This is a genomic window from Staphylococcus gallinarum, assembly GCF_000875895.1.
GTDB classification, from domain to species: domain Bacteria; phylum Bacillota; class Bacilli; order Staphylococcales; family Staphylococcaceae; genus Staphylococcus; species Staphylococcus gallinarum.
This window is the reverse complement of record NZ_JXCF01000256.1, coordinates 1-57,671: the sequence shown is the minus strand read 5'-3', so window position 1 is coordinate 57,671 and position 57,671 is coordinate 1. Positions and strand designations below refer to the sequence as shown.

Genomic DNA, 57,671 nt, shown 5'->3' with positions numbered 1-57,671 from the left:
GGTGTGGCTAGTAATGAAGGTGATACCAGTAATGCATTACCAATGGGGCTAAGTTTCTTAATCACATTCATTTTACTTATGTTAATTACATTATTTGTTACAAAATTTTGGTTACAACAAGTGACTCAAACAGAGATAGAAAGATTAGTTCGCGTTGCATTTGTTAGCTTTTTTGTATTATTAGTAGGATTAGAAACGATTGATAGTTTGAAGGAATTATGGGGGCGAGCAAGACCTTATGAAATTGGTCATGACGGCGCACATTTTACAAATTGGCTTACAATCAATGGTAATACTGGTCACAGTTCATTTCCATCTGGTCATACAACTGATGCGGCTTATTTAATGTTTTGGGCATTTTACTTTAAAACACGTGTTGCCCAAAAGCGTATGTTTATTATTGCATTTATGTTTACTATTATCATGTGTGTGAGTCGTTTACGTATTGGTGCACATTTCTTAGGCGATGTAACCATGGCCTTTACATTAATTACTTTATTGATGATAGCAGCAGATTATATGATTTATAAATGGAATGCAAAACACTTACATTAAAATAGAACAGAACATTAATATAAGTACCTAGGATTCTGTTTGTTAAACAGAATCCTAGGTACTTATTGTATTAGATTATGTTTATATTAATTTTCAAATTTATTTGTAATTATTTTTTATTAGTGTTAAGTTTAATTTAGAATTTAATAAGAATTGCTAGGGGTGCTTGTTAGCTGAAAGAGACATTAGTCTCAACCCTTTGAACCTGATCTGGTTAGTACCAGCGTAGGGAAGCAGAAAAGTACAGTATAAATGGAAAGTCTATAGAGTAGATTTTTATTTACTGTCGCTTCACTAAATATGTGATTTTCGACCAGGTCTCCTAGCAATAATAAAATGCTAAGGAGTTTTTTTTATGAAACAAGAAAAAATAGAATTAAAAAAGCAATTTCCATCAAGTCAAAGGATTTGGGTGAGTGGAGAAGATTCAGATATTCAAGTTCCATTTAGAGAGATACAACTTTCACCAACAGTAACAGAAGAAGGAACAACGGTTAACAAACCGGTGTTAGTCTATGACACTGCAGGTCCATATCATGATACTAGTTATACAGTTGACGTGCAAAAAGGTATACCCAAATTAAGAACACCATGGATAGAAGATAGAAATGATACATTGGAATATGAAGGTAGGAAAATTGTCTCACTGGATAACGGATTTAAATCTAATAATCATAAAAAATTTGTCGAGACACCATTTAAATATCAACCGAAAAAGGCAAAAACAGGACAAAATGTTACACAAATGCATTATGCGAAACAAGGTATTATCACGAAAGAAATGAAATTTGTAGCTAAACGAGAAGATGTCTCACCTGAATATGTGCGTTCAGAAATTGCACGAGGACGTGCGATTATTCCTAATAATGTCAATCACCCTGAATCAGAACCAATGATTATAGGTAAAAACTTTCAAGTGAAAATAAATGCTAATATTGGTAATTCGGCAGTCAGTTCTTCTATAGAAGCTGAAATAGAAAAGTTGGTTTGGGGCATTCATTGGGGGGCAGATACGATTATGGATTTATCTACTGGTAAAAATATCCATGCTACGAGAGAATATCTATTGAGAAATTCCCCTGTTCCTGTTGGCACTGTGCCTATCTATCAAGCATTAGAAAAGGTAGATGGTTCTGCTAAGGACTTAACTTGGGAAATTTATCGCGATACTTTAATTGAACAAGCAGAACAAGGCGTTGACTACTTCACGATACACGCAGGCGTATTATTACGTTATGTCCCGACAACAGTGGATAGATTAACTGGTATTGTTTCAAGAGGTGGATCTATCATGGCACAATGGTGTTTAGCGCATCATGAAGAAAGCTTTTTATATACACATTTTGAAGAAATTTGTGAAATAATGAGCCGTTATGATATTGCAATTTCTCTTGGAGATGGATTAAGACCCGGGTCAATATATGATGCAAATGATGAGAGCCAAATTCTGGAATTAAAGACATTAGGGGAATTAACTGCAATAGCTTGGGAATATGACGTACAAGTGATGATTGAAGGGCCAGGACATGTTCCGATGCATAAAATAAAGGAAAATCAAGACTTAGCTGATTTCCATTGTCAAGAAGCGCCTTTTTACACATTAGGTCCATTAACAACAGATATTGCACCAGCCTATGACCATATTACGTCTGCAATCGGGGCAGCCCAAATTGCTAGTTATGGTACAGCAATGCTTTGTTATGTTACTCCAAAAGAGCATCTGGGATTACCTAATAAAGACGATGTGAGAGAAGGTGTTGTCACGTATAAGATTGCAGCACATGCAGCTGACTTGGCAAAAGGTGTCAAAGGAGCACAACAAAGAGATGATGAAATTAGTAGAGCACGATTTGAATTTAGATGGTACGATCAATTTAATCTGTCGCTAGATCCTGATAAGGCACGTTCATATCATGATGAAACACTACCTGCTGAAGCAGCAAAGGTTGCCCATTTCTGCAGTATGTGTGGGCCTAAATTCTGTTCGATGCGTATCTCTCACGATTTAAGAAAGCACAATGATTTAAAAGAAGAAGGATTGAAACAAAAGTCTGAAGAATTTGTTTCAAAAGGTAGTAGGATTTACCGTTAGAGATAGAGTTTTGGGCGAAAATTCCCATTCTTAAAATAAGAGAACTATGCTATGAAGTGATGCTCCCTTTAAAGTAGTTACTGAAAAACGTAAACTTTGAAGGGAGCTTTTTATGATCCCAAAAGAAAATGAGCTTTACTCAAATATAACCACAGCGCATTATAAATTATATAATAATAGCGGTATAAAATATTGAGAAGTATTAGGTCGAGACTCCTAAGGAAGCAGTGTCAGTTGAAGGCCGAGGCTGAGACGGCATCTTAGGAAAGTGAGATAATAATATAAATATTGTAAAGTAAATCTTCTAGCTAAAAGTCTGAATGTATATAGCACAAATTAATGTTTCGTACTTTGAGAAGGATTTAAATCTAATTGATAGAATGCTAAATCTAACCATTTATCAAATTTATAACCTACATTTTGAATGGTTCCAGAATGTTTGAATTTAAATTTTTTATGCAAGTAAATACTATAATCATTCGTAGCGTCAATGCCTGCAACAAGTGTTCTATAGCCATTATTACGAGCAGTTTGGATGATTTCAGCCAGCAATTGTGATGCAATCCCTTTTCCTCTATGATGTTTATTTACATAAATAGAGTGTTCAATAGAATATTGATAAGCGGGCCAATCTCTAAATGTACCATAAGTAGCGAAGGCTATCGCTTCACCTCTTTCATCGTATACAAGAACAGGCTCTTGTTTATTAAGTTTATTTTCAAACCAAGTTTCACGTGATGCCAAAGTTTGAGGTTTATAAGTATAAACAGCGGTAGTATTCAAGATCGCATCGTTGTATATTTCTAGTATATTCGGTAAATCTGATTGCTTAGCATGACGTATCATAGCGCATCCCACCTTATATTAAAGTAAATTAGAAATCACTATCACAGTTATAAAAGTATGGCATTCATAATTAATATGAAACACTTAGTTAAACCAAGATATTTACGATGAGTGATTTAATACTATTTAACACTTAATTATTAAGTTCTGCAATGTATTGTTGTAAAAATTCTCCTCATTTATTTAAATATTTGGAATGCGAAATAACATATGGACTAGTCCAATTCTAAATGTATTGTGCTATACTTATATTCTGAAATATAAGTGCTAACATTAAAGGAGTATAAAAGAAATGAATAAGCTACTAAGGATAGTTGGTGTCATTTTTATTTTAATTGCAATTTACTTTTTAGCTAAGCCTCATATTGATAATTATTTAACAAAGAAAGCCGATGAAGATAAAATAACGGAATACGATAAAAAACAACAATTTTCTGGTGAGATTCCCAAAGATAAATCTAAAATGGTAGGCTATATTGAAGTGCCTGATGCTAAAATTAAAGCGCCAGTATTTCCAGGGCCCGCTACCCCGAAACAATTAGATCGAGGCATTAGTTTAGTTGAAGCAGACGAATCATTAAATGATCAAAATATAGCTATAGCTGGTCATACTTTCGAAGGCTCGGATACGTATCAATTTTCAAATTTACCTAAAGCACATAAAGGCAGTGTCGTTAACTTTAAAGTTGGGAAGGATAAGCGAAAGTACAAAATCTCAAAAATTTATGATGTGAAACCTAGTGATGTAAAAGTGCTAGATGAACAACAATCAAAGCAACACCAACTTACATTAATTACTTGTGATGATTATAATAAAAAGACAGGACAATGGGAAAAACGCAAAATATTTATTGCTAAAGCAGTATAAAGCATAACGAGTCTGGAATACAAATTCCAAAAAATAGCACTCAGATGATTGAATTCAATTTATCTGAGTGCCTTTTTATTTATTATTTCGTATTATTGGCTCGCTTTCCTAGGGGCCAGCTTCAGCCTGTAGTCTTCAGCTTGTCCTGTTCCCACAGGAGTCTCGCCAGAATACTTCGTAAAGCAGCATTATATTTTACATTAAAATAATAAAATATATTAACATCCTCGTAATTAAATATGTCTTGTTTGTGTTTACAAATGCATCCTATCTTATTTACTGTTATTCGATTTGTATTAAGTTCGTATTATTGGCTCGCTTTCCTAGGGGCCAGCTTCAGCCTGTAGTCTTCAGCTTGTCCTGTTCCCACAGGAGTCTCGCCAAAACACACCAAATTTATATGTGATTATATATTAATACACCTTAAAAATAAGGCGCTTTCGTATAATTTAATATGCATTCTGTACTAAATTAACAAGGTGCCTTATGTATCAGGCATATGGCATGTCTCAGACGCGTCTGTTATATATTTATTCATTTTTTAAAACATTAACAAAACGTTGCGTAATTTCTTTAGGCCGCGTGATTGCACTACCTACAACAGTACAATGTACCCCGAGTCTATCAACAATTTGTAACATTTCTGGTGTGATAACATTACCCTCTGCAATGACTTTTGCATGTACATTGGATAATACATCCTTTAAAAATTGGAAGTTGTCTTCATATAGCACATGTCCGTGTGTATATTCAGTGTAACCATGTAATGTTGTACCAATATAATCGAAACCTAATGCATCGGCGTGTTGGGCTTCTTCTATCGTTGAAATATCTGCCATAATTTCGATATGAGGTGCTTTATTACGGATATATTTAACTAAATCCGCAAGAGATTCATTGGGACGTGGTTGGGCTGTAGCATCTAAAGCAATTACGTCACAACCACTGTCGAGTAATTCATCTACCTCAGTACGTGTTGCAGTGATAAAGACTTTTGAATCAGGATAGTCTCTTTTAACAATCCCGATAATAGGTAAATCAACTTCCTTTTTAATTGCGATAATATCGTCCTTTGAATTTGCTCTAATACCAACAGCGCCACCTTGATAAGCAGCTAATGCCATCTTAGACATGATAAACGATGAATATAAGGGTTCATCTGCCAAAGCCTGGCAAGAAACAATTAAACCTTGAGGTAACATAATGACACACTCCATAACGTTTAGTAGTTTTTTCTTAACAGAATATTACTGATAGGTTTAATATAACATCGAGAAATTATTAATCAATAGATATATTTGTTATGAAAAATGTTTTCATTTATACTAGAGAAAATTAACTGAAAAGGGTGGTCATATAGTGAAGTTTGAAAATAGAGTGCAACGTTTTCGCCAACGTTTTACCAAGACAGATAAGCAAATCGTAGAGTTTATTCAAAATAATGAATTTAATGATGATTTTTCTACAATTAATTCACTTGCTTATGCAATAGGAACTTCGCCAGCAACAATCACACGTTTTAGTAATAAGTTAGATTATGAGAATTTCCAAGATTTAAAATTTAATTTGCAACAAGAAATGACCAATAGGGAAATCGAAAATAGTCCATTGATTCAGCGTATACACAAATATCATCAAGATATTATCCAACAAACAGGTGAATTTATTTCTGATGAAAAAATTAAGCGTTTTGTTAATCAGATTAATCGAAGTAAGCAAATTATTTATGCTGGTTTAGGTAGTTCTGGACTGTCAGCAACAGAATTTTATTATCGCATGATGCGCTTGGGTTTAAAGGGGAATGTATCAACCGATGCACATCAAATGAAGATCGTTGCTTCGTTATTGACGCAATCTGATACGTTTGTAGCTATTTCGAATAGTGGTGAAACTGTAGAATTGATTGCTGCAGCTAAAATTGCTCATGATAATGGGGCATTTGTGGTAGCAATCACTAATTATGAGGGCAGTTCAATAACTGAATGTGCAGATTTGGTATTAATTACGACTGATCAATCTAGAATCAATGATAGTAGATTTGTAAATACTCAAATCGCAACATTATTTTTGATTGATATTGTCAGTTATTTGTTGCTTGATGATGATTATATGCATCAAGTTTATCAGAATACAAAGAAAGTAATATTAGATGCGTAGTGTGTTATAGCTAGATTTGAAGCACGCCTGCCACGAGTGTCCTCAGCTAATAAACAATTCCCATCATGTGTTAGTCCCATGGGAATCGACATGTCGCAACTATCAAGTAATAGTAAGAAAGTACTTCGAATGATGATAATGTAATGAAACAATCAAAGTGAATTAGTATTGCTTGGAATTAATAGAGAGGCAGCATAATGCTGCCCTTTTTATCTATGCCCTGCTTGATTGTAATACTTGTCTATCAAAACATTAAATAAAGCGCCAGTATTTAGCTGAATAATCTAACTAGCGAATATATAAACAAAGTATCAGAAAAACAAATATTACTCAGTTAAAATTTAGCAACCGCTCCAAATAATGCTGCATCATTTTGGCATTGCATTGTCTGTATGACCGCATGGCCATAATTATGTGGTAAATAAGTTGTTATATGTGGAACGATAAAAGACAAAAGTTTATCTTGTTGAGCAGAAATACCGCCACCAATTAAAATAAGACCTGGATCATATATAATTTGAATTTGTGCTATACCTTCTGCTACTGATTGTCCCCAACGATTCAGTAGCTTCTGAGCTTCTTGATTACCTTCATGAGCATATTTGAAGATGAATGGTACATTAATATTCTTAAAATTTAAATTTGCTGACAGTTGTGACTTAAGTGCAGTTGTTGATGCACGTTGCTCAAAGTTTGTTCCTTCTTCTGGATGGTAAAGTAAGTAACCAATCTCATTTGCGCGATGCCTTTCTCCACTATACAAGTTACCTATTTTCGAATAAAAAGCACCACCGATTCCAGTTCCAATCGTCAGACAAAATATATTGTCGTAATCGTAATTATATTGTGATAATTCTCCTAATAGCGCAGCATTTACATCGTTATAGACATGTACTTTAGCGTTGAGAGGGGATAACACGTTTTTAAAATTTGTCCCACTATAATTAGGTATAGTGGGACCCGCATACACAATTTCCCCATTCACCTCATTCACAACACCAGCTGTAGAAATACCAACATTCAATTCCTTTAAATTATATTGTACTTTAAATTGTTCCACTAAATGTATAACACAATCAATAATCAGTTCATTTTGATTATCAGGAGTTGGAATAATTAGATGATCTATTATTTGATGATCATTTATCACTGCCGCCTTTATAGATGTGCCACCTACATCTACTGCTATTTTATAAGAAATCATAAGAGTCACTCCTTCTTTAAAATGATTTTTGAAAATGTTTTTCATTAAAACATGATATAAATGGTTATATTTTTCAATAATCTATTGATACTCATTATGGTAGCGTTTACAATTTGAGTTGTAAATAGTAATTTTAGACATTTTGTAATTGTGCATATTAGTCATATTTATTAATAAATTGGGGGTTAGTTGTGTTATGAAAAAAGAATTAACAGGATTATTTGCCGCTTTATTGGTTCCATTTGATGAAAATGGAGACATTAAAGTAGATGGTTTAAGAGAAATTGCAAAAAATGCAATTGAAACTGAACAGTTAGATGGATTATATGTTAATGGAAGCTCTGGGGAGAACTTTTTATTAAACACAGATCAAAAGAAACAAATATTTAAAATTGCGAAAGATGCTGTTACTGATGATACTAAGATGATTGCTCAGGTAGGATCTTTGGATCTTAAAGAAGCTATAGAGTTAGGGAAGTATGCCACTGAATTAGGATATGATGCAATATCTGCGGTTACACCCTTTTATTATCCTTTCTCGTTTGAGGAAATTAGAGATTATTACTTTGATTTAATAGAGGCAACACAAAACGACCTAATCATTTATGCAATACCAGATTTAACAGGTGTTAATATTTCAATTGACCAATTTGAATCTCTGTTTAATCATGAACGAATTATTGGTGTTAAATATACAGCACCTAATTTTTATTTGTTAGAGCGTATACGAAAAGCCTTCCCAAATAAGTTGATTCTTTCAGGATTTGATGAAATGTTGGTTCAAGCTGCTATTTCCGGTGTTGATGGGGCGATAGGTTCTACTTATAACATCAATGGTAAGCGTGCTAGACAAATATTTGAAGCTGTGCACCAAGGTAATGTGGCAGAAGCATATCAATTGCAACATGAATCAAATGACATTATTGAGACGGTATTAGAATTAGGAATTTATCCTACATTGAAGGAAGTATTAAAGACACGTGGTATCGACAGTGGACTGCCGAAGAAACCATTTAAACCATTTGATGAGCGACACAGAAATAAACTCGATCAATTAATTAAGGCATATTCGTTATAAGGTTAAGACATCTAGTTAGGAGTTGAAGTGTATGCATCAAGTTGGATTTGGATTTTGGAATTGGATAGCAGTTATTATTTATCTCGTAGTCATGTTGTTAATCGGTGCTTATTTTACTAAAAGGGCAAGTCAAAATACAGATAGTTTCTTTACCGCAAGTGGTCGATTGCCGTCTTGGGCAGTTGGTTTCTCAATTTATGCAACAACTTTAAGTGCAATTACGTTTATGTCGACTCCCGAAAAAGCATTTTTGACGGACTGGGCGTACATTGCGGGCAACATTGCCATTGTTGCAATCATACCGCTACTTATTTATTTTTATGTGCCATTTTTTAAAAAGTTAAAGGTTACTTCCGCATATGAATATTTAGAGGCTCGGTTTGGTCCGAGTGTACGTGTGATAGGATCACTTTTATTTGTATTATTTCATTTAGGTCGTGTAGCAATTGTAATATACTTACCCACGTTAGCGATTACTTCTGTTTCAGATATGAATCCGATTGTCGTTGCTTCTTTAGTAGGGGTATTGTGTATACTTTATACATTTTTAGGTGGCTTTGAAGGAGTGGTGTGGAGTGATTTTATCCAAGGTGTCATTCTTCTAGGTGGTGCGGCTGCGATTATTATTCTAGGGGTAACACATATTCAAGGCGGATTCGGTACACTTGTTAATGATGCTATTGAACATAAGAAGATTATTAGTGCTGATAATTGGAAGGTAAATGCAGCAGCTGCATCAATACCAATTATCTTTTTAGGTAATATCTTTAATAATTTACATCAATATACTGCAAGTCAAGATGTTGTACAAAGATATCAGGCATCAGAATCTATGAAAGAAACGAAACAATCACTTTGGATGAATGGTATTTTAGCATTAATTTCTGCGCCATTATTCTATGGAATGGGAACAATGTTATATTCATTCTACAATCATGAAGCTAACTTGCCATCAGACTTTAATACATCTTCTGTTGTGCCGTATTTTATATTAACTGAAATGCCACCTTTTGTTGCAGGATTATTAATTGCTGCTATCTTTGCAGCTGCACAATCCACAATATCGTCGAGTTTGAATTCAATTTCAGCATGTATTTCTGTAGATATTAAGCATAGGTTTTTTGGAAAATCGAGTGATAAACAGGAAGTGTTATTTGCACGTTGGATGATAATCGTCTCAGGATTATTCGGTTATGGTATGTCAATTTATCTTATCATTTCTAATTCTAATGGTTTGTGGGATTTATTCTTACTAGTAACGGGTCTCGTAGGTGTGCCACTTGCTGGTATCTTTGCTGTAGGAATATTTACAAAACGTACGAACACATTTGGTGTAATCTGTGGATTAATCTGTGGCATTCTCTTTGCCTACTTATTTAATGGTATTGGCGGAGGGAATTCACCCTTCTTTGTATCTATTCTGTCGTTTGCAATCGCATTTGTCTTTTCTTATTTAATTAGTATTGTGGTGCCAGGGGCATCTAAAGACATTCAAGGACTGACAATTTATGACAGACATGCACAAACAACTTATATTTCTAAAACAAAAATTGAGTGACGATTATAAGCTTTGATGGGGCATATTATTTTCAATTTCATAATGTAATCGTTAAGATATAGCTATTAATGAAAGTTTGAAAGCGAGGAATCTGAATAATGTCTACATTAGTAATTATTGCACACCCAGATATCACCAATTCTACAGTGAATAAAAAGTGGCGCGATGCATTGTCTGAGCAAGAAGATTTAGTGACAATTCATGAATTATATCCTGAATATCCACACGGTAAGATTGATGTTGAAAGAGAGCAAAAGCTATTAGAAGCACATGACCGTATCATTTTCCAATATCCATTATATTGGTACAGTAGTCCGCCAATGCTTAAACAATATTTAGACGAAGTATTCACTTATGGATGGGCTTATGGTTCTACAGGTAATGCATTAGCAGATAAAGATTTTGCTATTGCTGTGTCTATTGGTTCAGCACCAGAATCTTATACATCAGAGGGAAATGTTAAATATTCAGTTGAAACATTATTAAGTCCGATGATAGCAACGACACGTTTCGTTAAAGCTAATTTTGCAGGTATTCATAAACTTTATGGTGCTTTGAATATTACGCCAAGCCAAGTTGAAGAAAATGCGAAAGATTATATTGAATTTATTAAGCAACTTGATAAATAACATTTTTTTAAGAAGGCTCATGAATCAAAATCATGGGCCTTTTTTCTATATGTAACTGTCTCAATTCACTATGATTCAATCTAGATTATAGATATAATGTAGGTATTATATAACAAAGGATTTGAGGGGAAAATAGATGGTAAAAGCAATAGCAGTTGATATGGATGGTACATTTTTAGATAGTAAGAAAAATTATGATAAAGAAAGATTTGAATACATTTATCAGCAACTTCAGCAAAAAGGGATTAAGTTTATTGCAGCGAGCGGCAATCAATATGCTAAATTGAAATCAATATTTGGTGAAAGAGATATGTTATTTGTAGCAGAAAATGGAGCAGTCATTTACGAAGGTGATCAGTTATTAGATTATCGTTCGTTTGATAGAGTGCTATATCAACGTATAATAGATTACTTAAATATTGAACGTGGTATTAAAAATTTAATCGTATGTGGATTGAAAAGTGCATACATATTAAAGGATACGCCTGAAATATTCAAAGATGTTGTTAGATTTTATTATCATCAATTACAAGAAATTGACTCATTTCAAGATTTACCGGAGGATGAATTTGTTAAAGTTGCTTTAGATATAAATAGAGATACTCATCCAATGCTTGATGATGAGTTAACTCAACAATTTGTAGATGAACTGAAACTGGTTTCAAGTGGTCATGATAGTATTGATTTAATTATTCCTGGTATAACGAAAGGCTATGCCTTGGAGCGATTATTACAGAAATGGAATTTTTCAGCAACAGAACTCATGGCTTTTGGTGATGCGAATAATGATTTAGACATGTTACAACTTGCTGAACATAGTTATGTAATGAAAAATAGTCATGATAAAACATTGTTTGAAGTTGCTAATTATGTGGCACCAACAAATGATGAACAAGGTGTATTAACTGTTATAGAGGATAAAGTGTTAGAGCAATAAGTAACAGTAATATATAATTAATAGATTATATTTTTCTAATTATTTATCATTACATGAATTAATACATTATAAACATATTACTTTAATCTACGTTTCTATGTAGCTTATACTGAAAACTATAATAGTATTCAATTTGAAAGGTAGGCAAAGTAATCATGACTCACATGCAAGATACAATTATTGAAGCATTCAACTTTAGACATGCAACAAAACGGTTCGACGCAACAAAATCAATCAGTGATTCGGAATTTAATACAATTCTCGAATCAGGACGACTTTCTCCGAGTTCACTTGGACTTGAACCGTGGAAATTTGTAGTTATACAAAATAAAGCACTCCGTAATAAACCAAAGGAAATCAGTTGGGGCGCACAGGGACAACTCGATACAGCAAGCCATTTTGTATTAATTTTAGCGCGCAAGAATGTCGTAGCTAAGTCTCCTTATGTACAGCATTTATTACGTGAAGTGAAACAATATAGCCCAGAGTCGATTCCTGCAACAGAAGAAAAATTTGATAACTTCCAAACAGGTTTCCACATCAATGACAATGAACGTACATTATTGGACTGGGCGCGTAAACAAACATATATCGCATTGGGTAATATGATGACAAGTGCTGCTTTGTTAAATATAGATTCATGTCCGATTGAAGGATTTGATTTAGACGGTGTAACAAAGTTATTATCAGATGAAGGTATATTAGACGAAGCAAATTTTGCACCATCCGTTATGGTTGCTTTTGGGTATAGAGAGACGGAACCAAAGCCAAAGGTTCGCCAATCACAAGCAGACGTTATTGAATGGTTAGAATAGTTCGTTTAGCCAATTATTTTAGACATACTTAATAATGATAAGACCTATGATTATTAAGTATGTCTTAAGTTGGTATATTTGATATTGGATAAAAAAATTAAATTTCTAGTATATTAAGTTAGTTTGAATTTAATAAAAATAAAATCAGCTGGGACTTCAAATACGTCTCAGCTGATTTATTGTTGTGTAAATAATAGGATTTGTTTAACCTTATTTAAAGGAAACACGCATTAGACTTTATAAATTATTGCCATTAGTAGCTATAACGTTTTTATACCAATCAAATGAGTCCTTCTTGATTCGTTGTTTGCTACCATTTCCATAATCGTCTTGATCGACATAGATAAATCCATAGCGCTTTGACATTTCACTCGTGGACATTGAAACTAAATCAATGGGACCCCAAGCTAAATATCCGATTAAGTTCACGCCATCTTGAATTGCTTTTTTAGCTTCAGTAATATGTTGTTGTAAATAATCTATACGATATTGATCATGAATTTGATTATCTTTTACTTCATCGACAGCACCTAAACCATTTTCAACAATAAATAATGGTTTGTGGTAGCGATCCCAAAATTCATTCAATACGATTCTGAGACCAACAGGGTCAATTTGCCATCCCCAATCAGAAGCTTCTAAATAAGGATTTTTTAAACTGTTCATCAAGTTTCCATTTGTTGTTTTACCTTCAGGTTCTGTTGAAGACAGTAGTGACATGTAGTAACTAAATGAAATATAATCTACGGGATATTGTTTGATAATTGCTAAGTCAGCATCAGTAATCTTCAAAGATATGTTATTTTCTGCTAAAAATTTGTTGAAATAATTAGGATATTCACCATTAGCTTGTACATCTGTATATAATAAATTAGCTTGATTATCTTGTTGTGCTTTTAATACATCATCAGGGTTACATGTATTAGGATAATGTTTCATTCTAGCTAACATACAACCCATTTGTGCATTAGGAATAATCTCCTTTAACTTTTTAGTTGCTAATGATGAAGCTACAAATTGGTGATGTAATGCTTGATATGATGCAGATAGAGGATTATCTTCGCGGTCAGATAATATGCCACCACCTGTGTATGGTGAAAGATTGATGATATTTATTTCATTAAATGATATCCAATATTTAACTTTGTCTTTATAGCGTGTAAATACTGTTTCAGCATATTTTACAAAGTGATCAATTACAGCTCTATCTACCCAGCCATTGTATTTTTCAGTTAGGCCAATAGGTGTTTCATAGTGACTTAACGTTACAACGGGCTCTATATTATATGATAATAATGTATCAAATACTTTGTCATAAAAGGCGAGGCCTGCCTCATTAGGTTCTGTATCATAACCATTAGGGAATATACGAGACCAATGTATCGACATGCGAAACGCTTTGAAACCCATCTCAGCAAATAAAGCAATATCTTCTTTATAAGTGTGGTAAAAATCAATGCCGTCACGTTTAGGGAAACGGCCTTGATAATTTGAATTTTTGATTTGTTTAATTTTGTCAGAAGTAATTTCCATCTCATTATCTTTAGTGCGTTGTGACTTAGGGATAAATTCTATAAAGTCCGCTGTAGACATCCCTTTACCATCTAAATTATAAGCACCTTCAATTTGATTGGCTGCAGTTGCTCCTCCCCATAAAAAGTTATTTGGAAAATTTAAGTTCATTTGCTTCATTGTATTACCTCCATTTATTAATATGATAAGTCCTCACCGTTCGAATTAATTACGTTTTGATACCAGTAAAATGAATCTTTGCGAATACGATTTAGCGAACCATTACCTCGATTATCTCTATCAACATAGATATAACCATAGCGTTTTTTCATTTCGCCACTGCCAGCAGAAACGATATCGATACATCCCCATGATGTGTAGCCAAGTAATGGAACACCATCTTTTACTGCTTCTTTCATCTGTGTTAAATGTTCACTTAAATATTTAATACGGTATGAATCGTGAATTTTTCCATCTTCAGACACCTCGTCAATTTCTCCTAATCCATTTTCAACGATAAATAGAGGCTTTTGATATCGGTCATAAATTTGATTCATAGTAACTCTCAAACCAACGGGATCGATTTGCCATCCCCAATTAGAAGCTTCTAAGTATGGATTCTTTAAAGAAGCGAAAGCATTGCCTGCCTCTTTATGCTTATTGACTTCATCATCACCACTTTCAAGTCTACTTGAATAATATGAGAATGAAATGTAATCAACAGTATACTGTTTTAATAATTCATCATCACCTACAGCTTTGTTTATGTTGATGCCAAGTTCATCGAAAAGACGTTTACTATAGCTTGGATACTCGCCGCGTGCTTGTACATCAATGAAAATATACTGTTCTCTATTTTTCTTAAGTGCAGCCATGATATCTACTGGGTTACATGTATTAGGGTAGACATCGCCAGCTGCTAGCATACAACCGATTTGATTGGTAGGATCAATCTCTTTTGCAATTTTTGTTGCAAGACTAGAAGCAACTAGTTGATGATGTGCAGCTTGATACATGATTTGTTCTTTATGATCGGTATCCTTGATAATTAAACCACCACCAATATATGGAATGTGTAATATCATATTGATTTCATTATGTGTAATCCAATATTTAACACGCTTGCTATAGCGTTTAAATAGCACAGTTGCATAATTTACAAAGTAGTCAATGGTTTGTCTGTTATACCAACCACCATATTGTTCTGCTAAATAGTAAGGTGTATCAAAGTGGTTGATTGTCACAATGGGTTCTATACCATAATGCTCAAGTGTGTCAAATAACTCATCATAGAAAGCTAAGCCATCTTCATTAGGCTCACTCTCATCGCCGTTCGGGAAGATTCTTGGCCATGAAATAGAAAGTCGTAAAGCTTTAAATCCCATTTCAGCAAATAATTTAATATCTTCTTTATATCTATGGTAAAAATCAATAGATTCATGACTAGGATAATAATCAAATTGTTGATTAAGTGCATTTGCAGGGTTAAATAATGGTTCCTTGCGTTCATCACCAGCAGGTAATAAATCAACTAAACTTAACCCTTTACCATCAGCTTTATAAGCGCCTTCAACTTGATTAGCAGCGATTGCGCCACCCCATAAAAAATCTTTATTTAATACAGACATATAGAAACCTCCATTTTTTGTTTTTAATAAATAATAGCGAATAAATCATCTTGCTTATTAAAATGTGCTTTACTTTCAATGATGACATCCTTTGTAATATTAGAGTTTGTGACTACAATCATAACGGTATCATCAAAGTTCTGTTTTTGAATTATCTGACTATCAAATTCAATTAATGGCTGTCCGGCAACGACAGTATCACCTTGGTTTACTAATGCTTTAAAGCCTTGTCCGTCTAATTTCACAGTATCAATACCAATATGAATAAGTAATTCTGTACCGTGTTTTGATTTGAGGCCTATAGCATGACCAGTAGGGAATAAACTTTCAACTGTTGCATCAAAAGGTGCAATAATTGTATTGGATGTAGGCTTAATGGCAATACCTTTACCCATTGCTAAAGATGAAAACACTGGATCATTTACTTGTTCTAGTTTAATCATATCGCCAGATAATGGTGCCTTTACGAAATCATCTTTAACAATATGTTGTAGTTCAGTTTCGCCGTTAATAGGAGAAGTTACATCTTTTGTTTTACTATCTTTAGAATCTGAAACCTCTTGTTCCTGTTCATTTTTATCTGAATGGACAATGTATCCCACAATAAGACCAACAATTAATGCCAATGCGGTAGCTAAGACTGCAATCCAAACTGAAGAATCTAAACCGGCTTTACCAATAAATGTTGTATATCCAAAGATTCCTAAACCACCCATAAAGTATAGTTTAGTTCCAGCAAACCCAATTAATCCGCCAAAGATACCTGCAACGATACAACTATAGATAAACATTTTCTTTCTTGGCAAAGTAATACCGTAAATTGCTGGTTCTGTTACACCAAAAATACCTGATATTGCTGCGGGTAGTGAAATGGATTTTAATTTTTTATTTTTAGTTTTTAAGAAAATACCAAACACAATTCCAGTTTGTGCAAATGATGCTGCAAAAATAAGTGGATTAATAATGTCGAATCCAGTCGTAGAAACATTGTTAATCATGATGGCTACGAGTCCCCAATGTAGACCGAAGATGACAAAGATTTGCCAAAAAGCACCTAATAAAATACCGGCTAATACTGGACTTAGACTATAGATAGCTAAAGCACCTGATCCAATCCAGTTTGCTAGCCAAGAAGAAACCGGCCCAATCACTAAAAAGGTAACAGGTACGATAATTAATAATGTGAAAAACGGTACGAAAAATGTTTTAATGACGTCCGGAATAATGACCTTTAGTTTCTTTTCAAGTTTTGCTGCGAAAAACACTGCAAAAATAATTGGAATTACACTTTGTGTATAAGTCATAGAAATAATAGGTAATCCAGCAAATGTGAGACTAGATTGTACTTCGAATATTGAACCAGAGAATAGGGTAGTAGCACCTTTTGCGCCTAATTCCATTGCAGAAACTAAAGTAGGATATACCAAGGACGCACCTATTGCCATACCCAAAAATGGATTAGCATGGAATTTCTTAGCTGCAGTTAACCCTAAAAATATTGGGAAAAAGTAAAATAAAGCATCTCCAATAGCAAATAACACTTGATATGTCCCAGATTTTTCAGTAACCCATCCTAAAGCTAAAAATAATGCTGAGAAACCTTTGATCATCCCGGCAGCTGCCAATACACCAAGAAGTGGTTGGAAGATACCAGAAACTAAATCAATAAAGCGACTAAGTACACTGCCAGAACTAGCTTGTTGTTGCGACTCTGATTCTTCGTCTTGAATATTTGCCACGTGGCTGACAGCTTCGTATACTTCGGGTACATGATTGCCGATGACAACTTGATACTGTCCTCCCGATTTCATGACTGTAACAATGTCATCATGTGATTTAAGGAAATCTGTATTTGCTTTAGATTCATCCTTTAATTTAAAACGTAGTCTTGTAATACAATGTGTTAACGATAGAATGTTATCTCTCCCTCCAACATTATCGACAATAGTTTGTGCTAAAGACTCATATTTCATAGAAAACCACCCCAGTTTTTAGTATGAATTTTTAAAAAATAAGTTACAGCTATTAGGTGTATTATGGCCATGTAATACGCCTTACTAGCTTTAAAAGAAAACAAAAAAACTCAGAATAAAACACAGATGAATACAAATTCATCATGTTATACTCTGAGTTTTGCCTACTTAAAGTTACAACCTCAAACGCCAAAATAAGCGCCAAAAGTAACAATTAATATTAATTTGAAATAAGTATAGCGCTTAATGACAAAGATGTCAACGCTTACATTTTTATTTTACTAATCTGGCGATGTGTAAAATAAGGTACACTCTTTCATCAATTGATAACGAATGTTTATAATTTTTTAGCAGAAAATCTGAAATTTTGTCGACGCATTGATCTGATGTAGGATGCTTTTGACGAAGCGAGGTTAATAAACTTTCATCAGTAACTTCATTTAATGCTTCGTTGTTAAGTAATCTCTGACTAAAGAACTTCAGATGAGTCATGAATCTAGAATAATTCAATTCGTCTTCATTGATGTGTAAGTTAAAATGATATCTAACAATATCAATAATATTTTTTGTTATCTTCGTAATTTCATAAATTGTACCAATTTCTTCATCAAGACTTGCATTAACAATATGCATTGCAATAAAACCTGCTTCATCTTTCGGGAGCTGAACCCTAAATTTTTCTTTAATGATATCAAGGGCAGTGACCCCAATTTTAAATTCATTTGGATAAAGTTTTTGAATTTCATAAAGTAAAGGGTTCTTAATTAAATGTCCCTCTGTCGTACGTTTAATTGCATAATCAATATGATCGGTTAAAGCAATATAAACAGATTCAGCAACAGGTGTTTCATATAATTGGTTGGCAGCAGTTATAATTTCTTGAGTAGTAATTAATACATCTTGATTAATTTCTTGGAGTAACTGCAACATGCGTTCCTGTTCAATACTAGTTAAACGGAAGACCTTTTCTATTTTATCTTTTTCAATCAAATCACCATTACACTTCCCAAATGCAATGCCTTTGCCCATAATAATGCGCTCTTCGTGATTAATTTTCGATATAATAACATTATTATTCAATATTTTTGTGATTTTCATCTAATAAATCACCCCTGACTGATTTAACATCCCTATAATATATTTATATATTAAATATAGATGCAGTATTATGTTATGTCAAAGTGATTTATTTGATTAAATTGTATATAAATTACTGAATAGTAGAATTATTTTATATACTAGTGCGTATAATTATGGTATGAATAGAGCTTTAAATCTTTAGAAATATAAATCATACATAGCAAGAGATAAAGAATATTGAAATCAAATTTTGATGGTATGTTCTAGGTAAATGAACAATTTTAATACGAAGTAGTATAAATAAGCCACCCCAAAAGTTTGAGTTGCATATTTAGGGTAGCTATCTATTGTAGAATTTTATATGAAGTTTTATCCTGGGACACTTGATTTATCACTATGAATCGTAATATTAAATCCTTCAGGTGATAATAGTCTTGTGTAATCGGTATTTGGTTTATATATATCTATACTAGTTAGCCCTAATGTGGCATTGTTCTCTGTTCTGAGTATACTTGATTGCCAAGTGTTAGCGGCTATATGGTGATGATAATGTTTAGTTGACATGAATAGTGCATTTGGTAACGTAGAAACAAGTTCTAATCCGAGTTGTTCTACATAAAATTGATAAGCTTTACTGATGTCTACTGTTTTTAAATGTAGATGGCCAATTTTTGCCCCGTTAGGAAGTCCCTGCCATCCAGCTTGTGATTGTTCAGAAAGCAAGTCGTTGACATCCACGGCGAGAGTATCCATTTTTACCTTTTGCTCTTCCCATTGCCAAAGTGTAGCATCACGGTCTTGATATACTTCAATGCCGTTACCTTCAGGATCATTAAAATATAGTGCTTCACTAACTAGATGGTCACCGCCACCGACTTGAATTCCTAATTGTGTAATATGATATAAAAAATCTGCTAAGTCACTTCTACTAGGCAAAAGGTATGCAATATGAAATAGTCCACTTTCTTGAATGCTAGGTTGGCGGCCATTTGATAGTTCATTTAAAGTTAGTGTGTGACCGCCGTTACCAACTTTAAAAGTAATGGAAGTTGTTGATTCAACTATCGCTTCAAATCCTAAAAATTCGCGATAAAAGTGAATCATTTTGGTTAAATCATTTACGTTTAGTGTGATATTTGTTACTTGTGTGGCATGTTCGTCATGAAAGGTCATATGTGCCTCCTAAAATTCTTCTTGTATTTATAATGATTACAAGTAGATATTAGTATAAAAAGTATATTAGGTCAATGGAAGAGACTCAATATATTTCAAAATAAGCAACTTTCTATTTATAATTGTACTATAAATAGAATTATAGGGAGTTGTAATATGAAACGCTATCATTTTAAAGAGAACTTTTTTAGTGCTTCTAAATCAGCAATTGAAGTGTTTAATGAACGAGAGGAAGCGGTTTTTTCATTAAAGTTATTTTACAAGTCTACGTCACAAGAAGCGTTTGCATTATTTGGTCATCAGAAGCATAACTATGAAATTACGGATGGTCAAGATACGTATCGTGTCATTCAAGAGAAAACGATAAGTGGCACAATAAAGACACCGTTTAAGACGGTATGGCAAGTTGAGAAAAATGGCGATGTAATAGGCGTGTTTCGTACGAAAATTGGCATGAAACCAACTATGCTTTTTGAAGGTGCAAAAGGTGATGTTCTTAAGTTTCAATCTGGATTTATTTCACGCAGTGTTAAGGTGACTGAAGGTAATAATGAAATTATGCAAACAAAGTCAGAACGCTTTAAAATTGCCTCACAACACGATATTGATATCGCCAGTGAAACATATCACCCTGCAATGCTTATTCTATTATTCCAAGCATTTTACGAATATCAAGAATATCAAAGAAAGCAATCTAATTAACTTGAACTTTTCAACGTGCAAGTTACACCTCGTTCCAATGAATCCTGATGATTACAATTATGTATCTTTATTGTAAATAAAATAATTTTTAAAAAAATTAAGATTAAAATGGAATACTTAGGGAAAGTGATTATCGACATCTTATTTATAGTATATAAATTTTATGAATTCATTACATTTATAATATTTAGATTTCTGTTTTAATGTTTATATTATACAACGGCGAATTCACATGTTACATAATCCAATGTAGATTGTTTATTACTATATGTAAGATAATTATTTTTTTAATAAGGGGAGGTAATCACATGACTGATACAGCTATGCCATTATTATTAAAAGTGATCGATTTATTAGCAAAAATTTATGGTTAAGTTAAGCCAGCAACAACAGATAAGAGGCCGAGAAATTAATCTCGACCTCTTTTTAATGAATTTATTGAATTAACCTGCATATACGTCCTGATATTCTGAATGTTTTTCTATGACATTTTTAGCAAATGGACAAGTCGCAACAATTTTCAAATTGTTCTCACGTGCATATTCAACGACACTTTGTACCAATTGTGATCCAATACCTTGTCCACCCATTTCATCAGGAACTCCAGTATGATCAATATCGATTTGATTATCATTTAATTTTTTGAACGTAATCTGTGCTTGAGGATTATTTTCATCTTCTCCGATATAAAACTTATTTGTACCTTGCTTGATTTCAGCCATACAATCACTCCTCATAGTAGTTTGTATTATATAAATATCACGTTTAGTGTATTTGTAAACAAATCTTTCTTCTCTCGATGACTAAATGTGTGTTTTAAAGATATTTAAAAATTTAATAATAGGGATTGAAATATAAAGAAAATAAGTTTATAGTTTAAACGTAATAATTTCGATTTGGAGGCGTAGGCTTTGAAAAAAAGTTTGAAATATATAGTGCTACTAGCTGTGATTATGTTGCTAAGTGCTTGTGGCAATCTTGATAAAGATAAGAATAAAGATGTGAGTACCAAGAATAAATTAGAAATTTATACGACAGCGTATGCTTTTCAAAATTTAACTGAACAAGTGGGAGGAAAATATGTTGATGTAAAATCAATTTACCCTGCAGGTGCAGATATACATTCCTTTGAACCCACTCAAAAAGATATGATTAAAATTTCAAAAGGGGATTTATTTTTATACTCTAGTGATGAAATGGATCCAGTAGCTAAAAAAATTGCAAAATCGATTAATAATAAAGATTTAAAATTACCATTGGCTGATAAGTTGAAAAAGAATGAAATTTTAGCTGGGGAAGAACATGAACATGAAGGTGAATCACATGATGAACATGCTAAGCATGAAGAAGGTAGCAAAGATCCTCATGTGTGGTTAGATCCCGTATTAGATAAGAAATTTACAAAGGAAATAAAGGATACTTTGATTAAAAAGGATCCAAAGCATAAAAAATATTACGAAGATAATTATAAAAAAGTAGTTAAAGATATAGATGGTATTGATTCACAATTAAAATCAATTACTGAAAATCCAAAGCGTGATACTGTAGTGATTTCTCATGATTCAATAGGTTATTTAGCGAAACGTTACGGTTTTAAACAAGAAGGTGTAACGGGTATGAATAATGAAGAGCCTACGCAAAAACAATTAATGAAAATCGTTAAAAATATTAAAAAAACAAAGCAACCTTATGTTTTATATGAACAAAATATTTCATCTAAAGTGACAGATGTGATTAAAAAAGAGACCAATACAACGCCAGTAAGTTTCCACAATATGGCAACATTAACAAAAGCAGATAAACAGAAAAAGGGTATTTCATATCAATCGTTAATGAAGAAGAATATTAAAGCATTAGATAAAGCATTGAATAAATAATAGATTGTCGCGCACATGTTTACTTTATAAGTAGCGTTCGAGCGTGATTGATCATAGGTATTTCATAGAGCCAATCTGTAATCCAGTATTGGCTCTATTTTAATTGAGATAAAATAGTGATTGAATATAAAAAATATATTTTTATTTTTTTTAAAATTCTATGTCCTACAACTGATTGTTTAATGCTATGATGTTGATAGATAAACAAAGTGGGAGTGGTAGATATGTATCATGTTAAAAAGTTGATGGGATTGGCAATTGCTGTAACATTGTTATTGGCTGCTTGTGGACCTAAAGAAGAGAAAGACACATTTAAAGGGGATGCATCTGGAGTTGATATGAAAGTTACACTCACGCACAAAGGTGATAAAGTAACTAAGGAAAACATTCGTTCAACGATCAACTACAAAGATTTAGGTCTTAAGAAGGATGATATGAAATCTTTATTAGAATCTGAAAGTGAAAAATATCAAGATATTAAAGGTGTTTCAGAGAAGATAAAATATTCAGACGGTAAGGCTGTTGAAACTGTAAAAATTGATTTGGAAAAAGTTGATTTAAAAGAGTTGAAGAAAATTGCTCCAGAATCATTCTCTGGTGATACGAAAAATAAACAAGTAAGTTATAAAAAGACTAAGAAAGCTTTGAAAAAAGCAGGATTGAAACAAGTGACAAAAGATTAAATTTTTAAGTAGCATCTAGAACATAAATTCCAAATAAAGCACTCAGATGAATGAATTTAATTTATCTGAGTGCTATTTTTTTATATTACGTATTGTTGGCTCGCTTTCCTAGGGGACAGCTTCAGCCTGTAGTCTTCAGCTTGTCCTGTTCCCTTAGGAGTCTCGCCAAAATACTGCTTAATGCAATAGTGTTTTACATTAAGATATCTTAAAAAAGGCAATTTCTATATTATTTCAATAGAAATTGCCTTTTGCTTATCTAAGCACGCGGTACTCTAGATATTTTAGTGATTTATCACATTTTAATCATATCTAATATAGGATACGGTTGTATTATAGTATTCTTCGAAACCATGGATGCCATCTGCGCCACCTAAACCAGATTCTCGCCAACCAGCATGGTAACCATTGACGACTTCTTCTGCTTCGCAATTGGCATAAACTTCTCCAAATTTTAATGTTTCAGTTGCTTGCATAATTTGTTTTAAGTTTTCGGAGAAAATATAAGAAGATAGTCCAGCATTCGTATTATTAGCTTCAGCTATAGCTTCATCGAAGTCTTCGTATTCGATAACAGGTATTACCGGACCAAATATTTCTTCTTTAAATGCCTCATCTGTTGTTTGGATATGATCTAAAATTGTTGGCTCATAAAAATAACCTGCGCTGTCTATTTTCTTACCACCAGTTACTAAAGTAGCGCCATTTTTAACTGCATTTTGAACTTTATCATCAATACTATCTAATTGACGTTGATTAATAATTGCACCATAGTCCGTATTATCATCAAATGGATCGCCGACTGTGAGTTGTTCCATTTTAGATTTCAGTTGTTCGATAAATGAATCGTGTATTGATTTGTGGACAAATACACGTTCAGGACAAGTACATACTTGTCCAGCGTTATTGATTCTTGCTGTCACGATGTAATCTACAGCTTTATCTATATTGGCATGTTCAGTAACGAGTACAGGTGCATTACCACCAAGTTCTAAGTTAACTTTCTTAACTGTATTGGCACTTTCTGCATAAACAGATTTACCAGCTTTCATACTTCCTGTAAGAGAAATAAGTTGGATATCAGGGTGTTGTGCTAACTGCGTTCCTACTGTATTACCAGTGCCTGGAACAATTTGAATAAGTCCTGCAGGAATTGTAGAATCACGTAACAATTCAGCAAGTTTCAATGTGATTAGTGTAGTCTCTTCACTTGGTTTAATTACTGCGGAACAACCTGTAATAACAGCTGGAATAATTTTGCGCATTAATACTAATATAGGTGCATTCCAAGGTACGATACCTGCTGTTACACCGATAGGTTTTTTCGTTAGTAGAATAGTTTCGTTTTCTCTACTATTTTGTAGAACTTCGCCTTTATTTGAAAAGCTTAAGCTCGTCATATAGTCAATAAAATGTATTGCCTTGTCTATTTCACCTTTTGCGGAAGCTAAAGTCTTACCTTGTTCTTTTACATATAATTCTGCCAATGTGTCTTTATGTTCTTCTAATAATGGTATTAATAGCTTAACATGTTCAGCACGTTTGGGTTGAGGTACCTTTTCCCATTCTAATTGTGCCTGTTTAGATTTTTCTATAGCATCGTTAACTTCTGATTGAGTGGCAAAAGTGATTGTATCTATTTTTTCACCTGTTGCAGGATTAATAACGTCCATTGTGTCTTGTGATTGACTTTCTATAAATTCATTATTTACAAATAATTTATTCAATATTGACACCTCCACACTCTACTTCTACCACTTATTGAAGTTATGAAAACGAAAGAATTAATTTTCATAATAATTACAATATTTAATTTGAAGTATAAGTATTATTGGGAAATGCTTTTATAGAGCGTTTTTTAATTGATGGTATATTTTTTATACTTAAAATGTTGACTTCTAAAAACGTCAGCGTTATAATTATCTCGAAATCGAAATAAATTGAAAGTTGGTGATGTGATGGAACGAACGACAGAGTCATTGAATGCATTTATTGGATTGAATAGAACGACTGATCATTTAGAACAAATTGTTAGAGCAGATGTACAGCGTTATGGATTGAATGTAACTGAATTTGCAGTGCTAGAACTCCTATATAGTAAAGGTGAACAACCTATTCAGAAAATTGGTAAACGCGTACTTATTGCTAGTAGCAGTATCACTTATGTAGTAGATAAACTCGTTGAGAAAGGCTGCGTCGAAAGAAGAAGAGATGAGCAAGATAAACGTGTAACTAAAGCGGTATTAACCAAACAAGGTCATGAAATGATGGAACGAATTTTTCCTGAGCATGCAGCAACAATAAACTCAACTTTTGCAGTGTTAACAGACGAAGAATTAGCAATATTACAGCAAGCATTAAAGAAATTAAGTGCTCAACCTACAGAGGTTTAATGCACTTAATATTTTTAAATAAAATTACTTCGAAATCGAGATAAAATTAAGGAGCGTGTTTGATTATGACAAACAATCAATTATTAGGAATCCACCATGTTACAGCGATTACAGATGATGCTGAAAGAAACTATAAATTTTTCACTGATGTGTTAGGTATGAGACTTGTTAAAAAAACAGTGAACCAAGATGATATATATACGTATCATACATTCTTTGCAGATGATGAAGGTTCACCTGGAACAGATATGACATTTTTTGATTTTCCAAATATTCCAAAAGGTAAGTCTGGCACTAATTCAATTACCAAACCTTCATTCAGAGTACCGAATGATGCAGCATTAAGTTATTATGAACAACGATTCAATGACTTTGGTGTGAAACATGATGGTATACAAACTCTATTTGGTAAACAGGTTCTTCCTTTTGAAGAGTCAGATGGTCAACATTATCAACTCGTATCAGATGAACATAACAGTGGTGTGGCACCAGGTAAACCATGGCAAAACGGACCAGTTCCAACTGATAAAGCAATTTATGGCTTAGGCCCTATCGAAATTACTGTCAGTTACTTTGAAGATTTTAAGAAAATATTAGAACAAATCTATGGTATGAAAACAATTGTGGAAGAACAAAACGTTGCACTTTTAGAAGTTGGAGCAGGAGGTAATGGTGGTCAAGTTATCTTGAGAAAAGACACAACAAGTAATGAAGCAGTGCAAGGTTACGGAGAAGTCCACCATGTATCATTTAGATTGAAAGACCATGAAGCTATAGCACAATGGGAAGAAAAATATAAAGAAGTTGGAATTGGTAATTCAGGATTAGTAGATAGATTTTACTTTGAAGCACTTTATGCACGTATTGGTCACATCTTGATTGAAGTGTCTACTGATGGTCCTGGATTTATGGGTGATGAACCGTATGAAACATTGGGTGAAAGTCTATCATTACCACCATTTTTAGAAAACCAACGTGATTATATCGAATCAGAAATTAGACCATTCAATACTAAACGCTAAAAAATAATGACATGTCAAAAGGAGTGAACGTTATGGAAGCAATACAACACATTCATCATATTTCAGCAATCGTAGGAAACCCAGAAGAAAACATTGCATTTTACAGAGATATTTTAAATTTAAAACTAATTAAAAAAACTGTGAATTTTGATGATCCAGGCACTTATCATCTGTATTTTTCAAATAATAATGTAGATAACGGTACGATATTAACATTTTTTAATTGGCCAAACGAACATGTGGGGCGTACTGGTAATGGACAAGTTGGTACTATTGCTTTCAGAATACCCAAAGGAACTTTAGAGGTATGGAAACGACACTTAATGGACCAAAATATCACAGTTACGGTTACCACATTATTTGGACAGTCAACATTACAATTCAATGATGTACACGGTTTATCACTCGCACTTGTTGAGGATGACCAAGCATCGACTAATCGTGACATAATAGGGTTTCATGGTGTGACGATGTTAACTGAAAATCCACAAGCTACACTTGCAACTTTAGTAGAAGATATGGGATTAGAGCAAATTGGTGAAGACGCATCGTATATTCACTTAGCTACTGTAGGTGATTGGCGTCATCATGTCATGATTAAAAAAGAAGGTCCAGCAAATCGTGTGCGCTTTGGAGTGGGCGTTGTGCATCACATCGCATGGTCTGTACCTGATAATAAAGCACATAGCGCATGGCAAGCAAAAATGATTGGCAAAGGCTATCATGTTACTGAAGTGAAAGATCGCAATTACTTTAAAGCAATATATATGCGTGAACGAGGTGGTATTATATTTGAATTTGCAACTGTAGGTCCAGGATTTACAATTGATGAACCATTTGACAAATTAGGTGAGCAATTAATGTTTCCATCACAATATGAAGATCGTAAGGAAGCATTGTTACAACAATTACCACCAATTCGAATTTAATTATGCAGTTTAAAGAATACGCACAAATAGAAAGGAAGAGGATTTGTATGGAACACATTTTTAAACAAGGAAAGCCTGAAGCGCCTACGTTTATTTTATTACATGGCACAGGTGGAGATGAAAATGATTTAATGCCTTTAGCTGCGGCACTAAATGCGGATTATAGTGTATTGAGTATTCGTGGTGAAGTTTCAGAAAATGGCATGAATCGTTTCTTTAAACGTCATGGCGAAGGGCAATATGACGTAGAAGATTTAAAATATAGAACTACAAGATTGGCAGCATTTATTAAAGAAGCGGCTGAAAAATATGGCTTTGATGTGGAACAATCAATTCCGGTGGGCTTTTCAAATGGTTCGAATATTGCTATTAGCATGATACTAAATGAGTCTATAACGTTTAAGGCGGCATTATTATATGCACCATTATATCCATTAAATATAACTGAAGATAAGGATTTAAGTCATATGAATGTGCTACTTTCAATGGGTGAAAGAGATCCAATTGTGACAATGGATGCTAGCAAACATGTTATAGAATTATTTAAGCAAACTGGGGCAAACATCACCGAAGTATGGGTGAATAGTCATGAATTAACTCAAGCGGGTGTTATAGCTGGTCAGAAAGTAATAATGAATAGTTAAGTAAAAAAAGAAGTTGCATAAACATCACCTGATACAGTAGGTATGATGTTTGTGCAATTTTTTTGTAAATATTTAATAACAAGTGATAAATTCAAAATTTCGTAATTCAGTACAAAGTTGGCTATAATTTAAGCTAGAGTAATGATGTTTGAATTAAAGGAGTACTTAATATGACAAAAAATAGTGCATTAATTGTAATGGATATGCAAAATGGTATTGTTAATGGGATAGAGGACAACGCAGGGGTAATTAGAGCTAATCAACAAGCGATAGCTGATGCGCGAACACGACATATACCTGTTATTTTCGTTAGAGTCGCTTTTACAGGTGATTATTTAGAAGTTTCTGAGAATAATAAGATGTTTTCACAATATAAAGCAAGTGGACAACCGATGTCGAAAGAAGCTACGTCCACACAAATTATTAATGACTTACATGTAGAAGATACGGATCCTGTAGTTGTGAAACATCGATTAAGTGCATTTACCGGAAGTAATTTAGAAGTGTTACTTCGTGGTATGAATATAAACCACATTGTATTGACTGGAGTGAGTACGAGTGGGGTTGTCTTATCTACAGCGGTAGAGGCAGCGGATAAGGATTTCCAAATTACGATATTAGCAGATGCTGTTACTGATAATGATCAATACAAGCATCAGTTTTTAGTGGATAACATATTAACAAGATATGCAACAATCGATCATACGACAGAATGGTTGAATAAATGATAAATAAAACCCAGTCAATGAACTTTTCATAAGTTCATTGACTGAGTTTTTTGTTGTTGTCTTTATGACTTTGAGTTGTTTACAAGGTTAGATTGATTTGAGTCCACACGTTACATTAAGCCTATAATTTTCATCCATAATGAACCTATACCAAGCCAAACGATGAAATAGAAAATGGCTAGAATCGCGTTCATTGTCCACCAACGATTTTGAGTGACGTAGCCAGCTGAATATAAAATAGGAGCTGGACCACTACTATAATGTGTTGTTGAAGCCATTAAGTTACCAAAGAAACCGAGCATTAATGCACTATAAAGTGGTGGCGCACCAGTTGCAATTGCTACACCAAGTAAAGCAGAATACATTGCGCTTACATGTGCAGTCGAACTTGCAAATAAGTAATGTGAGTAGAAGTAGAATAATACTAAGATAATAAGTACGATTGGCCAACTTAAGCCACCTAAACTACCTGAAATAGATTTACTTAACCATGGAATAAAGCCAAGTTCATTTAATTGATTAGCCATCATAACGAGTATTGAGAACCATACTAAAGTATTCCAAGCGCCCGTTTCATTCAAGATATCGGACCACGCTAAAACACCTGTTATTAATAATAAGGATAATGCAATAAATGCAGTAAGCGTTGCATCGATATGAATTACGCTACCTAATATCCATAAGATTAATGCAATCAAGAAGATACCAATCATGAATTTTTCACTCTTACTCATAACGCCCATTTCATCTAATTCATTTTGAGCCCATGATTTAGCATTCGGTGTTTCTTTGATTTCCGGTGGATATAATTTATAAATTATAAGTGGAACAAGCACTAATGAAAGAATCCCTGGAACCAACGCAGCTAAGAACCAGCTCATCCATGAAATTGTTACGCCTTGATGCTTTGCAAGTGACTGTGCTAGTGGATTACCCGCCATTGCAGTTAAGAACATTGCTGCAGTAATCAAATTACCGTGAAATTCTGTGAATATTAAGAATGAACCCATTTTACGTTGTGTACCGTCTTCAGGCTTAGAGCCAAAAGAACGAGATAAAGCATTGATAATAGGGAACATGATACCGCCTGCTCTAGCAGTATTACTAGGTGTTGCGGGTGCTAAAATTAAATCCACACCAATTAAAGCATAACCTAAGCCTAATGTTTTCTTACCAAATAATTTAACAAATTGTAAGGCGATACGGCGACCTAAGCCTGTTTTAACGAAACCTCTAGAGATAAAAAAGGCCATAGCGATAAGCCAAATACTACTGTTACCAAAACCAGCTACAGCAGTATCGATTTTTACTGTACCGGTCAACACGGTTAGTGAAAAACCGATTATTGCTACTGCACCAATTGGTAAAGGCTGAGTGATACAACCGATAATGGTAGCGACGAATATCGCAAACATATGCCAAGCTGTTGCATCAACACCATCTGGTCTAAAAGGGGTAATTAACCAAATGATTATGCCAACCAAGATAGGTACGATAAATTTCTTGTAATTAATACTTTGATTCACAATGATTCACCTTTCTTTACTTTCTATATTTTGGGGAGTGAAAATTGAATTTAAGATTGAACCTATCCACTATCTATGAAAGTGAAATTATGTATGATCCTGTGGCAATATAATTTCAATACTTCAATAGAGTCATCTCATTTCGAAAATAAATGTTGATTTAATAAAAAATTCATAATAATTATAGAATTATGAAACCCTATTGTAAAGGTCTGAAAAAATAGTTGTATACGTTATAATGTCAAAGCATAGAAGGGATACAACGATAGTATACAGTGCAATGTTCTCGCATTTAATTGTGACAATAATGTTAAATTTAATATATCAATATAAAATTTAATATTCATTTAAATTTTAAATGAAAAAATAATGTTAGAAACCATTGATTGAATTTTATTACTTTGGGTAGATAATGAAGGTTCTTTAAATGCGTCAATTGAAATTTTTTGGTAGGATATTTTCTTAATGCATTTTTGGGAGTAAAAGTAAAAATGCAAATGTGAAGATGTTTAACTTTATAAATAGAGAGAGGGAGTAAATGTGTCTTTATTAAATTTGCCATTAATGTTAGTGATTGTCATATTTTTAGCGTTGGGTATATTTAGTCAATGGTTTGCCTCGCGAATTAAATGGCCATCTATTGTTGTAATGGCAATTGTAGGGTTATTGGTGGGGCCGATATTTGGCTTGATAAATCCACAAGAAAGTTTAGGAGAATCTGTGTTTAGCCCTTTGGTATCTTTAGCGGTTGCTATAATACTATTTGAAGGAAGTAGTAATTTAGATTTTAGAGAGCTCAAAGGGATATCGAAAGCAGTGATACGCATTATTACTATTGGTGCAATTATCGCTTGGGTATTGGGAGCCGTTGCATTGCATTATGTTATTGGTTTTTCATTGTCTATATCCCTAGTTTTAGGTGGACTGTTTTTAATTACAGGTCCTACTGTGATTCAGCCACTATTAAAACAAGCGAAGGTGCGTAAAAGTGTAGATTCAATATTGAGATGGGAAAGTATTATCTTAGACCCTATAGGTCCTATGTTAGCATTAGGGGCTTTCTATATCTTTGAAATTATGGAACAAGGTTTCAATTTACCTATTTTATTCAGTTTTATATTTAGATTAGGTGTAGCGATAATTATTGGATTTGCTGCATCATATCTATTTATGTGGTTAATTAAACGAGATTTAATACCACAAAATTTAATGCCACCTATACAGTTGGTATTCATTTTACTTATATTTGCGATATGTGATGAATTTTTACCAGAATCTGGATTACTTGCAGTTACAATATTTGGTTTGATGATGGCTCGAATGAAACGTCATGATTTAATATTTAAGGAATCAGATCATTTTATAGAAAATACATCATCCATAATGATATCTACAGTATTTATTTTAATTACATCATCATTAACACTAGATGTCTTGAAAAATGTAATCTCGTGGCAGCTCTTTGTATTTTGTGCAATTATGATTATTCTAGTTAGACCTATTTCGGTTCTACTGGCAACGATCAATACAGAAATTTCAAAGCGTGAACGAGCGATGGTGTCAATGATGGCTCCAAGAGGTATTGTAGTGTTAACTGTAGCTCAATTCTTCGCAGGTTTATTTGTGGAAAAAAATACACCTATGGCGGAATATATCACGCCTGTGACCTTTGGACTAGTATTTGTTACAGTGGTGATTTATGGATTTAGTTTCTTGCCATTAAGTAAAGTAATGAATTTATCAAGTACTGAACCACCTGGTGTAATCATCGTTGGTGAGAGTGAATTTTCATTCCATTTAGGTGCGAAATTACGGGAACATAATATACCAGTGATGACGTTTAATTTATTTGATAATACATCAAAACGTGCAAAAGATTTAGATTTTGAAGTATTTGAAGGGAATTTATTATCAAGTGGCGACCGTATTTATGCAGATATGACAAGGTATAATAAATGTATACTGATGACACAGTCTTTTGTCTTTAATAGTTTAGCATTTAATGAGTTAGTACCAGAGTTTGGATTGAATAATGTAGATATAATGCCAGTGTCATTCAGTGATGAACATGCAAGAACGAATTTAGATGGACCAATTCGCAATCATATTTTGTTCGATTGGAACTTTACTGCACATTGGTTTAATCGATTTATAACGCAGCATAATATTTTAGAATTACCTATCGAACAGAAAGATCAATTAACGGAAAATGATATGATTCTTTATCATATTAGCACTAACAAAGTAGTTACGTTTAAACGTATTAACAATAAATTATTAGAGCATGAAAGTGGTACGATTGGTTATTTAAAGGATGCATATTTACATCAAAATATTTAAATAAAATACTCTAGTTCGCTTGAATTTGAAAGAAACGATAGCGATTAAGGTTTGAATACTATAAATTAAGCCAGTAAATGATTATGTGAACACTCATTTGCTGGCTTAATTGCATGTCGGAACGTTTTATTAGGAGCTAACATCTGAAAATTGAATCTTCGAAACGTGTATTACTTTCACAGGAATCTTGTTAAACGCATATCACATTTTAGTTATCTACAGTTTTACAATGTCATACTGCAAAAATAAGACACCTTCGATTACTTTAGTTACTAACTCTAAACTAAAATAATTAGGTGTCTTAAGTATAAAATGATTAGTTAGCTCTCTTTAAAAAACTGTACTTATAAATGAGTTGTTTAATAAAGATGAGATGATGATTAGATAATTTATTCATTGTTTATTGGACGAAGCGGTCGTGCATAAGTTCTTTTAAAATATTTATTTTTTCTTGTATTTCTTCACCGGTATTAGTGTCACGAATCTTTTTACGTTTTAGTTCTTTATCGACTACACGGCGAATTGATAATTCGTCTGCACCATTTAATAACACATGTTTCATTGAATTAAAATGTTGATGTGCAACAAGTTGCATACCAAATGAATTATAAAGTAATGTGTAACCTGCAATGCCAGTTGTAGATTGATAAGCTTTAGAAAAGCCGCCATCAATAACAATCATCTTACCATCAGCTTTGATAGGATTTTCACCATCGATTTCCTTTACTGGCGTGTGACCATTAATGATATGGCCTTGCTCTGGATCTAGGCCAAAGTTTTTAAGCATCTTTTTACACATATTAACATCTTCACGTAGATGATAGTAAGGATTTTTTGTTTCTTTATGTGCTGATTTATCCGCAATAAAGTAACGCTCAAATGTAGTCATCGCTCGTTTACCGAATAGTGATGAATATTTTCCTGTCCATAGATACCACACAAGATCTGTTGCTAAATCATCTTGAATATCTTTGTGATCAAAGCTTTGTCTAACATATGCTTCAAAGTGATCTAACAATTCTCTACCGTAATATTTCACACCGTCAATCGTCATTGATTCCATCTCACCATGTTCATCAACAGGAATACAACCATGAATGAGTAGATTACCATTATAAGGTAAATATAATGTGCCTTTTTGCATTAAGAATGTCATATGGCGTTTTAGCTTTTCGGATTGTTGTACGGATAATAGTAACTTGTCCATCACTTCTATTTCTTCGTCGATAAGTTGATTTGGATTTTCAGGATCAATAGTTTGGAAGCATGTGTGTTCTAATGGATATGTTTTGCCATAGAGTGTTGCTTCGTTTTTATCGTAATCAATACTTTCAAGCACTAAGCGTTCTTCCATTTCAAAGTTTGGTCTTCTCTTAATAATAGGTGCCTCTAATTTAAATTGAATAATGGCAATTGCTTGATGGATTTTTGTGATTTGCTCTAATTCTCTGTCTGATAAACCTTCAGAATTTTTAGGTTTAAAGGCTTTGTTCGTACCGTCATAATATTTCTCAGCCAATGTTAGTAAAGGTCGCAAGTTAATTCCATAGGCATCTTCAGTAATGTCTAAATTGTCATAACGTGCACATATACGCAATAAATTGGCTAGGCAAACTTTAGAGCCAGCGTATGCGCCAATCCATAAGACATCATGGTTTCCCCATTGAATATCGACTGAAGGGTAGTTAATGAGTGTTTCCATAATTTTATCTGGATCTGGACCACGATCATAAATATCTCCTACGACATGCAAATGGTTTACGACAAGATGTTGTACAGTGAATGATAAGCCAATAATTAAGTCATCTGATTGTTCTAAATCAATGATTTGGTTTATCAATTTATCATAATATGATTTCTTGTTGTTATATTTATTGCTCTTATATAATAATTCTTCAATAATAAATACATAATTTTTAGGTAATGATTTACGTAATTTTGTACGTGTGTATTTAGATGAAGCATATGTGATTAATTTGATTAGACGATTAATCGTAGTGATATACCATTCATTTAATTCTGATTTAGAATTAAAGCTATTTTTAATTAGGTTCAACTTTTCCTCAGGGTAATAAACGAGAGCAGCAAATTCATTAATTTCTTTGCGTGTCAATGTATCTTGGAAGATATCATTAATTTTTGATCTAACATTGCCTGAACCGTTTCGGAGAACGTGTTGGAATGATTGGAATTCACCGTGTAAATCACTGACAAAGTGTTCAGTGCCTTTAGGTAATTCTAATATAGATTCTAAATTTATAATTTCTGTTGCTAATTCTTCTTTATTGTTAAATTGTTCTGCAAGTAAATCTAAATATCTGCTCTTTACGCTTTTATCTGTTGTTCTTGGCATTATTAGTGTCACTCCAGTTGATTTATTTTCATTAAAAACACTACTGCAAGCGTTTTCTTTATTTGTAGTATATTGTAGCATTAAATGCGCTATCTGTGTCTAGTTCATATTATATTATGAAAGTAGGATAAATTCTAAAATATGAATTGGAAAATGTGTTTTTTAGAAAAGGCTAATGATTATAGTGAAAATGGTCGTATTATCAAGATAATCTGCGTTTTAAAACACCTATGTTACTCAAATATAAAAAATTGGCTATTTTGTATAAAGGTATTGCGAAATATATTATTTATACCGATGTAATTAGTGTTTTAATCCCTTTTTAGTGTATAATTACAACGATTGTTTTTGCGTCTTTGAATGCCTTTGTTACGGCTTTTAAGCTGCTGATTTGAAAAAAACAGGAGAATTTTTACAAAAAAATGTCTTAGAGTACTTTAAAAATTCTAATAATTTTGTATAATAAATGCATGTAACAAAATTATAAGGGAGTTATTTTTTCTGTTTACATTTGGGGTGACATATACTGATTAAATTATAATGTAGTGGAGTGGACTTATTACTTAATTTTTTCAGTAGTAGTTTTAAATCATACTTTCCTTAGAAATATAGTGTGATGCAATGTGTCAATTAAATAAGGGGTTATTGGGCGCATACATTTCATTATATATTTATTGTTACTATGATTTAATTAGGTGGTTTTACTATATACATAGTAGTTAACGTTAGTATCATTATACTATCATGTATGAATTATTGTGAAGGTTATTTATATTCTTTGTGTAAGGGTCAGGCTTTATTACATTACCATATATTCCGGAGTCTCATGTCAGCGAAGGTTGTGTAATAGATTGTAACGGAACGTTTACGCATTGGGTTAATATAAAATGCACAATAAATATTAACGTTTAAATCACATTTTTTAGTGTCTTTTTATTTAGAAAGGATAAGTCACAGAGACATATAGTTTCAAGCTGTTGGTCGGTACAGTTTGATCTCATCCATATGTCAATTGAATATGGATATTATCATGTCTGTTGATTCAATTCTATACATTTATATTTGAATATGGTGTATGGAATTGACACACATTCGTCTTTAGTTGTTTTAGGCGACATTATAATTTAAAAGGGGTTAAATTATGATGAAAAGTGTAAGTCAAAGTTAATAATTGGTGCTGATTCACTATTATTAATTAAAAAGGGAGAAATAAATTGAACGGTTGAGGCTAACTTCAAAGGGGGAAGTTAGTCTTTTTTGCTGTATTAGTTAGGGCATTGTTACTTATAAAATTAAGATGTTAAAAAGCTTAGTTGGTGAAAAGGCTGTTTCAATATGGATAGACGGATATCAGTTATTATTAGTTAATCTGCATAAATTTGCTTAAGTCACATTAGTCATAACGAACGTAATTGAATAGAAATTTAAGACAGTTGTGATTGGATGATATGGTGTAGCGCTAAATTGCTAATTGAAATCACCTACAGAGATTGTTTCAATGATTTTATTACCTTATCGTGGCAAAATATTTTTGTTGAGGCATTTGAAGGAACAAGGTCAGTTAAAAGCTAAGGCTGAGATATATTCTAGACAAGTGAACTAATAATACGCATAGTATGAATAAAAATAGCACCCAGATAAATTCAATCATCTGGGTGCTATTTTTTGGAATTGATGTTCCAAACACTTATTAATATGAAGAAGACTTCTCTTTACAAGTATTTAAGTTTGCCAAAGATACTTACTTCTAATTATTTTACTCTATCCTTTTTGAACAGACGAAATAGAACATAAATAATAGCTAGTGCAATGATAACGTACATGATATATGAATATGTATGTAAACCATTCATCAATGCATCCCAACTACCACTTAACATTTTTCCTAGAAAAATAAGTGCGAAGTTCCAAATTGTTGTACCAATTAATGACAATATCATAAAGATGATAACGTTCATTCTATTGATGCCGGCAGGGATTGTAATAAGAACACGTAAGACAGGAATAAAGCGACATATAAAAACTGCCAGCGTACCATATTTTTTGAACCAATCATTGGCACGTGCAACGTCTTTACCCTTTAATTTAATCCACTTGCCATATTTATCTACAAAGCGGTATAAACGTTCTTCTGAGACAAGTCTACTAATGTAATATAATACGAGCAAACCGACTAAAGAAGAAATAGTTGAGATGATAAATAATGTTGGGATTGTTAGGTCTGATTTTACTGACATTAATCCAGCAAAGGTTAAAATAATTTCAGATGGTATAAAAGGTAAGATGTTTTCTAAAAGAATCAATATAGCTATGGCAACATAGCCCCAAGTACTAATAAAACTAGTTAATATTTGTTCCATAATAAAACATTAAACTCCTTTGGTATTGAGCATCACAGATGTAATGAAATTTAAAAATCACATGCCCTTATTATAATCTAAAATTACAAACTATGCAGAAAAAAATGGTACTACTTTAGTATGAATTAACTAAGGATAAATATTAACAAATTTGTAAAAATTTTATTGTAAGCGATTACATATTGTGGTAATATCTAGAGAAACAATAGGTCATATGATGACTTGTAACTTTAGGGAGAAAGTGTGGAGAGTGTATGGAAGAGAAAAGATCAAACATAAGGTGGTACTTTGCGATAGCGTTCTTTATCATAGGTGTCATTGCTTATATGGACCGTTCAAATATATCTATTATTGCAGGGCCTATGATGGAAGACTTGCACATGAACAAGACTCAATTTGGTTTGTTAGCATCGTTCTTCTCATTAGGTTATGCATTAATGCAAGTGCCGTCAGGATTTTTAGCGGAAAAGTTTGGCTCTAAAAAAATGTTAACTATTGCATTAGTATGGTGGAGTGCATTTACAATTTTAACAGGTGTGGTTAAAAATCACGGTGTGTTATATGCAGTGCGTTTCTTATTTGGTGTAGGTGAAGCGCCAATGTATCCATCGAATGCCGTGTTCAATTCATTTTGGTTTTCTAAAGGAGAAAAAGGGCGCGCGTCTAGTGTTTTATTAGCTGGTTCATATTTTGGCCCTGTAATTGCTCCAGTTGTGACGATTGCCATCGTCAATATGTTCGGTTGGCAAGCAGTATTTTATATATTTGGTGCCGTTGGAATCTTAATCTCTATTTTATGGGTGATTATTGCCAAGGATTTACCAGAGCAACATAAAATGGTGAATGAAGCAGAGAAACGCTTTATCGTTGAGAATCGAGACGTTATTAAGACTGAAAAGTCAAATGCACCATGGAAATTATTTTTTAAACGCTTTAGCTTTTATGCGATTGCAGCACAATATTTCGTTGTACAATTTGTCGTATCATTATTTTTAATTTGGTTGCCAACTTATTTATCAGAACAATATCATGTGAAGTTAAGTGATCCTGATATGGCTTGGGCAGCTGGTTCACCATGGATTGCTATGTTTATTTTGATTCTCTTTGGTGGTGCGATTTCAGATAAATTACTACAAAGTGGTAAGTCTCGTTTTGTTGCTAGGGCATCTATTGCGATTATTGGGTTTATTATCTTTAGTATTTCTTTATTTATGTCGATACAAACAGATAGTCTAGTTGTTAATGTATTCTGGCTATCGTTATGTTTAGGTGGTATTGGTATAGCAACTGGTATGAGTTGGGCTGCAGCAACTGATTTAGGACGCAATTTCTCAGGTTCAGTTTCTGGTTGGATGAATTTGTGGGGGAACATAGGTGCATTATTAAGTCCATTACTTGCAGGTATGATGGTTGATGTTGTAGGTTGGACAATGACGCTTGAACTGGTTATCATCCCAGTGATCTTTGCGATTATTATGTGGTTCTTTGTTTCTCCTGATAAACCACTGTTAATTGATAAAAAAGATTTATAAAGTTTGTAATCATTGCAATAGGGAAAGAATTGAGTATAATTGATTACCCTAGGAGGGAAAAATATGATTACAATTAATGCCATTATGAAAGTGAATCCAGCACAACGCGAAAATTACTTAGAGTTAGTTAAACCTTTAGTTGAGGGTGCGAATAACGAACCGGGTTCATTATTTTATCAACATTTTGAACAAACAAATGAACCGAATACATTTGCTTTTATTGAACGATACGAAGATGAAGCGGCAGTAGAAGCACATAATAATTCTGCTCATTTCCAGCAGTTTTTCAAAGAAGTTAGTCAGTATTTAGTTGAAAAGCCTGAAATTAAAGTGTTACAAGATAAAGCATAATTGAGTGAGAGAGCCTAGACAACAGATAAAGTTGCTAGGCTTTTTTTTATTGCGATAAGCGCAATACTATTATAAATAAATTGAAAAGTGTATAATTTTAAGGTGAATTATATGTAATGTGATTAATTTTGGGTTGAATAAGGAGAGAATTTACTATGTTATATCAACACGGAACGTTAGGGACGTTAATGGCTGGGATATTAGACGGAACAGCAACTATCGATGAAATATTAAAAAAGGGTGATCTTGGTATAGGTACATTGACAGGTTGCGATGGCGAAGTAATCATTGTTAATGGCGTTGCATATCATGCTGATGCCTTAGGTGGATTTAGAAAATTGTCAGGGTCTGAGTGTACACCATATGCTACAGTAACACCTTTCGAAGCAGATTATTCTTATTTCGTTCCGCATATTACAGATGCTGATAGTTTGCTAGAAGATATTAAAGGAAAAGCCGCAAGTGAAAATATATTCTTTGCCGTAAAAATAACAGGTAAGTTTGAAACAATGCACGTGCGCATGATGCCTAAACAAGAAAAACCATACACCAAACTTAAATATTCGGCCGATAAACAACCTGAATTTGTATATGAGCAAATTAACGGAACTGTGGTAGGATTCTATACTCCAGAATTATTCCATGGGATTGCAGCAAGTGGATTCCATTTGCATTTTGTAGATGAAGACAAGACAGTAGGTGGTCATATCTTGGACTTTGAACTTAATAGTGGCACAATAGAAATTAGTAATATTGAAACGCTAGAGCAACACTTTCCTGTCAATGACCAAGCTTTTTTAGAATCGGATATTGATCATTCTACAGTAGCTGAAGATATTAATGAAATTGAATAGTATAAATTAGAGCGAAGGATAGCTGCCGGTAAACGTATTATCGTGATTAGTCTATCTTACAATAGATTGAAAACAATATTGTATATTTCTTATAAGAACTAGAAGTATAACAAAAAAGTGATAAAATATAACGATAGCGTCTTTGACAAGCGCAAGACTGTTATTAGTAGTATGTAGGATAGCGTTATACGCTAACTTAGCTTAACTGCTTATTTTAAATGTCGATGCGTCAACTGAATAATTAAAACTATGCTTTTAGCATATTGGTGAATGGTACATGTCTTTGTAGCCTTTATAATATATGCTTTAGTAGTAGAACAATAACAAAAAAATAAAAAGGAGATGCTTATGTCAACATTGATTAAATATTTAAGATCCTTAATTAAAGTTAATACGATGAAAATCGATGTTGCAAAAGGGTTTAGGCAATGCATATTAATGCTTATTCCATTGTTTGTAGGCTATATCACCAATCATTTTTCAACTGGTTTGTTGATAGCTACAGGTACATTAGCGCATATTTATGTGTTTGGTGGACCAGCACAGGCAAAATTGCGAGTCGTATTATTCTCGACAGTCGGCCTATCTATAGCCATGATGTTAGGCACTTTAACAGTAAATCAACCACTCATATTCGGGGTGTTACTACTTATAATCACTGTGATACCATACTACATTTTTAGCTCATTAAACATACCAGGTCCTTCTTCAATATTCTTTATCGTGGCATTCAGTTTACCAATCAATTTACCTGTCGCACCAGAAGATGCATTATATAGAGGTTTATGCATGTTTATTGGTGGCATAATAGCAACTTTAATGGTGATATTAACAATCGCTATTTCCCGGGAAACAGCAGAAATGAAAGCGATAAAAAATGACTTTAATATGATAAAGCAATTAGTACATAACTTTGATAATCCAGACGCCTTTCAAAAGGCATCGCAATTTGCAGTTACAGCCTTTAGGAATTCGGACAATCAATTAATTACATCGAGTACCGCTAAATCTAAAGGTTCACCAAGGTTTCAGCGTATATTATTGTTGCATAATACAGCGCAAGGTATCTTCTCAGAATTACTAGAATTAAATGAAAAAAATGCACGACCATTGCCTAATGTGATTAAAGAAATGGCTGATTTTGTAATTAAATTAGTCTTTTCAAAAGGTATTGTTAGAAAGCAGTGGACAGAAAAAGTAGAGTTTGAAGCACAATACAAAAACTTAGTCGACAATATATTTAAAGTCGATGCAATAATTAATGCTGATAATGAACGTGTTGAACATGAAGTTGATTATAGAATGCCAATATATGGCCATCGTTTAATTAATAATTTAACCTTGGATTCATTTACATTCAGAAGTACCATTCGCTATACCGTGATTATGGCGATTTCAATCTTCATTGCACTCATGTTTGACTTTGATAAAGCTTATTGGATACCTCTCAGTACGCACACGATTTTATTAGGTTCAACTACATTACAAAGCTTTGAACGTGCTGGCGCTAGAGGTATTGGGACAATATTAGGGGTGCTAGTGTTATCGCTCATACTATTATCAGTACCACCGATACCTGTGGCTATTATTTTACTTGCTGTAGCTGCTGGATTTACGGAAATGTTAGTTGGGGCTAATTATTCTATTGCTGTAATATTTATAACAATACAGGTTCTGTTGTTAAATGGTTTAGCTTCGCAACATTTGTCGATACAAGTTGCATTCCCAAGAATCATTGATGTTATTGTAGGTATCGTCATTGCAGTTGTTTGCTTGTTATTTATTGGGAAAAAGACAGCCTCGTCTATGCTTCCAAATACATTGGCAGATGTAACACGTAATGAAGCAGTTGTATTTCATTATTTATTTTCATCTAATAAGTATGCATCTGTTGAACATGAAAAGAATGAAATGTTGAAGCTAAGCGTAAAGTTAAATAATATGATTCAAGTTTATAATAGCGCAAACGGTGAATTGTTTAGTAATAAAAATGCAATTCAATACTATTATCCAAGTATATATGCGTTAGAAGAGATAAATTTTATATTTAGAAGAGCGTTAAGTAATGAACAACGTTATCATATTTCAGATGAGACAATGGCACAATATTTACTGATATTCGAAAATATAGCCAAGCATTTTGAACGAGGCACTAATATCCAAGTTCAAGAAATACCGATGTTACCTCAATATACTTATATTAAAAATGCTTTAGAACACATCCAAAGTAATTGTATTAATGCTAGAAAGAATGTTTCACTACTACATCCAACAAATTAAATAGACAGACATTAAAGAGGTCAATTCATGATTTATCATGGATTGACCTCTTTTTTTGTTTGGCCTGTAACACGCAATATCTCATCATAACAAATTAAAGTATGTGAGGTATCTCAGACTGCCCTTTGTGTACGGTCACAGAGAGGGATGTCTAAGATAACGTCGCTATATAGAATGATTATATAATTTAGACGTTATTTAAATACTGTTTAATAGATTAAGAAAAGAGGTAATTAATAAGAAAACTACAAGAGATAGGAGTTTTTTTATGCCTTGGACTATGGATGACTATCCTCAAAGTTGGAAGAATCTAGATAAACTAGAACGTAAAAAAGCAATTGATATCGGTAATGCAATGTTAAAAGATGGATATAAAGAAGATCGTGCTATTCCTATTGCAACGAAACAAGCAGAATCTTGGTATAAAGATGCGACAAAAGAAGAATTAGAAGAATTGCAAAATAAAAAAATTACGTTACATGATAAAGATGATTCAGCGAATCCTAAGCTTAATAATCAAGATGTGCATGTGTATTTCGATGAAGACGTATGGAAAATTAAATCAGAAGGTGCAAAGCAAGCATCTGATAGTTTTGATAAAAAGGAAGATGCTATGAAGCGTGCTCGTAACATTGCTGATAATAGACAAACAGAAATAATTGAGCATAAAAAAGATGAATAATATGAATTTGTATTGTAAAATAATGTTTCATTTTACAAGATGATAAAGTAATGACATAAATATTTTAATAATATGAGTTAATTATATAAGTGAAATTTAGTAATTAAATAGTGGTCGTAATTAAAAAAGATGAGATGGTATTACGATTGTATTAAATGGAGGCACAATGCATGTATATGGAAAGAAAATCTTCACTAAATATTGAAGATTTGAAAGAAGATTTCAAAGAGAGTCTCGGACAATTTAATAACACTGACTCTGCCTTTGATATGTTAATTGGCTTTGTAGAGTTAGAACAATTATATTCATCTGCATTAAAAGAAATTAGTACCAAGTTGGATATTCTAGATGATCATTTTCAGCAATTATATAAACATAATCCAATCCATCATATGGAGCGTCGTGTGAAAGAGTTGCGGAGTTTGATTCAGAAGTTAAAGCGCAAGGGATGTGAGATATCATCAGAATCTGCGAAAGAATATATCCAAGATATAGCAGGTATTCGTGTTGTTTGTAACTATATTGATGATATATATGTTATTGAGTCACTATTGTTAAAACAAGATGATGTAAAGTTGATTAAACGGAAAGACTATATACAAAATCCTAAAGATAATGGCTATCGTAGTTTGCATATTGTCGTTTCTGTTCCTGTGTTTTTAGCACATTCTCTAGAGACAGTACCTGTAGAAATTCAAATTAGAACGATTGGTATGGATATGTGGGCTAGTTTGGAACATAAAATACGCTATAAAAATGATACAAATACAGAAAAATATCGTTCGGTCTTAAAGCAGTGTGCAAATGACATCACTGCCGTAGAAGGTAAGATGCAAAACATCAGAACAGAAGTATTTGATGTCTAATCAAAATAAATAATTACGCATAATTGTAAGCAGTTAGTAAGTTAGGTAATTTGAACTTGCTAACTTTTTTTATGAATCCCTTGTTTATTACGTAGCGTTATATATTAGGATGATCAGTAAGGAGGTTGTTATATGACGTTATATCAAACAGGTGACTTAGCAAAAATATGTAATGTTTCTGTTCGAACTATACAATATTATGATAATAAAGGATTGTTAAATGCGAGTTCAAATAATGGAAGACGCTATTTTGATAAAAATAGTAAAGAAAAATTAGAAATGATACTCATACTTAAGTCCTTTGGATTTAAATTAAAAGATATTAAGTTGTTGTTTGATGAAAAGGTTGAACTCAATGTTATCAGAGCATTAATAAATGAAAAGCTAGTACAAGTTGAAGAAGAGATACACGAGTTACAGACATTGGAGAGAGAGATGAAACAGTATCAAAAATATATTAGCGAAAGTAGCACAGAATCATACACTAAATTAATTGATACACAGCAATATATAAAAGAAAATACGAAACATAGGAAATTGCCAATGGCATTGACTTCTAAATTAATTACCTTGTTTGTAGCTCAATATAGTTTTGTTATTTATAGTATGTATAAAAAAAGTTGGAAACCTATCTTATTTAATTTACCACCATTTTTCTTAATCACTACAGCATTTACATATAAATATTACAAAAGTGTAGAATATTTATGTCCAAATTGCCAGCAGAAATTTATTCCAGAATTTATAACATGGACATTAGCAAGACATACGCCTAAGACTAGAGCGCTTAAATGTCCAAACTGTTTTGAAACAAATGATTGTATAGCTATAAAAAAATAAAAAATTTATGGACCGAAATATCGAGTTGAATGACCGGTATTTCGGTCTTTTTAGTTTTAGCAACTCATAATGATACGTTTGCAAACGCTTGCAATATTGATTGTTGTGTATTACCATACTTGTATACAAGTATATTAACCGAATTAAGAGGTGCGTTCATATGACTTATGAATATCCTGAAAGATGGTTAGAGGGTGTTTCTAAAGGTGAGGCTATCGCTGCTGAAATTAGATTAAGAATCGTTGCTGGCACAATTAAAACAGATACACTATTAACCGAAAATCAGATTGCCAAAGAATTTAATGTAAGTCGATCTCCAGTTCGAGATGCTTTTAAATTATTAAAGCAAGATCAATTAATCAATTTAGAGAGAATGGGTGCAGAAGTATTACCATTTGAAGATAAAGAAAAGAAAGAACTTTATGATTTAAGAATTATGCTAGAGTCATTTGCATTTAGTCGTATCAAATCGCTAAATCATGATGCAATTGTTAAAGAATTACGAAAGCAATTAGAAATGATGAAAGTAGCAGTTCAATTTGAAGATGCAGAAGCATTTACTGAACATGATATGAAGTTTCATGAGGTGACGATATTAGCGTCTAAACATCAATATTTAAAGACATATTGGAATAATTTAAAGCCAGTGATGGAAGCATTAATCTTATTGTCAATGAGACGACGTATGGCAGAAGATCCGGAAGATTTCGAACGTATCCATAAAAACCATGAAGTTTTTGTAGAGGCCATAGCAAATCAAGATGCAATTAAGTTAAGAGAGGCCTTTCATTTGAATTTTGATGATGTAGGAGAAGACATCGATAGCTTTTGGTTGAGCTAATCAAATGTAGCTTAAAAGGAAATAGGAGGAAATATCATGAAATATATGATAGGTGTAGATATTGGAACAACAAGTACTAAGTCAGTACTCTATGACGAAAAAGGTCAATTTATCATGAAACATAATATTGGATACCCATTACATACACCTAATGTAGATGTATCAGAAGAGAATCCAGATGAATTGTTTGATGCCGTGTTGATGACAATTAAATATGTAATGCGTGAAGCGAATATTGCGAAAGAAGATTTGAAGTTAATTTCCTTTAGTGCGCAAATGCATAGTTTAATCTCAATGGATGCGAGTAATCAAAGGTTAACTGAAAATCTGACTTGGGCTGATAATCGTGCAAGTAAATATGCAGATATCATAAAAAATGAACATAATGGTATTGAAATATACAAAAGAACAGGAACACCGATACATCCAATGTCTCCACTAGCAAAGATTTTTTGGATGAAACACGAACAACAAGAAATATTTAATCAAACAGCAATGTTTGCTGATATTAAGACGTATATCTTTTATCACTTATTTGAAAAATTTGTAATTGATCAATCGATGGCGTCTTCTACGGGAATGTTTAATCTTGAAACATTAAAATGGGATACAGAAGCATTATCATTATTAGGTATAACGGAAGAACAGTTACCTGAAATTGTTCCAACGACACATATACTTAAAGGTATGAAACATAGATATGCTGCGCTAATGGGCATTGATCCAGACACGCCAGTAATCGTTGGTGCGAGTGATGGTGTGTTATCAAATTTAGGAGTTAATGCTTACAAAAAAGGAGAAGTGGCAGTGACAATTGGTACATCAGGCGCCATTCGAACGGTAATAGACAAGCCGCGAACAGATTATAAAGGACGTATCTTCTGCTATGTATTAACTGAAGATCACTATGTCATTGGTGGACCAGTTAATAATGGTGGTGTCGTACTTCGATGGTTGCGTGATGAGATGTTAGCTAGTGAAGTTGAGACTGCTAAACGTTTGGGAGTGGATCCATATGATGTGCTAACTAAAATTGCGAGCCGCGTTAAACCAGGAGCAGAAGGTTTAATATTCCATCCCTATTTAGCTGGTGAACGTGCACCACTTTGGAGTGCTGATGCACGTGGTTCATTCTTTGGTTTGACATTGTCGCATAAGAAAGAACATATGATTAGAGCTGCGTTAGAAGGCGTCTTATATAATCTTTATACTGTTTATTTAGCGCTCATTGAAGTTATGAATGAAACACCATCTACTATTAAAGCAACTGGTGGATTTGCCAAAAGTGAAGTGTGGCGTCAGATGATGGCAGATATATTTGATACGAATTTAATTGTACCTGAAAGTTATGAAAGCTCTTGTCTCGGTGCTTGTGTACTTGGATTAAAAGCACTCGGTGAAATTGAAGACTTCTCAATTATTGAAGAAATGGTTGGTACGACTAATGCACATGCGCCAAATCAAGAAAATGTTAAGGTTTATCAACAATTAATTAGTATTTTCATAAATTTAAGCCGTTCACTGGAAGAAAGATATACTGAAATTGCCAATTTCCAACGTGAGCATATGACAGATTAAGAAGCGATGTATTAATGCAATAAGAAGGTAGTTAGAAAACGTTAAGATTTTATATGATAAATACATAGAATCAATCGTTTTCTGGACTATACCTTTAATAATAAATTGAATGATAGTAAGAAAAAATTTTACAAGGAAAAGAAAGCGTTATCAAACATTAAATGAATTACTTTAAATTGTATTTTGTGTTTGAATCTGGAAGGGGAGAACGATTATGTTTGAAATGATCTGGCCACTTATCACTGTGGTAATAGGGATTATAGTATTATTGGGATTAATTATATTTTTAAAATTGAATACATTTATTTCACTAATCATTACGTCAATTGTCACTGCAATATTACTAGGTATGCCTTTAGATAAAATAATTGAAACAATTGAAAATGGTATGGGCAGTACATTAGGTCACATTGCACTTATCTTTGGTTTAGGAGCAATTCTAGGTAAATTGCTAGCCGATGGTGGCGGTGCTACACGAATTGCCGATACATTGATTAATAAGTTTGGTCAAAAGCACGTGCAGTGGGCTATGCTCATCGCAGCCTTTATTGTTGGGATTGCATTATTCTTTGAAGTAGGATTAGTATTATTAATTCCATTAGTATTTACAATTGCTAAACGTGCGAACGTTTCACAATTGAAATTGGGACTACCAATGGTTGTGGCATTATCAGTTACACATGGTTTCTTACCACCACATCCAGGTCCTGTTGTCATTGCTAAAGAATTAAAAGCAAATTTAGGGCATGTTCTGTTATATGGTATTATTATAGCCATTCCTGTAACAATTATTGCTGGTCCAATTTTTAATAAAATAGCACAAAAAATCACACCGTCTGCATATAAACGTGAAGGCGATATTTCATCTCTAGGTGCACAAAAAGAATTTAAAGAATCAGAAATGCCTGGTTTTGGTATTAGTTTATTAACAGCTGTTTCTCCAGTTATATTAATGTTACTATCTACAATTGTTCAATTAGTAACTGGACATGAAGAGGCAAAAAATGGCTTTGAATCTGTTGTCTACTTTATTGGTACAGCTGGAACTGCAATGTTAATTGCAGTATTGTTTGCAATTTTCACTATGGGTATTAAACAAGGTCGTAAGAATGCAGATATTATGGATTCAGTGTCCAATGCAATTTATCCAATCGGTATGATGATACTAATTATTGGTGGTGGCGGTACATTCAAACAAGTCTTAATAGATGGTGGTGTTGGTGATACCATTGCTAAGATGTTTGAAGGATCTGAAATGTCACCTATATTATTAGCATGGATTGTAGCGGCCGTATTACGTATTGCACTTGGTTCATCTACTGTTGCTGCAGTATCATCTACAGGTATTGTATTACCATTATTGCAAGCATCAGACGTTAATGTTTCTTTAGTAGTATTAGCTATTGGAGCAGGTAGTGTCATACTATCACATGTTAATGACGCTGGTTTCTGGATGTTCAAGGAATACTTTGGTTTAACTGTAAAAGAAACTTTCTTAACATGGTCATTATTAGAAACGATTATTTCTGTTTCAGGGTTAGTATTCATCTTGTTACTTAGTCTATTTGTATAAAAATAATTTGTTATTTTATGACTTTATACAAAATATAAAAAATATATACCTCATTCTTATTTTTTCGCTATAATGAAATCATAGGAATGGGGTGTTTTTTTGAATGAAGAAACTTTAGATATATTACAAGCACATGCACAACAATTATTGGGAATTCAATTAGAAGCATTTGAGCAAGAAGATTTAAAAGGTGTAACAAATAAGATAAAAACGCCTTTTACCAATACAAAACGGAAGAGCTTTAAGCATGAATTAAAGATTTTTTTACAAAATATGAACAGTAATAAAATTTATCACTATTGTAATCGGTTAGGGATAAATTTTTTGCTCTTTAAATTTAAAAAGTATAAGCGGATTTATATTATTGGTCCATATATTGAACATCGTCCAAATGAGCAGCAATGCTTCGATATTTTAGAACAGTTGAATATCGCAAGTTCGCATAATGGTATATTAAAGCAATATTTATTAAAAATACCGTTATGTCATCATGTTAAAGCAAAAAAGTTATGTCGATTAGCAATACAATTTTTGAAAAATAGAAATACTTTATATGAAATTGAGCAGATTGATTTTAAATTTCATATGAGTGAAGCGGGTATTGCAGAAACACGAGCACAAATGGATTATGCTGTGGAAGACTTAGAATATCGCTATAAGTTAGAAAACCAATTGCTGACTGCTGTAGAATATGGCAATGTTCACGAGGCATTAGCTATTTTAAAATATATTAATTTATCAGTAGTTGGATTACGAAGGACAGATGATACGATATCAAATGAGCAATATAAAGCATTTTTATTAAATACACTATGCAGAAAAGCTATTGAAAGGGCAGGCGTAAATCTCATAAAAATAGATGAATTATCTGCAAAGTATGCTAAACGAATACATCAGACGAGAGATATACATGAAATCAATGAACATATCCAATCATTGGTAATCGATTATGCAGAAGCCGCAATGAAAATCAAAGCCAATGAATACAGTCCGAAAATTAGCAAAGTTGTTCAATACATTGAAAGTAACTTGAATCAACAACTGACATTACAACTGTTAGCACAACAAGTCGATTTAGCTCCAAGTTATTTATCGCGGGTATTTAACCATGAACTACATAAATCAATTTCACAATTTATTCTAGAATTGAGATTGCAAAAAGGTCACGATTTAATTCTGAGGACGAAAATGTCAATTTCAGAAATCGCTAAACATGTTGGCTTTAGCGAACAAAGTTATTTTACACAATGCTTTAAAAAATATTATGGTATTACACCATTGAGATTTCGAATGGAGCAGAGAGGATGGAATTAACATCCTGATGTGATTTTGCTATTTATGTTAATTTTTTTATAAAAATATCAATGATTCAATAAAATATAGATATACAATGGGAGAATTGACAACATAACATGATTTTAGAATCAAAGAGCCATTAAAAAAACGATTGAATCTTTCTGTTATTGAAGATAGTGATAAGTATAGTAACCATCGAACTTAAGCATGTAAAAATAAATGGATTTACTATATTTAAATTTTTACAGAAAATAACAACGTTGTTATTTTTCGTTGAAGTCTTACAATGGAAAAAATATAATGAACTTAAGATCTCAAATATATAGTCTATGGGGATTTGATTAGATCATAAAATAGCTTATGTGAGAGATAAAAAAATTTAGGTATATAAGAAAACGCTTACAACTATATACCTAGATTAGATTGCTGGCCACAATCGCTAACAAAAACAATCTATTAAACAAAATTTGCAGAAGTGAAATGTACGGTATTTTGTTTATAGGGAAAGAGGTAATCATTATGGTTACAGCAAAATTGAAACCAACTAGTAGGAAATTAAAGAAATTTAAAGAAATTGAAGCACCAAGGTTAAAGTTTAAAGAGAAGTTATCCTATGGTTTTGGAGACTTAGGTAACGGAATGATGTTTGATATGGGACAAATCTATTTGCTCAAGTTTTTTACAGATATTCTTGGTATTTCTCCTTTCTATGGTGGTCTCGTATTCTTAGTTTCAAAAATATTTGATGCATTTGTTGATACTGGTGTTGGAACGATGGTTGATAATAGGCGTAATTTTGGTAAAAAAGGTAAATTCAAACCATTTATTTTATATGGCACGATACCTTTAGCTATATTGACCGTTATCACATTTATATCGCCTGATATTAGTTATACCGGTAAAGTTATATGGGCTTTTGCTACATATATGTTATTCAATATGGCGTATTCATTTGTTAATATTCCGTATGGTTCATTATCTGCATCTATGACAATTAATGCGGATGATCGTACACAATTATCTGTCTTTCGTAACTTAGGTTCACAAGGCGCAATGTTTATTTCAGGTATCGTAATCATTCCAATGGTTAATCTTTTTCCGAATCATGCCACAGGATATCCTATCGCAGTAGGTGTGTTAGCGATTTGTGGTGTTATATTCCATATTATTTGTTACAAAGGTGTTAAAGAGAGACATACTGTTGAAAGACCTAAGGAAAAAGGTCTAGGTCGTAAAGCTTTTAAAGACTTACTGAAAAATAGACCATTCTTGATTCTTGCTATATATACACTATTAACAATCATGGCTTTATTCCTCCAACAGTCATCTCAGCTATATTACTTCCAATATGTCCTCGGAGAACCTAATTTAGTCGGTATTGTAAGTACATTGAACTTTCTTGTTCTTGTTCCAGGCTTATTGATTACTACTTTCTTAAGTAAAAAAGTAGGCAAGAAGATGACGGCAATCATTGGTGTTTCAGGGTTTGTAATTTTACAATTTTTCACCTTCACACTATTTGCCAATGAAGCAATTCCGTTTCTAGTGTTAAACACGATTGCACAATTATTCCTAGTTATACCGAATACAGTTACTTGGGCATTTATAGCGGATGTAGTTGAATATGGACAATGGCAGTCTGGTATGAGATCTGAAGGTATTATTTATTCTAGCTATAGCTTTACAAGAAAAGTATCACAGGCATTGGCTGGTTTCTTACCTGGATTATCGTTAATGCTCATTGGTTATGTGCCAAATGAAACTCAAACGGCTGGCACGTTATTAGGGCTAAAAGTATTATACTTTGTTGTTCCAGGAACGGCCTGTCTCATTGCCGTAATATTATTCTTCTTTGCATATCCATTGACTGATAAACGTCACAAGCAAATCGTTAAGGAGTTAGCACTTAGAGAAGAATTGTAATTGTAATATTGTAAATTGTTTTGATAAATGAAAGGAGCAACACGAAATGTTATATCCAGTAATAAATGAAAAACGTCAAATTATTGATTTAAATGGGATTTGGAACTTTAAATTAGAAGATGATGCGTCACCGGTTGATATCTCAAAACCACTCGACACGGAATTAGTGATGGCAGTTCCAGGTTCATATAATGATCAAGGGGTAGATGCTAAAATAAGAAATCATGTAGGCAATGTCTGGTATGAGCGTACGATTGTTATTCCAGAAATGATGCAAGATGAGAGAATTGTCTTACGATTTGGTTCGGCAACACATCAAGCTACTGTATATATTGATGGTCAAGCAATTGTATCGCATAAAGGCGGGTTCTTGCCATTTGAAGCTGAGTTAGATCATAGATTTTCAACAGGGAAACATAGATTATCAGTTTGTGTAAATAATATTTTAGATGAAACAACTCTTCCAGTAGGAAAATATGAAGAAACGATTGATGAACTTGGTAAAAAGGTTAAAACGAATACACCAAACTTTGATTTCTTTAACTATGCAGGGTTACATAGACCTGTAAAACTTTATACAACACCGAAAACATATATTGAAGATATTGTCTTAGTTCCCGAAGTGTCAAAGGATACAGCACAAGTCCATTTTAATATTATGACTAACAAAAGCGCTACAGATATTCGTATTAGATTATTAGATGAAGCAAACAATGTTGTCACAGAAACAACGGGACAAAAAGGAACAATAACGGTAGACCATCCTCATTTGTGGCAACCATTAAATGCGTATTTATATCAATTTGAAGTTTCATTATATGAAGATAATAAATTAATTGATACTTATACAGAACGCTTGGGTATTCGCTCTGTAAAGGTAGATAATGGCCAATTCTTAATTAATGATCAACCATTTTATTTCAAAGGTTTCGGTAAGCATGAAGACACGTATTATCATGGACGTGGTATAAATGAAGTAGGTAATGTATTAGATTTAAACCTTTTAAAATGGATTGGTGCAAATTCATTCCGAACTTCACATTATCCGTATTCAGAGGAAATGATGCGTCTAGCGGATGAGCAAGGTATTGTCGTTATCGATGAGACAACGGGTGTAGGTGTTCACTTAAACTTTGATACATTATTAACTGGTATTGAACATCGTAAGACCTTTAAAGAAATAGGTACTAAAGAAGCGCATGAAGCAGTTATTAGAGAATTGATTGCTCGTGATAAGAATCATGCTTGTGTCGTGATGTGGTCTATTGCAAATGAACCTGCATCTACAGAAGAAGGTGCGAAAGCATATTTCGAACCACTAATTAACTTGGCAAGATCTTGTGATCCACAGCAACGTCCTGTAACGATTGTCACATTATTGACGGCACAACCGGATGTTTGTCAAGTACAAGATTTAGTCGATGTGTTATGTTTAAATCGTTATTATGGTTGGTATACGCAAACTGGAGATTTAGCAGCTGCTAAAAAAGCATTGAAGCAAGAACTTGATGGTTGGAGTGAAAAACAGCCGAATAAGCCAATTATGTTTACAGAGTATGGCGCAGATACACTAGCAGGCTTGCATTCAGTTAATGATGAATTATTTACAGAAGAATATCAAGTACGTTATTACGAAGCAAATCACGAAGTTATTGATCAATATCCTCAATTTATTGGTGAACAGACTTGGAATTTTGCAGATTTTGAAACTTCAAGTGGCATTATTAGAGTTCAAGGCAATAAGAAAGGTATATTTACACGTGAAAGAAGACCGAAAGCAGTGGCACATTATTTAAGAAAAAGATGGTGTAATATACCTGACTTTGGTTATAAAGGATAGAGATTCCTTGAGCGAAAAAACATTGTGAAATTGATAACATACCTGTCAAACAATATACCTATCAATTTCAATGAGAATTGAGTAAAAGTGATAATTATGTGAAAACAATCACAAAATACTTTAAATCTTTGTAAGTATGGCGTAGAATACTAAGTGTAGAGAAGAGATAAAAGCTTAACGAATGAAAAAATACGGAGTGATTAAGATGAGAAAAGTAATTGAAGAAGTTATTTTTTCAAATGAAAGCAGTTATGATATTTACACACATACTGGTGTAAATCAAGGTATCATTAATGACATTAAAGATGGATACAGAAGTATTGATTATATATCTTATATAGATGCTGAAAAGTTATACAAGTACGGCATGGAAAAGTCTCAATTAGTAAGTAGTTAATACCCTGTAGACATCTAAAGGAAAGTGTGCATGTTTGTAAGTGTCAGCTGTATGCCCACAGCACAAACGACAGTTGTAAATGATTTGCATATTTTTCTCCCTAGTATCACCTTTCATGATTTATTATACGCCCAAGAATAGTAGAAAAGCCTACATAAACTAAACATTTAGTTCATGTAGGCTTTTTGTTATATAACAGCAACAAATATATGAGATAGGAAATTGACTGATGCGTTAAACATATGCCTTAAAGTTATGCTTGATTTCGTTGTATTCGTATACAGAATTATACATTCTCATGCGAATATGTTCTTCTGATGCATAAGGTATACGCAGTGTGTCATGCTTTGTTATAAAGTTTCTGAATGATTTTTCGGCGTGCATACGTGCTTTTAAAGTCATATTTAACCACTCATCTGTTTCAAATAAATCTTCAAATCTAAAGGAAAAACTGGTTCTGGCGCGTGCTGCTCGTAACGTTGCAAGTCGTTGTTCAAACTCCATATATCCATCCTCCTTTTTAAGAACATCAATAGTTACCTCTATTATATACTTATTAGCAACTATATTCTAATAATGGAATGACACTAATTCGTTTATATAAAAAATATGAAATGATAAAATAGGCACAATAAGTAGGCGTTAATTATTAAATTTAGAAGGATGTGTAATTATGGAATTAACAAATAAAGTTGCTATCATTACAGGTGGGAGTAGTGGTATAGGCGCGAGTATAGCTAAATCCCTAGCAAAGCAAGGTGTCAAAGTTGTCTTAACAGGTCGAAATGAAGTTAACCTTAAACAGGTTGCAGGCCAAGTTTCTGAGCTATCTCAAACAGATGTAGTTACAGAAATATTAGACGTTACCTCACAAGAAGCGGTTGAGTCGGTTGTATCAAAGGTAAAACAACAATTTGGTAGTGTTGATATATTAGTAAATAGTGCGGGGCAAATGTTATCATCAGCTATTACTGAAGGTAATGTGGCTGCATGGGATACCATGATTGATGTTAATGTCAAAGGTACATTATATGGAATAAATGCGGTTTTACCGACATTATTAGAGCAATCAGAGGGGCATATTATTAATATTGCTTCAATTTCTGGTTTCGAAGTTACAAAGAAAAGTACGATGTATAGTGCAACGAAAGCAGCGGTCCATTCTATAACACAAGGCTTAGAAAAAGAGTTAGCTAAGACAGGAGTGAGAGTGACAAGTATTTCACCTGGAATGGTAGATACACCATTAAGTGGAGAGACAGATTGGGGCGAACGTAAGAAGTTAGATCCTGAAGATATTGCATCTTCAGTTATATATGCATTGCAACAACCAAGTCATGTCAATGTAAATGAAATTACTGTTAGACCAGTATAGAATTCATAAGAAGTCACTTTAGCAACATGATTAAATTTCTATCTATCTAAATAAAGGGGATATAAATAAACTTGAATATTGTACTAGAAACGAAACGTTTGTTGCTGATTAGACCAACTGAAGATTATCTAACAGCGTTGTATCAATTGCATGCTGATCCTAGAACAAACGTATATAATCCGGCTGGTCCACATCGAGAGATAAGTGAAACAAAAGAAATGTTGAATGAATGGATAAAACATTGGTTAGCGTATGATTTTGGTTATTGTTTAATGATTGAAAAGGAATCGAAAGTAATGATAGGCATGTGTGGTCTAAGGTACAAGCGGTTAGATGGTAATGTTGTGTTAAATTTGGCATATCGTTTAAGTCCAGAGTATGGGCGAAAAGGCTATACAAAAGAGGCCTGTATTGCACTTATACAATATATTAAGAAAGTCCAACATATAGATAATAGGATTGTTGCACATACTAAGGCTGACAATATTCCATCTATTCGAACAGCAAAATCTTTAGGGTTTTTGAGAGAAACACAGTATGATAACTTTGAAGCATCTGGTGACGTATATCTGTTCGAACCATACTAAAATTGGTTATTTTGGTGTTTAAATATAATTTTTATAATAAAGCCAACTCAAATTTTACATGTTTTGAGTTGGCTATCTTTATGTTTTAAATTATTTAAGATACTGTGTCTTACTCGGTTGATTGGATATATATTTATTCTTTCTTTTTTAATTTATCAAAATAATATCAATTACATATTGCAAATGATAATCATTATCTATTAATATTGATGTTAATAGATAAGGGAGGGTAATATATTGAAAAAATTAATTAGTGTTATGTTGTGTTTTATATTATTATTAGCAGCTTGTGGAAAGTCGGAAGAAAGTAAAAGTACTAAAGGAGATACAGACAGTAAGGAATATGTTACATCAGATGGTAGTAAAGTAAAGATACCGAAACATCCGAAACGTGTGTTAGATTTGACTGCGAATTACGGTAATTTTAAAAAACTAGGTGTAACACCAATTGCTATTACTAATGTTTTTCCGAATTCTAAATATTTGAAAATGGATAAAGTAAAGAAGATTAATCCAGAAGATGTAGAAGCAGCAGCAAAATTGAAGCCGGATTTAATTATTACGTATAAGGAAAATAAAAATAATAAAAAATTAGCTAAAATTGCACCTACAGTTCCAATTAAGGTCCAAAATATGGATTATAAAGAAACACATGTTGAATTAGGGAAATTAGTCAATAAAGAGAAATTGGCGCAACAGCAGGCAAATACATTATCGAAGAAATTAGCAAAAGATGGTAAGGAAATTAAAAAGAAAATTGGGAAGGATAAAACATTTTCAATAATGGATGTACAAGCGAAAGATATTTACCAATTTGGTCCAAGATTTGGAAGAGGTAGTGAAGCTATTTATGAGGGATTCAAACTAGCAGAAGATTCCGATGCTAAAGCAGCTATGCCAAAAGAAAAATATATGAAAGTACCTAAAGAAAAATTTAACGACTATGCCGGTGATTACTTACTCATTCCAACTGCAAATGGCAAGAAGCCTAATAATGAGTTTGTAAAATCATCTATTTGGAAAAATAACAAAGCAGTCCAAAATAATCAGGTAATATACTACACCATGGATGAAGCAATTTATGCAGATATTATTTCAGTAGAACAACAAGCGAAAAACTTTAAACAACAGTTATTAAAATAATAAAGAAACCGCCATTATCAAACATCAGCAATAACAGATGGATAATGGCGG

At 32.9% G+C, this 57,671-nt stretch carries 49 protein-coding genes and 1 riboswitch (1 of these 50 running past the window's edge); of the genes, 35 read left to right on the top strand and 14 right to left on the bottom strand.

Going from position 1 to position 57,671, the window contains the following annotated elements:
- A protein-coding gene (locus SH09_RS14600; RefSeq protein ID WP_042740318.1) for a phosphatase PAP2 family protein crosses the window boundary here: on the top strand, positions 1-555 show its 3' portion. The gene continues 348 nt to the left of window position 1, outside the view; 555 of the gene's 903 nt are visible here — the last part of the coding sequence; the start codon falls outside the window, past its left edge; its stop codon occupies positions 553-555.
- Positions 556-703: 148 nt separating this feature from the next.
- Positions 704-804, top strand: a riboswitch (TPP riboswitch).
- Positions 805-910: 106 nt separating this feature from the next.
- Positions 911-2,647, top strand: coding sequence for a phosphomethylpyrimidine synthase ThiC (gene thiC, locus SH09_RS14595; RefSeq protein WP_042740317.1), 1,737 nt, complete (start codon positions 911-913; stop codon positions 2,645-2,647).
- 336 nt (positions 2,648-2,983) lie between these two features.
- Here thiC and SH09_RS14590 read toward each other — a convergent pair whose 3' ends face one another.
- Positions 2,984-3,493 (bottom strand): GNAT family N-acetyltransferase, encoded by a 510-nt coding sequence (locus tag SH09_RS14590; RefSeq protein ID WP_042740316.1) that lies wholly within the window; start codon positions 3,491-3,493, stop codon positions 2,984-2,986.
- A 292-nt stretch (positions 3,494-3,785) separates the two neighbouring features.
- Here SH09_RS14590 and srtA point away from each other — a divergent pair, with 292 nt between their 5' ends.
- A complete protein-coding gene (srtA, locus tag SH09_RS14585; RefSeq protein WP_042740315.1) occupies positions 3,786-4,361 on the top strand; it encodes a class A sortase SrtA in 576 nt (191 codons plus the stop codon).
- 530 nt (positions 4,362-4,891) lie between these two features.
- Here srtA and SH09_RS14580 read toward each other — a convergent pair.
- The gene (locus SH09_RS14580; RefSeq protein WP_042740314.1) at positions 4,892-5,563 is read right to left on the bottom strand and encodes an N-acetylmannosamine-6-phosphate 2-epimerase; all 672 of its coding nucleotides are present in this window, start codon (positions 5,561-5,563) and stop codon (positions 4,892-4,894) included.
- A 157-nt stretch (positions 5,564-5,720) separates the two neighbouring features.
- Here SH09_RS14580 and SH09_RS14575 point away from each other — a divergent pair, with 157 nt between their 5' ends.
- Positions 5,721-6,518: a MurR/RpiR family transcriptional regulator gene (locus tag SH09_RS14575; protein WP_042740313.1), complete on the top strand. Its 798-nt coding sequence runs from the start codon at positions 5,721-5,723 to the stop codon at positions 6,516-6,518.
- A gap of 334 nt (positions 6,519-6,852) precedes the next feature.
- Here SH09_RS14575 and SH09_RS14570 read toward each other — a convergent pair whose 3' ends face one another.
- A complete protein-coding gene (locus SH09_RS14570) occupies positions 6,853-7,722 on the bottom strand; it encodes an ROK family protein (protein WP_042740312.1) in 870 nt (289 codons plus the stop codon).
- A 196-nt stretch (positions 7,723-7,918) separates the two neighbouring features.
- On the opposite strand from SH09_RS14570, the gene SH09_RS14565 reads away from it, so the two are divergent.
- The 5 genes from SH09_RS14565 (at position 7,919) to SH09_RS14545 (ending at position 12,739) form a co-directional block, all read left to right on the top strand.
- Entirely contained in the window at positions 7,919-8,800 is an 882-nt protein-coding gene (locus tag SH09_RS14565; protein ID WP_042740311.1) for an N-acetylneuraminate lyase, read from the top strand.
- Between the two features lie 31 nt (positions 8,801-8,831).
- Positions 8,832-10,358: a sodium:solute symporter family protein gene (locus SH09_RS14560; RefSeq protein WP_042740310.1), complete on the top strand. Its 1,527-nt coding sequence runs from the start codon at positions 8,832-8,834 to the stop codon at positions 10,356-10,358.
- Positions 10,359-10,456: 98 nt separating this feature from the next.
- A complete protein-coding gene (locus tag SH09_RS14555; protein WP_042740309.1) occupies positions 10,457-10,987 on the top strand; it encodes an NAD(P)H-dependent oxidoreductase in 531 nt (176 codons plus the stop codon).
- A 136-nt stretch (positions 10,988-11,123) separates the two neighbouring features.
- Entirely contained in the window at positions 11,124-11,924 is an 801-nt protein-coding gene (locus SH09_RS14550) for a Cof-type HAD-IIB family hydrolase (protein WP_042740308.1), read from the top strand.
- Between the two features lie 155 nt (positions 11,925-12,079).
- The gene (locus SH09_RS14545) at positions 12,080-12,739 is read left to right on the top strand and encodes an NAD(P)H-dependent oxidoreductase (RefSeq protein WP_042740307.1); all 660 of its coding nucleotides are present in this window, start codon (positions 12,080-12,082) and stop codon (positions 12,737-12,739) included.
- A 237-nt stretch (positions 12,740-12,976) separates the two neighbouring features.
- Here SH09_RS14545 and SH09_RS14540 read toward each other — a convergent pair whose 3' ends face one another.
- From SH09_RS14540 to SH09_RS14520, 5 genes are all read right to left on the bottom strand, one after another.
- Positions 12,977-14,431 (bottom strand): glycoside hydrolase family 1 protein, encoded by a 1,455-nt coding sequence (locus tag SH09_RS14540; protein ID WP_042740306.1) that lies wholly within the window; start codon positions 14,429-14,431, stop codon positions 12,977-12,979.
- A gap of 17 nt (positions 14,432-14,448) precedes the next feature.
- Positions 14,449-15,879: a 6-phospho-beta-glucosidase gene (locus tag SH09_RS14535; protein ID WP_042740305.1), complete on the bottom strand. Its 1,431-nt coding sequence runs from the start codon at positions 15,877-15,879 to the stop codon at positions 14,449-14,451.
- 23 nt (positions 15,880-15,902) lie between these two features.
- On the bottom strand, positions 15,903-17,852 hold the full coding sequence (locus SH09_RS14530) for a beta-glucoside-specific PTS transporter subunit IIABC (protein WP_042740304.1): 1,950 nt from the start codon (positions 17,850-17,852) through the stop codon (positions 15,903-15,905).
- 273 nt (positions 17,853-18,125) lie between these two features.
- Entirely contained in the window at positions 18,126-18,950 is an 825-nt protein-coding gene (licT, locus tag SH09_RS14525) for a BglG family transcription antiterminator LicT (RefSeq protein WP_042740303.1), read from the bottom strand.
- Between the two features lie 351 nt (positions 18,951-19,301).
- On the bottom strand, positions 19,302-20,105 hold the full coding sequence (locus tag SH09_RS14520) for a VOC family protein (protein ID WP_042740302.1): 804 nt from the start codon (positions 20,103-20,105) through the stop codon (positions 19,302-19,304).
- 156 nt (positions 20,106-20,261) lie between these two features.
- Between SH09_RS14520 and SH09_RS14515 the strand changes: the two genes are divergently transcribed.
- A complete protein-coding gene (locus tag SH09_RS14515) occupies positions 20,262-20,807 on the top strand; it encodes a tubby C-terminal domain-like protein (RefSeq protein WP_042740301.1) in 546 nt (181 codons plus the stop codon).
- A gap of 443 nt (positions 20,808-21,250) precedes the next feature.
- On the opposite strand, the gene SH09_RS14510 is transcribed toward SH09_RS14515, so the two are convergent.
- Complete coding sequence (locus SH09_RS14510; RefSeq protein WP_042740300.1) at positions 21,251-21,529, bottom strand: GNAT family N-acetyltransferase; 279 nt, start codon at positions 21,527-21,529, stop codon at positions 21,251-21,253.
- A gap of 189 nt (positions 21,530-21,718) precedes the next feature.
- Here SH09_RS14510 and SH09_RS14505 point away from each other — a divergent pair, with 189 nt between their 5' ends.
- Entirely contained in the window at positions 21,719-22,684 is a 966-nt protein-coding gene (locus SH09_RS14505) for a metal ABC transporter solute-binding protein, Zn/Mn family (protein WP_042740299.1), read from the top strand.
- A gap of 224 nt (positions 22,685-22,908) precedes the next feature.
- Entirely contained in the window at positions 22,909-23,367 is a 459-nt protein-coding gene (locus SH09_RS14500) for a DUF1307 domain-containing protein (protein WP_042740298.1), read from the top strand.
- A gap of 302 nt (positions 23,368-23,669) precedes the next feature.
- On the opposite strand, the gene aldA is transcribed toward SH09_RS14500, so the two are convergent.
- Positions 23,670-25,097: an aldehyde dehydrogenase gene (gene aldA / locus SH09_RS14495; RefSeq protein WP_042740528.1), complete on the bottom strand. Its 1,428-nt coding sequence runs from the start codon at positions 25,095-25,097 to the stop codon at positions 23,670-23,672.
- Between the two features lie 228 nt (positions 25,098-25,325).
- On the opposite strand from aldA, the gene SH09_RS14490 reads away from it, so the two are divergent.
- The 5 genes from SH09_RS14490 to SH09_RS14470 all read left to right on the top strand — a co-directional run bounded on the left by SH09_RS14490 (position 25,326) and on the right by SH09_RS14470 (position 29,083).
- Positions 25,326-25,760 (top strand): MarR family winged helix-turn-helix transcriptional regulator, encoded by a 435-nt coding sequence (locus SH09_RS14490; RefSeq protein WP_042740297.1) that lies wholly within the window; start codon positions 25,326-25,328, stop codon positions 25,758-25,760.
- A gap of 65 nt (positions 25,761-25,825) precedes the next feature.
- Entirely contained in the window at positions 25,826-26,782 is a 957-nt protein-coding gene (mhqE, locus tag SH09_RS14485; protein WP_042740296.1) for a ring-cleaving dioxygenase MhqE, read from the top strand.
- 32 nt (positions 26,783-26,814) lie between these two features.
- Complete coding sequence (locus tag SH09_RS14480; RefSeq protein WP_042740295.1) at positions 26,815-27,711, top strand: VOC family protein; 897 nt, start codon at positions 26,815-26,817, stop codon at positions 27,709-27,711.
- A gap of 47 nt (positions 27,712-27,758) precedes the next feature.
- On the top strand, positions 27,759-28,355 hold the full coding sequence (gene mhqD, locus SH09_RS14475; protein ID WP_042740294.1) for a methylhydroquinone degradation carboxylesterase MhqD: 597 nt from the start codon (positions 27,759-27,761) through the stop codon (positions 28,353-28,355).
- Between the two features lie 170 nt (positions 28,356-28,525).
- Positions 28,526-29,083, top strand: coding sequence for a cysteine hydrolase family protein (locus tag SH09_RS14470; RefSeq protein ID WP_042740293.1), 558 nt, complete (start codon positions 28,526-28,528; stop codon positions 29,081-29,083).
- 110 nt (positions 29,084-29,193) lie between these two features.
- Here SH09_RS14470 and SH09_RS14465 read toward each other — a convergent pair whose 3' ends face one another.
- Positions 29,194-30,609 (bottom strand): anion permease, encoded by a 1,416-nt coding sequence (locus SH09_RS14465; protein WP_042740292.1) that lies wholly within the window; start codon positions 30,607-30,609, stop codon positions 29,194-29,196.
- Positions 30,610-31,173: 564 nt separating this feature from the next.
- Between SH09_RS14465 and SH09_RS14460 the strand changes: the two genes are divergently transcribed.
- Entirely contained in the window at positions 31,174-32,949 is a 1,776-nt protein-coding gene (locus tag SH09_RS14460; protein WP_182475102.1) for a cation:proton antiporter, read from the top strand.
- Between the two features lie 400 nt (positions 32,950-33,349).
- On the opposite strand, the gene SH09_RS14455 is transcribed toward SH09_RS14460, so the two are convergent.
- Together SH09_RS14455 and uptA are read right to left on the bottom strand one after the other, a co-directional pair.
- The gene (locus tag SH09_RS14455; protein ID WP_042740290.1) at positions 33,350-35,302 is read right to left on the bottom strand and encodes a fructose-bisphosphatase class III; all 1,953 of its coding nucleotides are present in this window, start codon (positions 35,300-35,302) and stop codon (positions 33,350-33,352) included.
- A 1,751-nt stretch (positions 35,303-37,053) separates the two neighbouring features.
- Positions 37,054-37,662, bottom strand: coding sequence for an undecaprenyl phosphate transporter UptA (uptA, locus tag SH09_RS14450; RefSeq protein WP_042740289.1), 609 nt, complete (start codon positions 37,660-37,662; stop codon positions 37,054-37,056).
- Between the two features lie 254 nt (positions 37,663-37,916).
- On the opposite strand from uptA, the gene SH09_RS14445 reads away from it, so the two are divergent.
- The 14 genes from SH09_RS14445 to SH09_RS14380 all read left to right on the top strand — a co-directional run bounded on the left by SH09_RS14445 (position 37,917) and on the right by SH09_RS14380 (position 54,515).
- The gene (locus SH09_RS14445) at positions 37,917-39,194 is read left to right on the top strand and encodes an MFS transporter (protein WP_042740288.1); all 1,278 of its coding nucleotides are present in this window, start codon (positions 37,917-37,919) and stop codon (positions 39,192-39,194) included.
- A 63-nt stretch (positions 39,195-39,257) separates the two neighbouring features.
- Positions 39,258-39,545, top strand: a complete 288-nt coding sequence (locus tag SH09_RS14440) for a putative quinol monooxygenase (protein ID WP_042740287.1) — start codon at positions 39,258-39,260, stop codon at positions 39,543-39,545.
- 155 nt (positions 39,546-39,700) lie between these two features.
- Complete coding sequence (gene budA, locus SH09_RS14435) at positions 39,701-40,399, top strand: acetolactate decarboxylase (protein ID WP_042740286.1); 699 nt, start codon at positions 39,701-39,703, stop codon at positions 40,397-40,399.
- Between the two features lie 348 nt (positions 40,400-40,747).
- Positions 40,748-42,679 (top strand): FUSC family protein, encoded by a 1,932-nt coding sequence (locus SH09_RS14430; RefSeq protein WP_042740285.1) that lies wholly within the window; start codon positions 40,748-40,750, stop codon positions 42,677-42,679.
- A 268-nt stretch (positions 42,680-42,947) separates the two neighbouring features.
- On the top strand, positions 42,948-43,361 hold the full coding sequence (locus SH09_RS14425; protein ID WP_042740284.1) for a DUF2188 domain-containing protein: 414 nt from the start codon (positions 42,948-42,950) through the stop codon (positions 43,359-43,361).
- A gap of 170 nt (positions 43,362-43,531) precedes the next feature.
- On the top strand, positions 43,532-44,227 hold the full coding sequence (locus tag SH09_RS14420) for a GTP pyrophosphokinase (RefSeq protein WP_042740283.1): 696 nt from the start codon (positions 43,532-43,534) through the stop codon (positions 44,225-44,227).
- 132 nt (positions 44,228-44,359) lie between these two features.
- Positions 44,360-45,067: a MerR family transcriptional regulator gene (locus tag SH09_RS14415; protein ID WP_042740282.1), complete on the top strand. Its 708-nt coding sequence runs from the start codon at positions 44,360-44,362 to the stop codon at positions 45,065-45,067.
- A gap of 160 nt (positions 45,068-45,227) precedes the next feature.
- Complete coding sequence (locus SH09_RS14410; RefSeq protein ID WP_042740281.1) at positions 45,228-45,908, top strand: GntR family transcriptional regulator; 681 nt, start codon at positions 45,228-45,230, stop codon at positions 45,906-45,908.
- A 36-nt stretch (positions 45,909-45,944) separates the two neighbouring features.
- Positions 45,945-47,486 carry a gluconokinase gene (gene gntK / locus SH09_RS14405; protein WP_042740280.1) on the top strand — a complete coding sequence of 514 codons (1,542 nt, stop codon included), beginning with the start codon at positions 45,945-45,947 and terminating at the stop codon, positions 47,484-47,486.
- 214 nt (positions 47,487-47,700) lie between these two features.
- The gene (locus SH09_RS14400; protein WP_042740279.1) at positions 47,701-49,059 is read left to right on the top strand and encodes a gluconate:H+ symporter; all 1,359 of its coding nucleotides are present in this window, start codon (positions 47,701-47,703) and stop codon (positions 49,057-49,059) included.
- 99 nt (positions 49,060-49,158) lie between these two features.
- A complete protein-coding gene (locus SH09_RS14395; RefSeq protein WP_042740278.1) occupies positions 49,159-50,373 on the top strand; it encodes a helix-turn-helix transcriptional regulator in 1,215 nt (404 codons plus the stop codon).
- Positions 50,374-50,874: 501 nt separating this feature from the next.
- Positions 50,875-52,278: a glycoside-pentoside-hexuronide (GPH):cation symporter gene (locus SH09_RS14390; protein ID WP_042740277.1), complete on the top strand. Its 1,404-nt coding sequence runs from the start codon at positions 50,875-50,877 to the stop codon at positions 52,276-52,278.
- Positions 52,279-52,324: 46 nt separating this feature from the next.
- Positions 52,325-54,118, top strand: a complete 1,794-nt coding sequence (uidA, locus tag SH09_RS14385; RefSeq protein ID WP_042740276.1) for a beta-glucuronidase — start codon at positions 52,325-52,327, stop codon at positions 54,116-54,118.
- A 205-nt stretch (positions 54,119-54,323) separates the two neighbouring features.
- Positions 54,324-54,515, top strand: coding sequence for a hypothetical protein (locus SH09_RS14380; RefSeq protein WP_042740275.1), 192 nt, complete (start codon positions 54,324-54,326; stop codon positions 54,513-54,515).
- A 234-nt stretch (positions 54,516-54,749) separates the two neighbouring features.
- Here SH09_RS14380 and SH09_RS14375 read toward each other — a convergent pair whose 3' ends face one another.
- Positions 54,750-55,019, bottom strand: coding sequence for a DUF1413 domain-containing protein (locus SH09_RS14375; RefSeq protein ID WP_042740274.1), 270 nt, complete (start codon positions 55,017-55,019; stop codon positions 54,750-54,752).
- A gap of 166 nt (positions 55,020-55,185) precedes the next feature.
- Here SH09_RS14375 and SH09_RS14370 point away from each other — a divergent pair, with 166 nt between their 5' ends.
- The 3 genes from SH09_RS14370 to SH09_RS14360 all read left to right on the top strand — a co-directional run bounded on the left by SH09_RS14370 (position 55,186) and on the right by SH09_RS14360 (position 57,620).
- Positions 55,186-55,890, top strand: coding sequence for an SDR family oxidoreductase (locus tag SH09_RS14370; protein WP_042740273.1), 705 nt, complete (start codon positions 55,186-55,188; stop codon positions 55,888-55,890).
- A 71-nt stretch (positions 55,891-55,961) separates the two neighbouring features.
- Positions 55,962-56,477, top strand: coding sequence for a GNAT family N-acetyltransferase (locus SH09_RS14365; RefSeq protein WP_042740272.1), 516 nt, complete (start codon positions 55,962-55,964; stop codon positions 56,475-56,477).
- Between the two features lie 237 nt (positions 56,478-56,714).
- Positions 56,715-57,620 carry an ABC transporter substrate-binding protein gene (locus tag SH09_RS14360; protein ID WP_082039249.1) on the top strand — a complete coding sequence of 302 codons (906 nt, stop codon included), beginning with the start codon at positions 56,715-56,717 and terminating at the stop codon, positions 57,618-57,620.
- The last annotated feature ends 51 nt before the right edge of the window (positions 57,621-57,671 follow it).

Coding starts and splice junctions, on each gene's coding strand:
- thiC (WP_042740317.1), top strand. CDS start 911: ATGAAACAAGAAAAAATAGAATTAAAAAAGCAATTTCCATCAAGTCAA.
- SH09_RS14590 (WP_042740316.1), bottom strand. CDS start 3,493: ATGATACGTCATGCTAAGCAATCAGATTTACCGAATATACTAGAAATA.
- srtA (WP_042740315.1), top strand. CDS start 3,786: ATGAATAAGCTACTAAGGATAGTTGGTGTCATTTTTATTTTAATTGCA.
- SH09_RS14580 (WP_042740314.1), bottom strand. CDS start 5,563: ATGTTACCTCAAGGTTTAATTGTTTCTTGCCAGGCTTTGGCAGATGAA.
- SH09_RS14570 (WP_042740312.1), bottom strand. CDS start 7,722: ATGATTTCTTATAAAATAGCAGTAGATGTAGGTGGCACATCTATAAAG.
- SH09_RS14565 (WP_042740311.1), top strand. CDS start 7,919: ATGAAAAAAGAATTAACAGGATTATTTGCCGCTTTATTGGTTCCATTT.
- SH09_RS14560 (WP_042740310.1), top strand. CDS start 8,832: ATGCATCAAGTTGGATTTGGATTTTGGAATTGGATAGCAGTTATTATT.
- SH09_RS14555 (WP_042740309.1), top strand. CDS start 10,457: ATGTCTACATTAGTAATTATTGCACACCCAGATATCACCAATTCTACA.
- SH09_RS14550 (WP_042740308.1), top strand. CDS start 11,124: ATGGTAAAAGCAATAGCAGTTGATATGGATGGTACATTTTTAGATAGT.
- SH09_RS14545 (WP_042740307.1), top strand. CDS start 12,080: ATGACTCACATGCAAGATACAATTATTGAAGCATTCAACTTTAGACAT.
- SH09_RS14540 (WP_042740306.1), bottom strand. CDS start 14,431: ATGAAGCAAATGAACTTAAATTTTCCAAATAACTTTTTATGGGGAGGA.
- SH09_RS14535 (WP_042740305.1), bottom strand. CDS start 15,879: ATGTCTGTATTAAATAAAGATTTTTTATGGGGTGGCGCAATCGCTGCT.
- SH09_RS14530 (WP_042740304.1), bottom strand. CDS start 17,852: ATGAAATATGAGTCTTTAGCACAAACTATTGTCGATAATGTTGGAGGG.
- licT (WP_042740303.1), bottom strand. CDS start 18,950: ATGAAAATCACAAAAATATTGAATAATAATGTTATTATATCGAAAATT.
- SH09_RS14520 (WP_042740302.1), bottom strand. CDS start 20,105: ATGACCTTTCATGACGAACATGCCACACAAGTAACAAATATCACACTA.
- SH09_RS14515 (WP_042740301.1), top strand. CDS start 20,262: ATGAAACGCTATCATTTTAAAGAGAACTTTTTTAGTGCTTCTAAATCA.
- SH09_RS14510 (WP_042740300.1), bottom strand. CDS start 21,529: ATGGCTGAAATCAAGCAAGGTACAAATAAGTTTTATATCGGAGAAGAT.
- SH09_RS14500 (WP_042740298.1), top strand. CDS start 22,909: ATGTATCATGTTAAAAAGTTGATGGGATTGGCAATTGCTGTAACATTG.
- SH09_RS14490 (WP_042740297.1), top strand. CDS start 25,326: ATGGAACGAACGACAGAGTCATTGAATGCATTTATTGGATTGAATAGA.
- mhqE (WP_042740296.1), top strand. CDS start 25,826: ATGACAAACAATCAATTATTAGGAATCCACCATGTTACAGCGATTACA.
- SH09_RS14480 (WP_042740295.1), top strand. CDS start 26,815: ATGGAAGCAATACAACACATTCATCATATTTCAGCAATCGTAGGAAAC.
- mhqD (WP_042740294.1), top strand. CDS start 27,759: ATGGAACACATTTTTAAACAAGGAAAGCCTGAAGCGCCTACGTTTATT.
- SH09_RS14470 (WP_042740293.1), top strand. CDS start 28,526: ATGACAAAAAATAGTGCATTAATTGTAATGGATATGCAAAATGGTATT.
- SH09_RS14460 (WP_182475102.1), top strand. CDS start 31,174: ATGTTAGTGATTGTCATATTTTTAGCGTTGGGTATATTTAGTCAATGG.
- SH09_RS14455 (WP_042740290.1), bottom strand. CDS start 35,302: ATGCCAAGAACAACAGATAAAAGCGTAAAGAGCAGATATTTAGATTTA.
- uptA (WP_042740289.1), bottom strand. CDS start 37,662: ATGGAACAAATATTAACTAGTTTTATTAGTACTTGGGGCTATGTTGCC.
- SH09_RS14445 (WP_042740288.1), top strand. CDS start 37,917: ATGGAAGAGAAAAGATCAAACATAAGGTGGTACTTTGCGATAGCGTTC.
- SH09_RS14440 (WP_042740287.1), top strand. CDS start 39,258: ATGATTACAATTAATGCCATTATGAAAGTGAATCCAGCACAACGCGAA.
- budA (WP_042740286.1), top strand. CDS start 39,701: ATGTTATATCAACACGGAACGTTAGGGACGTTAATGGCTGGGATATTA.
- SH09_RS14430 (WP_042740285.1), top strand. CDS start 40,748: ATGTCAACATTGATTAAATATTTAAGATCCTTAATTAAAGTTAATACG.
- SH09_RS14425 (WP_042740284.1), top strand. CDS start 42,948: ATGCCTTGGACTATGGATGACTATCCTCAAAGTTGGAAGAATCTAGAT.
- SH09_RS14420 (WP_042740283.1), top strand. CDS start 43,532: ATGTATATGGAAAGAAAATCTTCACTAAATATTGAAGATTTGAAAGAA.
- SH09_RS14415 (WP_042740282.1), top strand. CDS start 44,360: ATGACGTTATATCAAACAGGTGACTTAGCAAAAATATGTAATGTTTCT.
- SH09_RS14410 (WP_042740281.1), top strand. CDS start 45,228: ATGACTTATGAATATCCTGAAAGATGGTTAGAGGGTGTTTCTAAAGGT.
- gntK (WP_042740280.1), top strand. CDS start 45,945: ATGAAATATATGATAGGTGTAGATATTGGAACAACAAGTACTAAGTCA.
- SH09_RS14400 (WP_042740279.1), top strand. CDS start 47,701: ATGTTTGAAATGATCTGGCCACTTATCACTGTGGTAATAGGGATTATA.
- SH09_RS14390 (WP_042740277.1), top strand. CDS start 50,875: ATGGTTACAGCAAAATTGAAACCAACTAGTAGGAAATTAAAGAAATTT.
- uidA (WP_042740276.1), top strand. CDS start 52,325: ATGTTATATCCAGTAATAAATGAAAAACGTCAAATTATTGATTTAAAT.
- SH09_RS14380 (WP_042740275.1), top strand. CDS start 54,324: ATGAGAAAAGTAATTGAAGAAGTTATTTTTTCAAATGAAAGCAGTTAT.
- SH09_RS14375 (WP_042740274.1), bottom strand. CDS start 55,019: ATGGAGTTTGAACAACGACTTGCAACGTTACGAGCAGCACGCGCCAGA.